Consider the following 54,356-nt stretch of genomic DNA (forward strand, 5'->3'; position numbering starts at 1 on the left):
ATTAAATCACAGGTGATCGCGCCACGGTCTAGCACGGTATCCGTACCCTTTGGCCAGCTTTTGCCCGCCGGTAATTACCAGTTAAGGTTACAGGGGCAAAGCTGCAAATCGGATGCGCAAAACCAGTCGTTTACAGTTCCCAACAGCGAAACCGGGGGCGGGACCAAACCCGCGCCGGAACCTGGCACGGAGACGCCTGGCCAGGGATCTGGTAACGGATCGGCTAACCCAGCGGCGGTTCTGCCGCTGGTTAACCTTACCCAGGGCATGGATGATCATTTGAACCTGACATTTAGGGACTCTGCCGACGTCCGTATAATGTCCGACATTGCGCCCGACAACCGCGGCGACAAAGGGAAATTTTTGTACCGTTACCTGATCAATGGCCACCAGATCGACACCGACGCCAGGCTGAAAAATTACGTGGTGGCCGGAAATAACCCGCTTCGCGTCCTGGTGGGGAAATTGAACCGTCAGTATAAAAGTGAGGGCTTTAATAAGTGGGCCGGTACGCCGCAAGAAGCCGCCGGGGGCTGGTATAAGACTGACGCGGCCGAACCTTTTAGCTTCAATACCAGCTACGCTTTCCAAACTTTTGTAGCACCGGCAGCACAAGCGGCCACCGGTTTTCTAAACCACGTCCCGCAGAATTACGACCCGTCGAGCCAGCAGGTTTCCTGGGGAACAATTGGCGAGGACATCCAGCTACCGAAGGGCCATTTTTGGGGCGCGTCGTGGTATCCCTGGGGTGTTGAAAAAGTTTTTGCAAAAGGTGTTACGCACCTGGCGCACCATTCGTTACCCTGGGACGCGGCAACAAACGACCAACTGGCAAAAGATCTGAAAGCGGCCGGGAAAACGTTTAGCGATTATCAGCGTATCGAGGCCGTTTTTGGCCGGACTAATAGCGGAAGCCCCGAGCTTTGGCCGAACGGCACCAGTAAGGCTATTTGGCCCACTGCCGACGGCTTACCGGCAGACGAAGCCAGGGAATGGGCCTGGAAAACCGGCGGAGCGTCAGACGCGATTTGGCTTTCGGAAATGTCCGAGAACGTGGGATGGCAGCCAGGCGGCTCTCCGATGTTTTCCGCATTCTATCCCGAGTTGCGCAAGCGCTACGAGCAGAATTTTGGAAGCAAGGGGATCCCGTATGAGATTATCCATAATTATTTCTGGCAGGGTGGAGAAAGCCTGAATAGCGGGCGAAGTGCCGACTATTACAAAGAGCTTTTCCGCAAGGATCCCCAAGACCTGCCACGCACCGAGTTTTCACCAGGCGCCCCGCTTTCGGCTACTACGATGATTGTTGAAGCCGTTTATTTGCCTGCGCCAGATCTGGCCATGAGGCAGCCCACCGAGCTGGCTTTCCGCCTGGAATACTTTAAGCAAATGGGCTACCATGCGGGCGTCGTTCTGTTTGGCCAGGGTGAAACCAGGCCCAACAACCGCTATAAAATCAACTTCCCGGACGGCACCTACTACAAGTCCGACAAATTCCCGCTGGATCCTAACGTACATATCGCTTCCCTGTTTTTTGGCCACGTTTATGGCAACGCGACTTTCGAGTGGGGCGGGTATGGCTGGGCAAATCAAAAGCTTTTCGACGGCAGGCCCGGCCAGCCGCTTTCCGGGGACTGGTTTCCCACCGGATCCACCGAGCCGCGCAACAACGAGTTTAACAAGCTTTGGAACGGATCAGGCGATTTCTACCACGGATTCACCGGCAGCGCGGATTTAACCTACTTCGCGCACCGGCTCTATGCTAAGACCTTCGGCGTAACCGATGGCGGCGACCGCCAGTATTTAACCTACCGGATCGACGGCGGCGCCTGGATCACACCGAGCCAATACAAGGCCGACGAGTTGGTGGATGCTTACAAGCAACAGCGCGGCTTTGCCCTGGCCCAGTCCAGGGACGGGAAAACCGCCTGGTTTTATCACAACAGTTTTGCCGATAATGTGTGGCATACCCTGGAAGTGAAGCTACCGAGCGGCCAGGTGATCACCGAGCGAGTGGCCGGGAACGGGATCCACGCCAAAATTCAATAACATGAACGCCCGGGCCTCCTTTAAAATCGCCGTTACGGTTTTCGTGCTTTTACTGGGCCTGGGCGCCATTGCCCTGGTCTGTGCCTGGGCTTACAAAAAGTATCACCAGGAGAGGGAGCCAATGCCTGCCCAGGTGATCAGTGATAGCCTGAAAGTGTACCGCGAGAAAGCGGCTATTCATTTCGATTCATCACAATTTTATTACCGCAAATATGAAACGCTTACACAGCATAATGATTCTGTCAGCACTGATAGCGCCACTTTCGCTCTCCTGGTCGCTGAGTACAGCGCAAACCTTCGAAGAACTATTGAAGCGGAAATACGTGACAGCATTGCAAGACAGCGCGGTGAAATACGAGCTGATCAAACCCCGCATGGTGACGCTTCAAAAGAGCTTTGGTTTTATCCAGCAGGAAAACCAGGCCCTGAAAAATGAGCGGCGGATTTTGTCCTTTCAACAGGACGCATTAAAAATCAATTTTGAAGCATCGCTGGCCGATCAGCGGAAAAAAAAATATGTGTGGGGCGCGGCAGGTTTTGGCCTGGGCGTCTTGCTTAAACTCATTTTTTAACGCTGACCGATGTTCGAAGAACTTTTTAGACGCCTGGGCGTTCCGCCGGAACACTGGATAGTTTCAATGCTGGCAGGAATGCTGCTAACTATCTACCGAATTTTTGAACCTGAGCAGCCGGTTACACGGCGTAAAACCGTCCGAATACTAATATCCGGTGTAGTGAGCATTCTTTTGGTGCCCGGCATTGCAGTTTTCTACTTCAATATTCAAAACCCGTTCTTTTCGGCTGCACTAACGGGCCTGACGTCCTACTGCTTCGAACCCATTTTGAAAATCGGCCAGGAAAAATTTATCAAACGTGTTTCCAATGAAAACAACTGATTTTTTGAAGCTGGCCGGTATCGCCGTAGCTGTGATATTGTCGGCCGTCCTATTGATCCTGACACTAATGGCCCGATGGGAAGTGCGAAAGAGCGGCCAGGATACCTTCGAGCTACAAACCCTGGGCAAAAACTCACGCGGGGCGTTTGTGCATCGCTGGTTATTGATCATTGTAGCGGGCCTGGGAATCTGCATTGGCCCGTCGATCAGCGGCTATATTCTTACGCTGGCCGCGCTGATCAGTGAGCGCCTTATCATCTACCGGGCTTTCCGTCCCAACGACAAGCTGGGCAAATTTCTAACAAAGCTTAACTGGTAATCATGGAATTGATTTATACCCGACGCTGGCAGGGGAACGCCAGCACTTTGGGCACGCTTTCGGTAGACGGCGCGGCCCACCATTTCATTTTGGAGGATAAAGACCGTGGCCTGGATTCGAAAATGCCGCTAACCGAAATTGCCAAATTGAAGGTAAAGAAGGAAACGGCCATACCTACCGGCCGGTACCAGGTTATTATCGCGCATTCGGCCAGGTTCAAACGTTTGCTGCCGCGCCTGGTGGATGTGCCAGGCTATTCCGGGATTCTGATCCACCCAGGCAATTACATTCGAAATACCGACGGTTGTTTGCTGCCAGGTATCACCAATTTTACCGAGGATAAGGAATATTGCGTTGGACAGAGCAGAACGGCTTTCGAGCGGCTTTTCGAAAAGATCCTGGCAGCTGACAAGCTGGGGCAAAAGATCTGGATCACGATCCAAACAGACTACAAGTAAAAGGGCCGGTTTCGGCCCTTTTGTCTTGGAACGCTTGTTATCTTTGTTCAAAAAATTGCAATATGGAAATATCTTTGCAAGACTTGAACCACTTACGAGTTCTGATAATCATCATGGTTATTTCAGGAATCTTTGGTGGTGTTGTCCACTTTTTGGGCCTTTACACTTCCATTCCAGCGGATGATAAAGCAAAAATTAGCCCCAAGTGGATTTTTTGGAGGAGCGTTTGTAGCGGTGTGGCGGCTACTTTTATTGTGCCACTTTTTCTCCAAATGATCGCTAGCAGCATCATCGTAAACAGCGCAAAAAACTTACACGAATTACTTGTCTTCGTAAGTTTTTGCTTGGTAGCTGCCATAATTGCTCCAAAATTCATCGAGTCTATGGGGGAGCGACTATTGCAACAAATATCTGAACTAGGTAAACAGAGCACGGAACTAACTAGAAAGAGCAAGGAGCTTGACGAAGAAGCTAAGGAAACACAAGCTGCACTGAATGTGCTTGTTGACGCAAGTACTGATCAACCGGTAGCAGAACCAGTTCAAGAGCGGACTCCCGAAACGGTAGAAGTTCCTGAACAAGAAGAGGGCGATGTGGCAAAGCCGAATTCAGTTAACACAATCGGCAAGCAGAAAAATGATCACCACCCAGACAGTGAGCTAAAATGGCCCAAAGAATTACTTCTAGCACACCTCTCAGTGCAGTTTGGTGAATTGGGTGCAAATATTTTATATGAACTTTTCTCAAACAGAACGTATGCATTTCGTTCAGTTACATCGCTTGCAAGGAAGTTTGACGTCCCAGCTCATCACATCGATTCGGAGGTGCTTAGCCTGCAACACGATGGATATGTGGTCACGCGGCGTCGGCATGATGGGACACGAGTGGTGGGACTGGCCCAAAGCGGTTATTTGCTGTTTACAAATACGGCGCCGGCAATAGTAGGAACTAATCGCCAGGCTTAGTCAGATTTCAGGAAATAGATTTATTCCGGTGGTGTAGTGAAATACGCCGAGATCCCGCAAATACTGCACCGTTTGGCTAATATCGGAATGGCCGCATTGTTCTTTCACCAGCATAAGGTCTTTCGTTGCTTTGTAAAGTGCAATTACGCCGGTGTGTTTCCATCCGTAAATGTCATAACCCTGCTTTTCCAGTTCCATTTTTTCCAACACTTTGCGGTGTTTGTCGTAGAAAAAATTATGGCTAACCAGCGTTTTCCCAGGCTTATAGCCGTGAGAAAACAGGTAGAAATGAGGCGGATAATCACGGACATTCCATTCTTTAAAAATTGCCTCGAGACCGGGCGGTATCATTACCGATCGGTGATTTGTTTTTGAGGTGTCGGCATAAATGATAATATGATCGTCCTTTATATCACCAACCTGCATTTTGCGCACTTCCTCCCAGGGCCTGCAAAAGGTGTAATAAATCATGCGGACGAAAAACCATAGTTCGGGCAGCTCCAATTCGTCACATTTGGCCTTGTATTCTGCAACCTGGGCGGTGTTGTAGGCGATGTGCTTGCTCGTTTTGGTTTTGAGATTGAAAAGGGTTTCTGAAATGGGATTAGACGTAAGCTTATAAATCGGCTTGCTATAAATGAAAAACCCGCTGACAAAGCCTTTGTACGTGTTGTAAGTCTTATTGCCCATGTTCAGTGTTTCCAAAGCGTGGGAGCGGAGATCCGCCGCATGCTCGTTACTGAATTCCTGGATATTCAGGTTCATTAACTTATATTCTTCCAGGAAATCCAGAAAATAGTTTGTCCACTTTTCGTAAGTACTGACCGATTGCGGTTTTAGCGTCCGTTTCTTATCGGCCATAAACTGATCGAGGGCTACCACTAACGGCATTTGACCAATTTCACGTAGTTTTTTTACCGGGTCTATATGCCCGCCTGCCTTCAACACTGTATTAATTTCCTCAATCATTTTAAGGGCGCTTTCTTTCCGCTCTTTTTGGGTCGCGCCGGGTACTAACTTTTTCCGCCTTTTTAGTTTTTGATCTTTGTCTGAATACACGTAGTACTGTACGTACCAGGTCGAGTTTTTGGGCCTTTTTAGTTCGGCTGGCTCGAAGGGAAAGACCCTTTCCTGGGATAATTCCAGCTCATATTTCTTTGCTAAAAATTGTCCCGAAATTGTCCCGAGAGCCGTTTTTGAATTTTCAGACATAAAAAAAGTGCGTTTACAGCTCATAAACGCACTTTTTACAATGTGACCAGAAGGAGAGTCGAACTCCTATACCCGAACGGGCACTACCCCCTCAAAGTAGCGTGTCTACCAATTCCACCACCTGGCCGTCAATCGTGATGCAAAAGTAGTATTTAAATGATACAGCGCAAGAGTTGTGCGTCGATTTTTTTGAGGAAATAGGACGTTTTGCGCAAAAAAATCTTCGCATTTGTGCGATTTGGTCGTAGTTTCACGGCGCGAAAACGGGTTAGTGCCCGACAGATCAGCGTGTTCAGCCTTTCGTGCTGCGAAGGCTTCGGGATATTGAAAATTTTAGATTTAGTAATTAGCATAAAAGCCCTGGCATTGATCCAAGGCTTTTTATGTTAATGATCGTTATGTGAAACTCGACGGCCTAGGTCGATAACGGCCGGCCGGCGGGGATGTTGATTCGCTGGCGGTTGTTCGGGAAGCTCGATTTCTTGGCGATAAACTTCGCATTTACATATTCCACCATATCAATTTCACCCGTAATAGTATCTCCTGAGAGTTTTCCGTAGAATGTCATTGTCAGGTTATCGCCGGGTATGCTGAACCGGCTCTGGAAGCGCACCTCGTCGCCATCGATGTTACCGAATAGCTCGCGGGTGTCGAATTCGCCCTTGTGGGTTCCGTACAGGTAGTTGCCGTCCTGTTTTTCGATAATGAAAGTGTGCTTGCTGGTGCTGGTGTAAAATTCTATGCTCACGTCCCAACGCCCGGCGATCTCGGCGGTCGGCGCTTTCATGCTTGCCTCGGCTTTCGGTGCGCTGCGCTTGCGGGTAAGGATCTCATGTACGCGGTCGGCCACAATCTTGTCGTTGCCCGGGCCCATCATGTAGGCGGCGATTGTAATCGAGGTGGTAGGAGGGCCTGATTGTGTGGCTGCCTGACCCCTGCGGAAGCCGGTCCCAACGGCTACGCGCGGCTTGGTGGTTTGCAGCTCATCGGCTACTTCCTGGCCTGTGATATTAAGCTTAGTTGGATCCCAGGTGACTGTCAATGTAGGAGTTGCATTGTCCAACGCGCCTTCCTTAGGCTCGCGAACCTCCAATTGCACACTTGGAATGCCATTCAGTTTCTTGGTGATGGTATCCAGCCAGGAAACCCACATTTTCATTTCAGCCTTGTGGTCGCGTGTAGCCCATGCTTCCACGGCTGCGAGCATACCTATGACTTCTTCACGGCCAACTTTATTATTACGGCAAGGCCCGTGATGCGGTGCGCTGGCCTGCCATGCCGACATCAGGACGTCCTTGCTGCCCAGCATGAGGCCAGCACATTGCGGCCCGCGGATAACTTTACCACCACTGTAAGCGACTACCGATGCACCGGCTTGGAGGTGTATATTGGGGATTGTCAACCGCTCGGCAGCGGCATCAACCAGAAGCGGTACACCTGCCGGTTTAGCAATGTCAGCCACACTTTTTACGCTCCATGGCTCGTCGCCGGGCATCATATAAATCATCGCCGTGCGTGGGGTAATCGCTTTTTTCAGTTCCTCGATGGTCTCGACGGTAATAATTTTTACGCCCACATTGCGGATCGCGTGATCATACACGTTGCGCGAGGAGCGGGGGATAATCACCTCCGTTTTTTCAAAACCTTCCAGATTGGGAATACGGATCAGTTTTTCGGGATTGCCGCCGGCGATGATGCCCGCCGTAACCTCGTTCATACCCGCTGCGCAGCCTGAGGATACCATGCCCCATTCAGCACCGGTGATTTCGGCCAGGCGCTGGCCCACACCAAATGCAAGCTCGTCGATCTGTACATTATACTGGCATGCGTATTCCATCGCCTGACGCACTTCCGGCAGTTCGATGGAAGCGCCGATAATGGTGAATGTCCCCCGGCAGTTGATGATCGGCTCCACACCGATCGACTGATAGATTTGCGGTCCAGGCTTCAACGGGCCTGGCGCCGACACAGCTGCCGAAGCCTTTTGAAACCATTTCGGTTTACTGCTCTCGGCAAAGGCGGCCGACGTGCTCAGAACGCCTCCTGCGAGCGGGATCATGGTGAGCTCTTTGAGAATTTCTCTGCGTTTCATTGGTGTTAAGGTATTTGGGGGTTTTAATGGTTAAAGGGCGTTGTCAGGATATTGGCCGGACATAGTCAGGTGTTGTCAGACACTGTCAGGTGATGTTGTAAGGATGCCTGATCCGTTTTGAAATACCCTTTTTCTTGAATAAATATCTTCCTGCACAATTACCTGGGGCCTGCTCCCTGGCCCGGGCCGGCGGCCGGACGAGGCAAGTTGACAGGCTCCACCCGTGCATTGAGCGTATACACGATATTGCCGCTGCGGATCGTCGCTTCGGTTTCGATACGCTTTTTACCGGTGATTTTGCCATCGCGGGCATAGTAGCCGAAGCTGCCGTCGCGCAGGTTCAGTATAGCGATGTCGGCGGGCGATCCGACAGAGAGGTTACCAAGTTCTTCGCGGTGAATTTCCTGCGCGGGGTTCCACGTGCTTGCTTTGATCACGCTTTTGAAATCCATACCCATGGCCATAAACATCGACATAATATTATTCATGTCTTTCATTGCAGAGTTCATGCTGCTGGTATGCAGGTCGGTACTGATGGAATTAGGGTAGAAGCCCTGCTTGATCGCCGGCTGCCCCTGGGAGAACAGGAAGCTCGCCCCACCAAAGCCTACGTCGAAAATTACCCCTCGTTTTTGTGCTTCGATTGCATAGGGTTTCACTTTATTGGTTGAAACGTCGACGATAGACTCGCGGCCACGTCCGCTGTTATTGCTGTTGCCGCCAAAACAGTGCGTGTAAATGTCGCCTTTGCGGAATTTTTTCAAATACAACTCTTCCAAAGGTAAAACCGGGTTTGCGCTCCCGAAATCGACCATAATGGGAATGTTGGCAAGCTTGCCTGCTTCCAATGCGCGGTCAGTTGGTGTCCAGTCGTGGCCTACGAAATGTGCCAGTTTTACGCCCACAATGTCGTCGGGATACTTTTGGGCCATTTCGGCTGTGGCTTTGGCGTCCATTTCATCGAGGCTATTCTCAAACTTTCCGCCTGCCATGCCTTCGCCCACGATGTTGAGAAATGCCAGCACGCGCGTTTTGGAGAGGTCGATGGTTTGTTTTTTGAAGGTTTCAAAGGTTTTCCAACCAGAGCTTCCCGCGTCCACAACCGTAGTAACCCCCGAACGGAAAGTAAAACCATCGGCGGGCAGGCCGTTCGGACCGTTGCGATAAGTGCCTTTGAGATCCGTACCCCAGAAAAAGTGCACGTGAATGTCGATCAGCCCGGGGGTAACGTAAAGGCCCTTGGCATCCACGACCTGCACTGCGAGCGCCGGATCGATGTTTTTGGCGACTACGGCGATCTTGCCGTCTTCACCGCCCGGCGTGCCTTCTACGGCTACGTCCATGATCGCGTCGACGTTGTTTTTGGGATCGATTACATGCCCGCCTTTAATCACGATGCTGTATTTCTTTTCCTGTGACCGCGCCGGTTGGCACAGCATACAAAGCACCGCTAAGGCTGTAAGGTGGAAAACGCTCATAATATTAAGGGTTTAGGATAGATAAATGCTTCTGTACAATGCTATTGCAAACAGGCTGCATATATGGTGAGGACACTTATTTGATGTCAAAACCCCCATCATGGGTCTGTAAATATTTTCAATGGGCCAGACACGCTGACAAAAGCAGCGACGGCGCCTATTTTACGCTGGTAACCAGCTCAAAGCGTCGTATTTTTTTCGTCGCAGGTAGAATTGACCAATGGATCGTTTTTTGGGTTACAAGGGCGTCGTGAACCTGCTAGGGCAAGAAAAGGCGGCGCGTCTGTCCTGTTTCCGGCATCCCGTTTGTAATGGGGTTAGTTGAAACAGTATTTACCTCAAAAACAGACTATCATGGGAAAGCTCATTGCCTACAATTTCACGACGCTCAATGGCTACTTTAAGGGGCCGGACAACGATATCAGCTGGCACCGGCACGACGAGGAAGAAAGTGGATTCGCCTCCGAAAATCTCGAAGCGAAAGCCACGCTGCTGTTCGGCAGGGTAACCTACGAAATGATGGCAAGCTTCTGGCCGACGCCTATGGCCATCGAAAACATGCCGGAAGTGGCCAAAGGGATGAATGAATCGGAAAAGATCGTCTTTTCGACCAGCCTTGAAAGCGCCGACTGGGAAAACACCACAATCGTCAAAGACGGTCTGGTAGAAGCCGTTCGAAAATTAAAAGCAATCCCCGGCAAAGTCATGACCATTCTGGGCAGTGGCAGCATCATAGCCCAACTCGCCGAAGCCCGCCTGATCGACGAGTACCAGTTTATGATCGATCCCGTTGCGATCGGCGAAGGCACGCCGTCATTCCAGGGACTGACACGGAAGCTGGACCTGAAACTGATTAATCACCGCGTGTTTAAAAGCGGGGTGGTGTTGCTAAGTTATGAGATGATTTAAACCTGACGAACCATGGAAGAATACCTGATTCTAATGCGCCTTGATCTTTTGACAAAAGACGCGCAGCCTTCCCCTGAGCAAATGCAGGAATATATGAAGCAATATCACAGCTGGGTTAGCAGCATTGTGGCGGAAGGAAAGTTTGCGGGTGGAAAGGGACTTTCAACAGAGGGGAAAGTACTTAAACCCAACCATGTGGTAACGGACGGGCCCTATGCGGAGACGAAGGAGTCGCTGGCGGGTTTTATTGTGATCCGCGCGGAGAGTTTCGATGACGCCGTGCGGCTGGCAGGGCAATGTCCGATCCTGAACGGCGAAGGCAACAGCGTGGAGGTGCGGAAAATTGTTTCGGTGCATGAACACTGACCCGCTGATCCCGCATTTGTTCAGAACAGAGTACCGGAAGATTGTTTCTGTGCTTTGCAGGCATTTCGGGTTCCGGGAAATAGAGCTGGCAGAGGACATTGCGAGCGACACGTTTCTTGTGGCAACACAGGCATGGGGTATCGAGGGACTGCCTCCTAATCCCGCCGGCTGGTTATACAATACGGCAAAAAATAAGGCGAAAAACTATCTGCACCGGCAGTCGATTTATGAGGAGAAGGTTTTGCCACAGATCCTGACTGAGGCCGGCACGGATTCTGCCTTCCATGTCGAGCTGACCCAGGAGAGCATTACCGATAGCCAGTTGCAGATGTTGTTTGCTGTGTGCCATCCGGCTATATCGGAAGAGTCGCAGGTAGGATTAGCGCTGCGGATACTTTGCGGTTTTGGCATTCAGGAGATTGCAGACGCGTTTCTGACAACGAAAGATGTGATCAATAAGCGGCTGACCAGAGCAAAGGAGCGGCTCCGGGAGGCTAACATTTGTATTGAAATGCCCGCTCGGGCCGATATCGACATGCGACTGGAATCCGTGCTGACCACTATTTACCTGCTCTTTAATGAGGGGTACTACTCGGTCAGCCAGGATCATACACTTCGGAAGGATGTTTGTATGGAAGCGATGAGGCTCTGTACGATGCTGCTTGAAAACAATGCGACGAACAGGCCCCAGGTCAATGCGCTGATGGCCATGATGTGTTTTCATGCCTCGCGGTTTGACGCGCGCATCGACGCATCAGGCGCGCTGGTGTTGTACGATGAACAGGACCCTGACTTGTGGAACGCCGATCTGATTGGCAATGGGGGCGCTTTTCTGCAATCCGCGGCAAAGGGCGATCGGGTGTCGCGGTACCATATGGAAGCCGGTATTGCATACTGGCATACCCGGAAAGAGGATAGCCCCGAGAAATGGAGTAGCATCGTATATTACTACGATCAGCTGCTAAAACTCCACTATTCCCCGGTAGCGGCGCTCAACCGGGCATTTGCGGTGTCCAAATGGAAAGGGAAAGCGGAAGCAATTCGCGAAACAGAGGCTCTGGCGCTCGAAGACAGCCATTTTTATTTTGCACTACTGGGGGAGCTCTATGACGGAATCGATCCTGAAAAGGCGTTGGCAAACCTGCAAAACGCTTTACGGTTGGCAAGGACCGCAGCGGATCAGCAGGCGATTCGCAAGCGGATTATGGCGTTGTCCTAGTCTTGGTAAGAGTGGATGTTAAATAATAAATCGTGCTCGTTCCCTGAATAGTACGCCTACTTTTTAGACACTTTCACAATACGTTTTTTGAGTACCCGCTGATAAAGCAGGTTATTCAGCCAGATAAAAATAAATACGCCGAGGATAATAAACACCGCATTCAGTTTGTAAGAAAAGCCTACGAATTTTTCCTTACCGTCGAGTGAAAGCTCGAAACGGAGCCAGGAACGCTCGACAGTTGTTGTAATGCGATCGAACGGAAGCGCTTCATCATAAATGATTTTGGTGATGAAATGGCCGGTGGTATCCATATAACCATACTTATCATCGATGCGGATCATAGAGATGCCGTGATTGTAATAGGAGGCAAAATCATATTTTAACGGGGTCCGCACTTTACCAGATTTGTCAATATGCCCGAACTTGCCATTGATTGCGACGGCAGAACGGTTTTCAGCAGTGAAACCGGTGGCCTCGTCATACAAATGTTGGATATGCAGTTTGCCGGTTTTATCGATACAGCCCCATTTCCCATTCTTTTTAACCCAAAACAAACCATTGGTAGGTTTGCGGGTGTCGGTGTATTCAAAGGGAACAATGAGATCGCCGGTGAATGGGCTGATATAACCATACTTATCGCCATATTGCACGCGCTCCATTCCCTGGCCGGAATATTTATATTCGGGGTCGATGTCGTTGAGCGATACCGGTACTTTCAACATCATATTTTTATCGATAATGCCGAATTTGCCCTGGTACTTGAAGTGGTAAATGAATTTTGAGGCTTTGATTTCCTTTTCTATAAAGCGGCTGAAATTGAAGTTTAATGTAAAGAAATCCATCGGCCTTTTTATCCACCATAACACATCTTCTTTTGTGTCCTGGTTGCAAAGGAAATCGATGTCCGAATCCTTAATGAGGTAATCATTGACATAGTGCTGTATCGGTATTCTGTAAATCTCTTTTCCGGTCAGGTCGATGTAGGAAAGTCCGTAATGTTTGCCCGCCGGGTATATAACCCAGGTTTTACCATCGCGGAACCGGTCGGTGGAGGTGTATTTGGGTTCGATCACCACTTTTCCCCGCTTGTCGAGAAAACCGTGCAGGCCATGTCCTTCCGGGCTGAGCTCCATGGGCACGAATTCGGCAACTCCTTCGGCAAAGTCGCCGATATCCCGGTATGCGTGCGTGAGCTTCCGGCCATCTTTGTCGGTAATGAATGTCTCGTAAGAACGGCAGGGAATGCGTACCTTCTTGACAACGTAGATGTCGTCATATTGCCGATAGTCATGGTATTCTTTCAGCCAGGTTTTGCTGGTCGCAGGCTTTGTCTGAGCCGCAGCCCAGGCCGATTGCAACAGGAAGAACAGGAGTGTAAGATGATAAAAAGTCGGTCGAAGCATTCAAAAAACGCAGGTTTCAGGTTAGTCGGGGCCATTGCATTATATTGTCGGCATGGCCTGGAACGCGGCAGGCATTCAATTTCAATCTGCAAAAAACAAAAACTTGCCAGGATAATCGATTTTCCACCGGGTAATTATTTGAGAAATTAGCTTTAAATTCAGTACCCCGATGCGTGCCTGGCATCCATCGGGAACCGCTTTTTAACCTGGAACTTACCGAACAACCATGTCGCTGGCCCGGAACGAACAATTTTATTCGCGTTTGCCTGCCAACCATATTTCGCTCGGCGAACTGCTTACGGAAGATCATCTCTTCTACAATGTGCCCGAGTCGTGGCACGTGGTCATTACCGACATTCGTAATTCGACGGGTGCTGTTGCCGGCGGAATGCATGAAACGGTCAATTTCATCGCGACGGGCAGTATTGTGAGTGTGCTCAACATTGCATTCAAGGCAGGCATCACCGTTCCGTTCTTTTTCGGCGGCGACGGCGCGACGTTTATCGTTCCGCCTCTGATCGCAGACCAGGCTATGCGCGCGCTGGCTGTTTTCCGGAATAATACCAAAGAGAACTTCGGGCTAGACCTGCGTATCGGGATTGTTGCGGTCACTGAAATTTATGCCAAGAATTTCGAGCTCAAACTAAGTAAACTGAGAGTGTCCGGCGCATTTTCGATTCCGGTAATACTCGGCGACGGGTTGTATTGTGCCGAAAAACTGGTGAAAAACGAAGCATATCGGTTCGACTATGATCCGAAGCCGGAAGACGAGCTCGACCTGGGCGGTATGCAATGCCGCTGGGATAAGATCGGCCCACCCGAAATGGATCAGGAAGTGGTAACGCTGCTGGTGTGCGCCCCTGCAGGAAAGAATCAGGCGGCATTATTTGCCAGGGTAATGGAATATGTCGATGGCATCTACGGCCCCTTTCCGCGGCGGCAGCCTATCTCAGTACCCAGGCTGATTTGGAGAACCACATTCAAAAAAATGGAAATGGAAATGCTCGTCAGGAAGGGCAGCACGAGCATTCTGGGCCTTGCCGCCTCGTGGATTGCGTGGCTTTTCGGTTACGTATATTTCCGCACGTCACACGGCAAGAATTACCTCAATAGTCTGGTAGAAATGTCGGATACGCTGGTGATCGACGGAAAGATTAACACCGTGATCACCGGCACGCCGCAGCAGCGCGAACAGCTTCAAAATGCCCTTGACGGCATGGAAGCAACACGCGAGATCCTTTACGGGCTACATGTAAGCAGCGAATCTGTCATGTCGTGCTACGTCCATGACCTCAAAGACGGCCACATCCATTTCGTCGATGGAGCGGAAGGAGGCTATACCAAAGCGGCGGGTATGCTGAAACTAAAGTTGCGCAATGCCGAAGCTTAGAGGTATTATGACGGTCCGACCGGCAGCATATTCTGGACGTCCACGGGGAAGCTGTCGTATTTCTGATACAATTTCAGGTATTTCGACGCATCGATCACCGGCTCGGTCAATATCGATTTGAGCCCGCGGAAAAATCCCTCCCGTTGCTGGCCAGGATTGAAGATCAGGTTAATCACCACGTCGCCTGCGGATTGATTGGAAAACCCGTGCGGGGTCATGCGCGGGACGTACACGACCGCGCCCTCGTGGGCGAGGATGGGGCCATCGGTCAGCTCGATCGTCAGGGTGCCTTTGCGGACGATAAATGTCTCATCCATAAACCGGTGGTAATGCATTCTGGCGCCGATCGTTGAGGGCGAGAGCTTGATTTCGTAAATGCCCAGCTGGTCGTTGGAAAGGTCGCTGGTCACCTTTAAAGTAACACTGTTCCCACCCAGTGCAAGTACTTCACCCTCGCCCGGGGCGAACATAACGGCTTTGTTTTCAAGGGTATCGGAGAGAAAATCGGCTTCGCTTTTCATAGCATCTGTCATTGTTTTGTTTTGAACAGGACAAATGTCGGGTCCGCCAAACCTGAAAGCATTTACAAATGTTGAGACTTTGAAAAATTACATTTCCGCACGGATGCGGCTGAGCTGGGTAGGGGTAATGCCGAGGTAGGAGGCTATTTCGTGCTGTTTGAGCCGCGGTTCCAGATTAGGATATTCTTTCAGAAAATTGACATAACGCGTTTTAGCATTGTCGTACCGGAATGAGATTTCCAGCGGCTCTTTTTCGATGATCCAATGCAGCTCCATGTACCGGATATAGAATGCGGCAAGATCGCGATGCTTTTCAGTAAGCGATTTGAAATCATAGAAATTGTATTCCAATGTTTCCGTTGGTTCGAGCGCTTTGATCGCGAAAATGCTGGGAGAGCGCGTCAGCATGGCTGGCAGCGAACCGGCAAAATGGTTTTCCGGGAAGAACTTTTTGACAACCATATCCCCGTCCGGCGAGGCATAATATTGCGAAAGAAGCCCCTTGACGACGAATGCGATGTTTTTCGGCATTTGTCCTTCCTGCAAAAAATAATCGCCTTTCGCATATGAATGCGGCCGAAGCAGCTTCAACAGATCCTCCATCGCTTCTTCCGAAAGCGTGCCATAAGTCTTGAACTTCGCACGGAGCTGTTCCATTGTTTTGAGCAATTTTGGCGGAAATATAAGGCTGCGCGACTGATTTCAGGAATAGATCTTTAATAAAACTGCGACCATGACTATCCGGTACAAAATCCAGGTTCCCGTTAGCAAAAAACCTATTCCCATTAATTTACATCTGCGCAAATGTTTTCTTATCATCAGGGCCGTAATCACTAAAAAGCAAATCCCGGACGTGTACCAGCCGAGCTCGAACCAAACGCAAATCATCGTACAAACCAGAAAAAGCAGCGAGCCGCCAAGTGAAATCGTCATCAGATTGCCCAGGTAGTCCCACGTTTTATGTTTTTGGTACAAAAGGATTACAGCAGCTTGAAACAAAATATGTCCGGCGCCCAACATCAGCTCCGGCGCAATGACGCTTTGAGCGGTGCGGCCACTGATCAGCCATGGATGAGCACCCAGCGTCAACGACGTAACCAGCCAGGCAAATACCAGCCAAGCGATGCGATACTTGATATGAAAGAAAGGCTGATATCCAAAATCACTTTCAGAAACCGGCGCCGGGACGATCACACGGCGGTTGTAGGAGATGAATGCATAGGTTTTACGCGCCATCCACAGGAACGGTTTCCAGCGAAACAATGGCGCTAACGCAGGCACTGCATTCCCGCACACTTTCAACAAACTCTCTACGCCGTAAGTTACCTCGCCCGTCGCCTTGTTCACGAGTGCGATTTCGTTGACGGCCCGCTGCCAATCCAGGCTGGGGCAGGCTGCGCCGGTGTATTGCTGATATGCCTCCCGACCATCAACGTCGAGCAGGCCACTCCGGACAAATGCGCTGGTGTAAAGCTTGCACATCGGACATTCGGAGTCGTAAAGGATGATGTGGTTGTGTAGTGTTTTCATTTGTATAGTATATTTTGAACTTTCAAAAAAAATGAAAGTTTAATTCAAAAAAATATTATTTGAACAATTTGAAAATACCTCCCCAAAACCAACTTTCTTCCGCGCCGAGCATCGTTTCAAGGGTTTTGTCGACGTTTTTCGCCAGTGTGTTGATGTCTGTGACCGACTTGTTAAACGTGCTGAATTCTGGGTCGTCGGCGTCGCCGGTGACCTTCGACAGTTCGTCGAGGACCTTGATAACCGGTTCCAGTTCGCGTTTACGGCGTTCTTTGGCTACTTGTTTAGCGATATTCCAGACATCCTTGTCGGCAAAGAAATATTCCTTGCGCTCGCCCGGCTTGTGTTGTTTTTCGATCAACCCCCAGCCGATTAGGTCGCGCAGGGTCATATTAGCGTTACCGCGGGAAATACTCAGCGTCTCCATGATCTGCTCGGTCGTAAGGGGGTCGGGTGAAATCAGGAGCAATGCGTGGACCTGGGCCATGGTGCGGTTAATGCCCCATTCCGAGCCCAATTTGCCCCATGATTCGATAAATTTCCGTTTCGCTTCTTCGAGTTCCATGCTTCAAAGATAATAATGTATTTAAACTTTCAAAACTTTTCGAAAGTTTAAATAGTAGAGTGGTTTTGACGCCGCATTTTCAGTCGCTGGGAGTAAATCTGGCATGCATTTGACTTGTAAAGCGGGCAGGAGCTATGCTGCCGATTATAACTCCAAATCCGATTTGCCATGAAACGTATCATCATAAGCAGCCTCGCGGGGGTTGTGCTACTATTTACTTTTAATGCCTCCAAACCGCGTGAGCCTCGCGCAGAAGCCGCGGTGAAGGTGGTGGAGGCTTTTCCAAAACTGCATTTCGATTATCCCGTGGATCTCACGCATGCGAACGACGGTACGAACCGCCTTTTTGTGCTTGAACAAGAAGGCACAATCCGGGTTTTTGAAAACGCGGTCTCTGCTTCGTCATCAAAAGTATTTCTCGATATCAAAAAGTTGGTCAGCTATGGTGGCGAGGCGGGGCTATTAGGCCTTGCTTTTCATCTCGATTACAAGACGAACGGCTATTTTTTTCTGAATTACACGACAAAAGTTTCCGGTAAGCTGGAAACGGCCATTGTCCGATATCAGGTGAGCGCCAATGATCCGGACCGTGCAGACCCGGGCAGTGCTACCATACTTTTTACGTTTGATCAACCTTACGATAACCACAATGGGGGCGCTGTCAAATTCGGAAAAGACGGTTACCTCTACGTTTCGACCGGAGACGGCGGAAGCTGGGGCGATCCGAGCAACAACGGCCAGAACAAAAGTGCATGGCTGGGCAAAATACTGAGGGTGGATGTGAACAGTAAAACGAAAGGGAACTATGGAATTCCGGCCGATAACCCATTTGCAGGGAACAAGGAAGGGTTCAGGGAAGAAATATATGCCTATGGCCTTCGTAACCCATGGCGGATCAGTTTCGATGATCTTACCAACACGCTTTGGGCGGGCGATGTGGGGCAAAATAAACGGGAGGAAATCGATATCATCGTGAAAGGCGGCAACTATGGCTGGCGTTTAAAGGAAAGTATCGATTGCTACAATCCCAAGCGTGATTGCGGAGCCGAAGGGCTCATTGATCCCGTGCTCGACCTGCCGCAAGCCAACGGCGAGCATTCCATCACCGGAGGATTTGTGTATCGTGGAAAAGCGGTACCGGCGCTGGAAGGGAAATATGTGTTCGGTGACTATGTGAGCGGACGCCTTTTTGCGCTGGAAACCAAAGATGGCAAAGCGGTGCAAAACAGCATTATTGCCGAAGGGGTAGGGCAAATATCCGCCTTCGGCACCGATCAGTCGAATGAACTTTATATCTGCAATTACACGACCGGCAAGATCATGAAACTGGCAAAGCCCTGAGGATTAGGTTGCTGCTGAAATCGATTTAGAATCGTTGCCCTCGCCTGATTCGGTGTGAATATTTAACATATTCGAAAGGTTTCGCATTTTATCAATGCAGTCAGCTACGGCATTCCTGCGCCGCAAATTTTTTTAAATATCATTTTATTATTATTTTCCATCGCTATTGTTATAAATAATTGCAGTCGTTTTCAACGCTATGGAAACCTTGATCGTTTTCGCTCTCTATTTATATTCACAATTATGGTTCGACGTGCACAAAAGCCAGTATTATGCGCTGGAAGAGAGCCGTTTTTTTGCCTTGTCAAAATCGAATGAAATGATCCGCCTGCAAAATCCGGATACGTTATTTCTGGACGCGGCTATCTTTCATGCGAGTAACGAAGTAAGGAAAAAACACGGTTTGCCGGCATTTCAATATGACCCTGGTTTATATCTGGCATCATCGGGGCATGCCACTTCGATGGTTTACCGCATGTTTTTTAACCATACTAATCCATACAGCCCGTACGAACGCACAGCTCAGCGCCGGGTGGAATTGTATACCAAGAGATTTAAACGCATCGCCGAAAACATCGGCAAATATCAAACAGTTGTAAGTGGTGATTTCATGATCGCCAGATGGAACCGCCGCCAGAATCGATATGAATTTTTTAACGAAAGCGATAATCAACCCTGTTATCCGTTTACTTATGCAGGTTACGCAAGGTTTGTAGTGGAGCAATGGATGGCTTCAACGCCCCACCGGAATAACCTGATGAACCCCGCATATACCTACCTGGGCTGCGCTGCAAGGCTATCGCCCGAACCCTATCTGCATAAAAAAGCACCTTACGCGAGCCTGGTCCAGAACTTCGGCGGAGAGCGTTGAGTCCCTTCCTTCTTTCAAATAAAACCACAATTATATTAAGGAATGCAACACCGATAAATAAAAAGGTGTCCGTCTAATTAGACAGATAAGCTCGCTAATCCTATTGATAGTGTGATAAATAGCGTGGTCTTAACAAATTGGCTTTAAAATTGACTTTACTTCTGGTAGGTTTAGTCAGCTTTTTGTTTGCTAACTTTAATGTTTTTTGACTTCTATTCTGTTGCCTTTACGGGCTTCAAACGGAAGCCCTAATTGCCCCCACTCAATGATAGAAAATTTTACCCGATCAGGAAAGAAAGTTGCGAAAACCACCGAACGCATTTTTGGGTTAGACCTGATGCGTGCCATATCGATTCTGATGGTTTTCCTTTCCCATTCGATGCCATTGAATCCTCTCAATAATTATTTTCCGTTCGGTTGGCTGGGGCTTGGTGTGGAAGCTTTTTTTGTGCTGAGCGGCTTCCTTATCGGCCGTATTATATTACGAACGGTACTGCAACCCGGCATTAGCTGGGAGGCGGTTAAAGTTTTTTGGGTAAACCGGTGGCTGCGGACTTTACCCGCTTATTTACTCGCACTTGCGATTTATTATTGCTTTTATTCCGATATGCGCAACATTATTTTCTATGTGTTTTTTGCGCAAAATCTGCTTACTCCCGCTCAGGGTTTTTTCCCGCATTCGTGGAGTCTCGCGGTCGAAGAATGGTTTTATCTGACTTTCCCATTGATATTACTTGCCGTCGCGGGCATCTTAGGAAACCGCGGAAGCCGCTACCGCATTTACCTGGTTACGATTGCCATATTTGTCGCCACCGGGCTTTTTACAAAGTCTGTCTACCACTGGATGTACCACCAGGACCTGTTTACCCATTTGTTAAGCAAAAAAGTGCTGATGCCCAGCTGGAAGACTTTTGTTCCGCCTACGGGTGATTGGGACAGCATGCGCAAGATGGTCATGTTCCGGATCGATGCGATTGCTTACGGTTGCCTCATCGCCTATGTTCTCGAAAGCGTCCATCTGTCGTACAAAGTCCGGGTATGGCTCTTTGCAGTGAGCGGAATGCTGCTGTTGCTGTGCTTTGAGATTATCCAGCATACGATCGCAGGCAGCAAGATCAATTACTTTGTGGATGTGCTGTTGCTTCCGGTGTTTTGTCTCACTTTCGCGTTGATGTTGCCTTTCGCAGTTTCATGCCCGCGGCCGGGCAATGCGTTGGTGAAAGTCGTTACGAGCATCAGTCAGACTTCTTATTCTTTCTATCTGATGCATTTCCTGGTCCTGGATTTTGTCATTAAGTGGTACGAGAAAAATACCCCGGCTGTTTCGGGATTGCAATGGCTTGTATTTTCAGGGACATATATTTTTATCTATTTAATAGCTTATTTAATGTACAAATTCGTAGAATTGCCGTTTATGAATTACAGAAAGAAACTATTTCCGAATTCTGTGCACGTAAGCAGGTCATGAAACAAATTTTTACACTACTATTAGTTCTTACTACGGTTTTTTCTTGCGGACAAAAAAATACTCCCCAGCCATTGCCCGACGACCCGGATGATGGCGTGGATACCGGGTGTAGTACCTGTCCCGGAAGTGGTTTTTCTCAACTCGATTCTACTCCTATTCCCATCGCCGACCGCGATATCAGAAGCATTTTCTTTAAGGACGGACAGGCAGGTAACCTTCCGGATCTGTCTCCTTACAAATACCGTAACCGGCTGGATTTCTACAATTTCCTCAGAGCTCATTCGAAAGACTACGATAACAACCTGATGGTCTATATCGGTCGCCGCGATACGACCGAATTTTGTTTCCGGATGGGGCAATACAATGCCGATACGAGGCTGCCGATCATGTCGGCCTCGAAAGCGGTGACGGCGGCGGTGATCATGAGCATTGTGGAATCTGGCAAATTGGCGCTCGATGACAAGGTCAGTAAGTACGTTCCTTCCTTCAACAACGAGAAAAAGGACATCACATTAAGGCAGCTGATGTCCCATACTTCGGGTATTTTGGTCGAATCGCGGTTTGACAGTCGCAGCGACCTCACTCTGGCGCAGAATGTCGATAGTATCGCCCTCCGCACGCAGTTGCTTTTCACGCCGGGCAAGCAAGCCCAATACGGAAGCGTCGCCTATGCGGTAGTTGCGCGCGTGGCCGAGGTCGTTGAAAAGAAAACCTGGGCGCAGATCTTCCAGGAGCGGATCGGGTCCAAATGCGGAATGAAGGACGTTGTTTACAGCCCCGGCCATCCCCTGAACCCCGAGCCGGGCTACGGTATCGAGTGCTCGATGAACGAGTATCTGCGTTTTCTGACAATGATCTACAACAAGGGGACTTACAATGGCGTGCGGGTTTTAAAGCCGGAATCGATCGCCATCATGGAGCAAGACAATAGTAATAAGGTCGATCCGACCTACGGTCTGGGGCTTTTCCGGTACGAAATCCAGAACGGGGTATCTACCGAAGTTGCCTGCCTGAGCGCCCGTGGCGTCCACGCATGGGTAAACCGGTCGAAAAACTTTTATGGCCTGATTTTCACCCAGGCAGGTTTCGAGAAAACGATATTGACCAACCTGGCGTTCCGGGACCTGGTGAGAAGAAAGATGTGATGTTTGAGGAACTTCAAAAGCATTTTGGCAAGCTGATATCGCTTACACCCGGGGAATTCGCGCATGTCAGCTCGCATTTTACCAGCCGCAAATTTCGAAAACACCAGTTTCTTGTTCAGCAGGGCTCGCCTGTCAGCAACGACTTTTTTGTCGTGAAAGGCCTTCTGAAATCCTCGTTCGTGAACGAGCAAGGGAAAGAACATATCCTTCAACTGGCGATGGAAGACTGGTGGATATCTGACTATCAGGCTTATTTCAACCAAACCGACGCTACACTTGACATTACCTGTGTAGAAGATGTGGAAGTGCTTTGCCTGTCTCTGGCTAACAGGGAAAAGCTTTGCAGTGAATTTCACCAGATCGAGCATTTTTTCAGGAAGAAGTCAAATGCGGGCTATGTTGCCCTGCAAAGACGTATTCTTTCGTTTATGAATAATAGTGCTGCCGAGCGCTACCACGAATTGCTGCAAATGTATCCGGCCCTTGCCCAACGCTTGCCGAAAACGTTACTTGCCGCTTATCTCGGCGTATCCCGCGAAACGCTAAGCCGCCTCTCTTCCTAGTGTGACATACATCACACCAAACTCGTGATGTAGTTCCTGTCGCTTCCGGCGCCATGGCTGCAATTTTGCATTGTTAAAACAATTCAAAAAAACATGGCAAACGCTTTGGTAAAACTCGCGATCGCTGCCACTGTAATGACTTCTTACGGTGAGGCGATGGCCCAGACAGGACAAAAAATGGACAAGAAAATTCTCTTTGTGGTAACCAGCCACGACACAAAAGGTAACACCGGAGAGCCTACGGGCTATTATCTCAGCGAAGTATCGCACCCGTGGGAGGTTCTCAGCGACGCAGGGTATGAAATCGATTTTGTAAGCCCGAAAGGGGGCAAGGCGCCCGTCGACGGATTTGATCTGACAGACCCCGTTAACAAGAAATTCTGGGAAAACGAGGTCGCTCGCAATAAGGTGGAGCACACCCTGTCACCGGAGGCGGTAAATCCGAAAGGCTACGCTGCGATTTTCTATGCCGGTGGCCACGGGGCAATGTGGGACCTGGCCGACGACGAGAGACTCGCGGCTATCGCAGCCCGCATTTACGAGCAAAATGGCGTTGTGGCGGCTGTCTGCCATGGCCCGGCGGGTTTGGTTAACATCAGGCTTTCCGATGGTAGTTATCTGGTCAACGGAAAGAAAATCAATGCTTTTACCAACGAAGAGGAAGCCGCAGTGGCAATGGAGAAAGTCGTGCCCTTTGCCCTTGAATCGAAACTGATCGAACGCGGTGCAAAATTCGAAAAATCGGCGCCCTGGCAAACACACGTCGTCACCGACCAGCGGCTGATCACCGGCCAGAATCCACAGTCGGCGAAAGCTGTCGGGGCGGCAATCCTGGCGGTTCTTGGAGAATAGGAGCTAAAAGACGGAAAGTTTGCCGATATCCGCGCAGTGGAATTGGTGCATTTGAAGAATATGCCTGATTAGTTGTTATTTGGGCGGGAAGTACATTTTTTTCAAATGCACCATATCCACCAAATCCTTCGGCCGACCAGAGGCTTCCTTATCTGCTATCGGATCTTCCAGGCCTATCAACGATATTTCTAAACCGCTTCTACTGACAGCTTGTCGTCTGGTAAATGCATCCCGAAATCTGATGGGTGCTTTAATTTGCGGAAGGAGATCTAATGTGCAGTCGTCTAATTTGTACCGTAAAAATGAGTGTTTAGGATCGGGAGTTTGTTCAGCTTTAAGCCTGGTTACGTCGATTTTGATACCTTCCAGTGCCTCTAATAACTGATAATAGTTAGAATATGTCGGATTGTACCAGATATCCAGGTCCGGTTCATCTACAAACTGCCCATTACTGGCCATCGACATTCTGATGTAGCCATAATAACCCACCGCAACTCCGCCGACCACCAGATACTCCACCTCGTGCTTGTTTAGCGTCGATAGAACATCTTGGAATGAGGCGGCATTACTCATAATGCAGATTTATCTGGCTTGCGCTACTTTCTTTCCGACAGGCGCTTGTTCACTGGCGCTGTCACCCCTCAGAAAATGGATGAAGTTTTCAAATTTTTTCTGACGTTCCATAAGCACGGCATTGCTAGCAGTTCCGGTCGTGGAATTTTCTTTCAATTCGTCGAAGCTGCTGTATTTCTCTAACTTTTTCATTTAGCTGTCCTTATTTTGTTACAGAAACACAGAAATATACGAATCTGGTTTATCAAATCTAAATATCATGTGTGCCGGGTTTGTGGAAATGACAGGTTAACAATTTAAAACGGCCCTTTCGCATTCATCCGGTCAGCGCGCTTTGCGGCGCCCGGCATTTCGCCGCGTTTGTCTTTCGCGGGTAATGCTTCGCCGGTTTCGCGGTCGTACCAGTCGGGGGTTAGGTTTTCGGGTGTCGTGTCGCCGGTGTCGTTTTGCCATTGAGCGAGTACCTTTTTCAATGTCCGGATTTGTTTGGAATAGATATTGTTCCCTATCAGGTTCTCTATTTGTGCAGGATCTTTGAAGTTATCGAAAAATTCTTCGCTCGCCCGTGGTACCTTAAATGCGTCTTCTTGCAGCGGGCTAAGCTTGCCTGTTTTCCGTGCGGCTTTTAATGCTTTGGCCGAGGGGCTTTGGTTGGCGTCTATTGGCCCGCCATTGTCGAGTTTGGGCCTTTTATTGATAATATACAAGAACTCCTTCGTACGTACAGCGCGTTCGTAAGCCTCATAATCATGCCAGTTGTGTTCGGCAAATATGTATTTCCTGAATTCGCGGGAGGGATCTTTGAGCAGTTGCGCGAAACTTCTTCCCTGGAATGTCGGACCCGCATCGATAGACGCCAATGCGAGCAGGGTAGGCGCAATATCCACGGCGCTGACCAGGCTCTGGCAGGTTTGCCCGGCCCCGATCTCCGCCGGCCATTTGACCAGGAACGGCGTTTTAATGCCGGCATCCGTCAGCCGGGTTTTGCTGCCTGGAAACGGACGGCCGTTGTCTGCGGTAAAAATGATCAGGGTATTTTCTGAAAGTCCCTGCGCGGCGAGTTCCTTTTCCAATTCTCCTACATAATGATCTAGTCGCGCGATTTCATTGTAATAGGCTACCAGGTCCTGCCGCGTTTCGCGCGTATCCACGAGCGTAGGCGGCACTTCCACGTCGCGGGCGGGGTCGTGCTGCGGGCCGTTGGTGGTGGCCGACCAGGGCCGGTGCGCGTCATAGGGCGATAGCCAGAAGAAAAACGGCTTGTTTTTTGGCCTGGATTTCAGGAGATTAACCCATTGCACTTCGCCACCTTCACCGTTTTGCACCTGGTCGACGAGCAGCGTGTCGTAGGCCCGGCGCGTGTTGGGGCCTTCGTGCCATTTCCCAGCCAATGCGGTGAAGTATCCTTTCTGTTTAAGCAGTTCAGGAAAGTATTTCAAATGTGCCGGGAGCGGTGAATGCAGCTCGGCGGCACCGGTATTGTGTGGGTAGCGGCCCGTGAGAATGCTGGTGCGGCTCGGGCTGCATGAGCTGGATGTGAGGAACATATTGGTGAATTTGATGCCCTCGCGTGCGAGTTGGTTGAGATTGGGAGTTTTCACCTTTCCGTTGCCATAGGCGCCGATATCGTCCCAGCTGATATCGTCGCCGATGATGAAGATGATATTCACAGGCTTGCCCGCGTAGGTGACGAGGCCGGAAAAAAGCAATGCAGTCAGCAACAGAAAACGGCGCGCCATATTTTTGAGATTAGCTTAAATGCCCGATACGCTCACAAAAAGAGGTTTATCTATTAATTTTTCAAAAAAAACCATAAAAAATTTGCGTAGTTAAGTGGCTACATATAAATTCGTAGCCAAATAACTACGCAATGAACCTGAGACGAGATGTATTTCAAGCCATAGCAGATCCCACCAGAAGGGCGATTTTGCTGTTACTAGCGTCACAATCCCTGACAGCAGGGGCGATCGCCTCGAACTTCGATACGGCCAGACCGACGGTTTCCAAACACCTGGCCATTCTTACCGAATGCGAGCTGCTCAAACAGGAGCAGACCGGCCGGGAAATTTACTATCACTTAAATCCCAACAAAATGAAAGAGATCGCCGACTTCATCGAGCCTTTCCGGCAAATGTGGGACGACCGGTTTAACAAGCTGGAATCCATCATGAAAAACTATCAATCCAAAAAATAACAGAACATGGAACGGAAAACGAAAATCAATGCTGAAAACGGCCGGCAGGACGTGGTCATTACCCGCGAGTTTGACCTGCCGCTGGAACTGCTGTTCAAGGCGTACGAGGAGCCGGAGATCGTGGAGCAATGGATGGGTACCAAGGTGCTGAAACTTGAAAACAAACCCCATGGCGGATGGCAGTTCGAGACGTCGGACGCACAGGGCAATGTCGTTTTCAGGGCTAATGGTGTGATTCACGAGTTTGAGCCTGAAAAGAAGATCACACGTACTTTTCAGATGGAAAACACGCCATTCCCGGTGCAACTGGAATTTCTGGTTTTTGAAAGACTTACCGACGAGACCAGTAAGCTTACGATGCAGATCGTCTACAAGTCGCCGGCAGACCGTGAGGAAATGCTGAAATTGCCCTTTGCCCAGGGTATCAATATGGCGCACAACAGGTTGGAACAAGTTGTTAAACAATTAATTTAAATAGCGATGGAAAAGAGAAACCGAATTATTTACTGGATTTTCACCGCCTGGCTTGCGCTTGGAATGGCTTCAACGGGCATTGTGCAGCTCATGAAAACGAAGGAAGAAGTGGATATGTTTGCCGGCCTGGGCTATCCCGAATACCTGCTGACGATCATCGGCGCCTGGAAAATTCTGGGTGTGATTGCAGTACTTATTCCTAAATTCCCGCTTATAAAAGAGTGGGCCTACGCCGGATTTTTCTTTTGCATGACGGGCGCGATCGTCTCGCATATGGTGCTCGGCGACCCAATTAGCGAGGTGGCGCCACCGCTTTTGCTACTCGTATTGACGGTGATATCCTGGTATTTCCGGCCAGCAAGCAGAAGATTGATTCCTGTTCAAATATAAATGCGCATAAGTATGAATGCCAAAGTCGATGCATATGTAGTCCAGGCCAGGCAGTGGCGGGAAATAATAGAGCAATTGAGAACGATCGCTATGGATTGCGGGCTGACGGAGGAATTCAAATGGGGAAAGCCGTGCTATTCGTTTGAAGGCACCAATATCGTCGTCATCCAGGGTTTCAAGGCGTACTGTGCACTGCTGTTCATGAAAGGTTACCTGCTGAGCGATCCTGAAAACGTGCTGATCAAAACCGGTGAAAATACCAAAGTAGGCAGGCAGATACGCTTTGCCACCGCTGAGGATGTCGCTGCATTGGAACCGGTCCTCAAAGCGTACATCCGCGAAGCCGTTGCGGCTGAGCAGTCGGGTTTGAAGGTGGAAGTCGATAAATCATTGCCGGCACCTGCTGAATTGCGGGACACATTCGATGAAATCCCTGCATTGAAAGAGGCTTTCGACGCATTGACGCCCGGACGGCAACGGGCATATATCATTTATTTTTCCGCTCCCAAGCAATCCCAGACCCGACAGTTCCGCATTGAAAAAAACATAGAGCGGATCCTGAATGGTAAGGGTTTGAATGACTAGCGTTTTTATGAATTAATTAAAAGAAGCAATATTATGGCCATTGATAAAAAAGAGCTGTCGGCGGAAGGGCGCGACGAGCTGTTTAAAACTTTGAAGACCCGTTTTGAAAAAAACAAAATCCGCCACGAGGGTATTAAATGGCCCGATGTAGAGGCCAGGCTAAATGGTAAAAGTGAAAAATTGTGGTCGCTCGACCAGATGGAGCTCACCGGAGGCGAACCGGATGTGATCGGGTTCGACGAGAAGACCGGCGAATACATTTTCTGCGATTGCGTAGCGGAAAGCCCCAAAGGCCGCCGAAGCCTCTGCTACGACCGCGACGCCTGGAATTTCAGAAAGGAACACAAACCGGAGAATACCGCATTGGATATTGCCGCTGAAATCGGTATTGAAATCCTCGATGAAGAAGAGTACCGCCATTTGCAGACGCTAGGAAAGTTCGATCTCAAAACATCCAGCTGGATCAAAACCCCAGCCAGTATCCGAAAACTAGGCGGCGCAGTTTTTTGCGATCGCCGGTACGACACAGTTTTTTACTATCACAACGGTGCGGAATCGTACTACGCTGCCAGAGGGTTCCGCGGTACATTGAGGGTTTGACAAGATATTTTGCTATAAAGAACGGCCCGCCTGTGCATTGATAGGCGGGCCGTTCTTTATTACTTAAAAGGACGCTCATTTTCGGAAATCAACAAGCAGGTTGGTAATAACCTGTAATTCGTCGGCTGAAAGACTAACGTTTATCGCTTCGGCATTAGAAATGGCCTGTCCCGCATTGCGAGCGCCGGCGAGCACTACGGTAATGCCTTTTTGAAGCGTAGTCCAGCGTAGCACGAGTTGTGCGAGTGTCACATTCTTTTCCGCTGCAATGGGAGCAAGTTTGTCGAGCAGTGTTTTTACCTTATCAAGGTCGAACTGACCGAAATAGCCGTTACGGTGATCGTCGCTTTTTAGGGTATCATTCCGGAAATATTTGCCGGATAGCAACCCTCTTTCCATAGGGCTGTAAGCGATGATGCCAATGTTGTTTTCGACCGTGTATGGAACCAGGTCAGTCTCGATAGCACGGTTTAACATGCTGTACGCGACCTGATTGGAGGCCGGAACGAAGGTTTTGGATGCTTCTTTCAATAACTCGAGGTCATGGTTGGAAACACCCGCCGCCCGGATTTTTCCCTGTTGGATGAGTGCCTCCATGGCTTCCATCGTCTCGTCGATCGGCGTTGTAATGTCGGGCCAATGTTGCTGTAAAAGGTCGATATAATCCGTGTTCAGCCTTTTGAGGCTTTCTTCGACCTCCTTGATGATGTTGGCCTTTGACGAGTATTTGTAAACGGAAAGATTTCTACCATTGTCTTGAATATCAAAAAAATGTGCCCCCTTACCGTTGTTACTACCGTCCCAGACCAGCCCGAACTTGGTGAGGATTTGGACTTTCGTTCTGTCCTTGCCTTTCAGCGCCTCGGCGATTAGTTCTTCACTCAAACCAAAGCCGTAAAAAGGGGCCGTATCCAGCGAAGTAACTCCATGTTCTATTGAAGCATGAATTGCTTCAATAGAATCTTTTTTTTCATTCCCGCCCCACATCGTACCGCCGATCGCAAAGGCGCCGTAGGTTATAGCAGATAGCTGCAGGTCGGTATTTCCTAATGTTCGGTATTTCATTTTGATTAGTATGTTATTTCGGCTGCAAAATTCCTTTGCACAGCGGCATTCTCAAAATAACATAAATTATGGGTTTCTATAATTTGGGTGATAGTAATTGCGCTTTTGTCAAGGTTGCGAAGCAGCTGATCGGGCTTTGTTAAAGCGGAGCCCCAGCGTTCGGGGAGTGGACAGTTCACAGGCTGTAATTTCGTTCTTTTTGTTTCGTTTGAAAACGAGGTCGGTTTTGAGTTCCGGGATGAGGAATCTGTCTTTGGAACAAGGCAAAAGGGAATAACGCGTTCCGGATACGAGTTGTAATTCCGGCCCTTTCGTTGTGTTCCAGATCTCGATCGCAGCCTTTGCTTCATCCGAAAAGTATGTTCCGAAACATTCCGGATGAGGAAGTTTGCTGGCGGAACTATCCGTCAGATAATATACTATAGACTCCGAAGAAGGCGGCGTCACCACAAGCCTGCCACGGCCATCGAAGTTGAGAACAATCTTGAAGAAAAGAAAGCGCAGGCTGCCAATGGGTTCGAGCGGGATGTCCGACATTAAAAGCCCGTCAGTACCAAGCACAATGCTGACGTCACGCGTGGACTGGGCACTTTTGTAATTCCCTGTGAAGCGTTTCAGCTTGCTTCGGTCGATCCGGAAAGTCGCGCGCTCGCTTGCAGGCAATGGGACAAAATCTTCCGGATTGGCGAGCATTTGCACGACTGCCGTCGCGGGATTGAAAGCTGTAGTGTCCAACATGGAAGTGTTGCTGAGCCAGGCGACCGAAAGGCCGAGACTGGGAATGCAAATCAGTTTTGCGCGGTAACCGGCCGTCGCCCCGCCGTGGTGAAACATGGGTTTAGCCGTATTGTACTCGAGAAAAAGCCCTGCGCCGTAATTGTTTAAACTGCCGTCGTTGAGTGTATCCAGGGCCGTTTGCCGGTCAAGCAGAGCCTTTCCACCTAGTTTACCAGTAGAATAAAATGCTGTCCATTTCAGCAGGTCCTCCGCGGTTGTGAGCAGTCCGCCCGGTCCGTGGATGCCATCATTGGGCATTAGCGTCCGGAAAACGCCGTTTTTGACCTCGTACGCCTGGCTTCGTCCCGGAATCACCTCCCAGAAATCGTCTCGCCATTGGGTATGCGTCATGCCGGCAGGTTCAAAAATGTGTTTTTGGGTGAAATCGGCAAACGACATGCCGGATACCTTTTCGACGATGAGCGCGAGGAGGATATAATTCGAATTGCTGTAACGGAATGCGTCTCCTGGCAAATTGTTAATCCTTTTTTGGCGGCAAATGATGTCCAATGCGGCCTTGTTATCTATCACACGCAGTGCCAGGGGAGATCCCGCAAATTCGGCGATGTCGCTCCACTCGCGCAGCCCGCTCGTGTGATGTATCAGGTGACGCACGCGGATAGGTTTGCCGTAGGAGGGAAGCGCAGAGATATATTGATTGACAGGATCGTCGAGTTTCAGCTTGCCTTGCTGTGCAAGCAACAGAACGGCAGTGGCTGTGAATTGCTTTGACACCGATCCCGCTTCGATGAGCGATTCCCTCGTGAGTGACGTGCCGCTTTCCAGGTTGGCCATTCCCCAGGCTTTTGAATATACGACTTGTCCGTTGAGGCTTACTGCAAGCTGGCCGCCGGGTTTTTCCTGCGAATAGCATTGAAAGAGACTGTCGATCTTACCCGCATTGATTTGCTGCTGTTGCTGTCCGAAACATACATTCACGGTCAGCGCAAGCAACGATGCCACCCCGGCCATTAGCTTATACAGTTTCATTTCACGGAAAGTTTGGTGGTGTTAATATATAAATAAATTAAATATTTTCATTTTCCCTTCAACATCTTTGTCACCAGTCGTACATTTTTTTCTAAAACTGCGCAATTTCTTGTCGGCTCTCTCAGTGTTTCCGCTATATTTGCAATAATTAATTAAACCAATTCTAAATAACTCTCATTGAGTTATTCATTATTAACGTCCAGTGGCCGTTTCTTCGCCGGACGTGCATTAAACCAAAACTTATGTTCAGTACCATTTGCCTGCTATTTCTCCTTGGGTTCATGTTTTGGATGAATACTTCCACTCGGATTGCATGGCCCGATAAAAACCGCGTGATGGCCTACCTGGCTTCTAATCCATTATACAGCCGGTATGCGGCAGGTGCCTTGTTTTTACTCGCAACCGGCCTGTGCGTCGCTCTGCTGGGAGTAGGGAGCGGCTTGTTCGCTGCGGTGGTGGCCCTGATGCTGGCCGGCTCGTTGTCGGTGCTGTTTTTTCCTTTCCGCTACTTCGGTTCGGCTGGGGTTACGATACTTTACCTGTGTGCGGTGACGCTCGAACTTGTTATCAACTGATTTTATGCCAGCTAATAAAAAGTATTTGACCAGGTCGCCCTGGCTGCGACTCAGCAAGATCCTCGCCGGGAGCGTCGGCGGATATGCCGTTACCATAAGCCTGCATTTGTTCTTCACGGCCTTCCTGCCCAAAGAATACGTCATCATAACCGCTTGCATCACCGGCTACACCCTATGGGCCTTCCTGCTGCTCTACGCATTCATCGCAACGAATGTATGGCGGGTATGGGGAATCTATATTCTGCTCACGGTGGTATTTGCGCTGCCTTATCTACTGAAATTCAACCTTAATCATGGATACTAGGAAGTATAACATCTATTTTCACACTCACACCATCAGTGGGATCATCATTGCCGCGTTGCTGTATGTCATATTTTTCGCCGGGTCTTTTTCCTTTTTCAAAGATGACATCTCGGCCTGGCAAAAGGGGAGGTCAGAGGTAGGGCACCGGTTCGATCCTCCGTACAATCACCTGCTCGACTCGCTTTCGCAGCACTATAACCTGCAAGGACGTAACTTCAATTTCTATCTGCTGCGTCAGGGGCTGGGATCCTACGTGGATATGACTGCCTCGCAGGACACGACCATCAGCAAGCCCAAGCCAAAGGCGGCTAAGGAGGAGAGGAGGGGAAGAGGAAGAAGGCAGGATGACGACGCGGCCTATTTCCGATACCATTTTGCCGATAAAACGGCGGGCGATTATTCGGAAAGCTATGATATGGCCGAATTTCTCTATCGCCTGCATTTCCTGGCACAGCTCAACCAGGTCGGTATCAACATCGGCACGCCGTTCGGGTACCTGATTGCGGGGATTGTCGCGTTCCTTTTCCTCTTCGCACTGATTACCGGCTTGCTGCTGCATTGGGATAAGATTAAGTCCAATTTCTTCCTTTTCAGACCTATGAGCAAATGGAAGACTGTCTGGACCGACATGCATACGGTGCTGGGGGTGATCGGTTTTCCTTTCCAGCTCGTATTTGCTGTAACTGGCGTCGTCCTGATCGTGAACTATGTGTTGCTTACGCCGTTCGCCAACCTGCTATATAATGGCGATAGTGAAAAGCTTTACGAGAGCTTGCAATATAACCGCACTCTGAAAGTGGACTATGCTTATAAACCGATCAACGGGACTTTCGACATGGACGCTTTTGTAGCGAAATGGCAGAATGAATGGAAAGACAGCCGGATCTCACGCATCTACATCCGCAACTACATGGACGAGAGCATGCAGGTCAGCCTCGAAGCAAAACCGAACCCGGATGCCAACTTCGCCGGATCGGGATTTGTGACCGCGGCTATTGCGACCGGAAAAATACTCGAACAAAAATCACCGAATACCGACGGCAACTACATTGATGGCGTCAAGGGCCTTGTGTACCACCTGCATTTCGGGGACTTCGGCGGCAAGCCACTGCGGATCGTGTTTTTCCTGCTGGGACTGATGGGCTGCGCTGTTATTATTTCCGGTATCATGATCTGGCTGGTGGCACGCGACAAAGTAGCTACCGAGCTTCGGAAACGCCGGTTCAATTTCTGGGCGAGTAACTTCTTTCTGGCGGCTTGCCTGAGTATGTTGCCGGTAACGGCATTTACCTTTATCATGGTCAAAATGCTCGATCATGTCGATCAGGCAATGATTTACAAAACCTATTTTTACAGTTGGCTGGCGCTCGGCGTTTACCTGATGGCTCTCCGCAGCCTTCCACGGATGAACCGTCATACATTGTTGCTGTCTGCTGTCCTTTGCCTTGGCGTGCCCATTGCCAATGGAGCTGCAACCGGTCTCTGGATCTGGAATACATGGCAGCAAGGGGCGTTCGATATTTTCTTTATCGATGCATTATTTCTCGTACTCGCTGGCTGCTGCGTGTATGCGCTTGCGAAGGTGAACGAGGATGCGAAGCCCTTTAAAGTGCTGAGTTTGCGCAAATCACCTGAAAAAGTGCTAAAACCCAGCGTAGTGAGGGAATAGCCTTGGGGGGCTACTGATTGTGGATTTGCCGCCGGTAATCTTCCCCCATGCGCAAAGCGAATCCATGATGGGGATCAGGCTTTGGCCGATTTCCGTCAATTTATACTCCACCCGGGTCGGCGATTCAGCGGAGGCTTCAGGAGCATCAGTTTCCTCTTTACGCCAATAATGCCCAGCGCGATGTTGGTCCCGTTATTTCTGAAAATGATTCAGAATCTTCATTTGCCGGGGATAAAAAATTTACAGGGAACGCGAGCTGAGAGCAGTTGGCATTACATTCAAAATAACTTTTTGATATCTTGTCTCCGGATGCATATCAAATATCATGAAAGTCCACATTATGGGCGCCTCTTGCGCAGGGTCAACTACTTTGGGAAATGCACTGGCCCGGAAGTACGGCATACCTTATTTCGATACGGATGATTTTTTCTGGGAGTGGTCCAAGGTGCCTTATACCATACGCAGGGACGCAGCTGTGCGCAGCAGGATGTTACAGGAAGCCATTTCTCAAACGGGAAACTATATTGTCGGAGGCTCGCTCATCAGTTGGGGTGAACAATGGCTGTCAATGTTCGATTTGGTGGTTTTCCTGCACGTTCCGAAAGAAATCAGAATGCAGCGACTCGTGAACCGCGAACTTGAACGGTATGGCGATATTGTTTACACTGATCCCGACCGAAGCCGCCTTTTCCGCGAATTTTACGAATGGGCATCCAAATACGACGAGCGCGATTTCAGCGGAAGGAATATCCGGGTTCATGAAGAATGGCTGAGCAAGGTTTCGTGCCGGATCGTCGAAATCCGCGGCGATACGACGGTGGAGGAGCGGATGCGCGAACTGGAAGAGGCATTTGCCAGCCCTGGCGCCAGGGCATAAAAAAAGCACTTAACAAATTTGCTAAGTGCTTTTCCTTTTTAGAGCCCCCAGTCGGGATCGAACCAACGACCTACTGATTACAAGTCAGTTGCTCTACCAGCTGAGCTATGGAGGCCTTTTTCTTTGTGATACCGTTTGTTATTCCGTTATCATGGTGCAAAAGTAGTAGAGCGGGATATACAATGCAACCTTTTCAAAGTAATTTTTTTAAACTTTTTTTCAGGTTTTAGATAGCCTCCTGAATTATAGTAAGTTGGTGTTTCAGCTCGTTTAATTGGCTTACTGCATTATTGATCTTTCTTTCGAACTCGGCTTTCAGACGGTCGGAAGTTTTCGATTTCGCGAAGAATTCGATGTTGTTCTGCCAAAGTGCGATATCGTTTTCCAGTTGCGTTATCTTGCGGCGGATGTCATTTTCCTTCCGGTATAGATTCCGGCCGCTATCGCCGTCGCGCACGAGTTCTACCTCGCTTTCAAGTACAGCCTGCTCTTTCTCTTTCGTTGAAAGCTGGCCGATGGCACTCACATACGTATTGATAGCGGCGATATAACGCTTCTGAATGGCTTGCATATCCTTCTTGGGTACAAAGCCTATCGACGACCATTCGGACTTAAATGCGCTCAATAAATTGAGAGAAGACTCGTCCTTATCCTTGGCCGCAGCTTCGATTCTTTCGATCAGGTCGGTTTTCAGTTTCAGGTTTTGTTCAAATTCCTCTTCTACTTCACGGTTCTTGGCGCGTTTCTGGTCGAAATATGCGTCGCAAGCCTTTTTGAAGCGGTCGTAAATGGTGTCTTTGAATTTTTCAGGAACCTGGCCGATGCCTTTCCATCTCTTTTGCAGCTCGATCACCTTTTGTGTAGTGGCCGGGTTATCGTCGCCCGTTGATAAAACGGCCTCGGCTTCTTCGCAAAGCTGGTTTTTTAGTTCAAGGTTTTGTTCGCGTTTCGATTCCAGCTGCCGGAAAAACTCGCCTTTGTTGTTGAAAAACGTTTTCAGCGCAGCCCAGAACTTCTTGCTCAGCTCTTTGCCTTCTTCACGCGGCATAATGCCTTTCAAAGCCACCCATTGATCCTGGAAGGCCATGATGTCTTTCGTTTTGGCATTCCATTCCTTAATGCTTCCCGAATTGTATGTGGTGAACGGAACAATTGCCTCGTAGATTTTCAGCTTCTGCTCGTAGTTTTCCTGCATCGATTTCTTCTGCTCGGCAAATTGCCCGCGCTGCGCATCATAAAGTACGTCGAGCGCCTCTTTGAAGCGTTGCCACAGTTTTTCCTGATCTTCTTTCGGAGCCGGCCCAAGGTGTTTGTACTCCTCAAAAATATGATTGGCCTCGTTGAGGATCTCGCGTGTCATCGGGCGGCTTTCAAGCGACTTACCCAATTCTTCCACTTTCTCGCACAACTCGGCTTTCAGTTCCGCATTGCGGCGACGGTCGAGTTCTTTAAGTTCGAAGTAAATGTTCCGGTTGCTGAAATAACGGTCGATCAATGCATTATACGTCGCCCAAAGCGTGCCGTTGTGCGGCGATGCGACATTTCCTGCGGCTTTCCATTCTTCCTGGATTTTCTTGAATTCCTCCCAGCTGGATTTCAGCCCGCTCGCGTCCGTTTCGCGGGTACCCTCTTCATCCACCAGAGCGCGCAGGCGGCCGAGAAGCGCGGTTTTTACATTAAAATTCTTCTCTTTTTCCTTCTCCTGGCTTTGGTAGAAGGCATTTTTGAGCCCACGGATTTCCCGGCTGAGCGAGTCGATCCTCTGTGTATCTGCGTCGTATTTGTATTCGAAGCCGTCCTCGCCGCCTGTCTCTTCCACAAACGTTTTCAGCGCGGTTTCGCGGTCTTTTTGTTTGATCTGATCTACCACCGTGCGAACACCTTTGGCAACAGCTTCCGCTTTTTTCAGCTGAGCGGCAGTTGCCGCCTCGCCGCGAATGGCTGCAAGTTCATTTTCTAACAAGTTAACCAATTGTTCCTTAGATAATTGGCTGTAATCCACATCAGGCGTTTCCTCCTCGTGCTCCTCCGTCAACTCATTATTAAGATCAATTTCAAGGGTGTCAATCGTTTTTGGTGCCAGGTCGTCCTGCTCTTCGCTTTTGACCCCTTCTTGTTGTTCTTGTGCCATCGTGATGCTTGTTTCGTACGTACGGTCTCTTATAGATTACAAATCTAATAATCTTTCCTCTGAAATGGCTACTTTTGGCATCGTAACATTGAACATATTAGTATCCAATGGATCATAACATTGCAAATATCCGTTACGATTACCAACTTAAAGGTTTGCTGGAAAACGATCTCGACCCTGATCCGCTGAAACAGTTCAGGTTATGGTTTGAAGAAGTGCGTGAAGCGGGCATTACCGAAGCGAATGCGATGCTGCTAAGCACGGTGTCGGAAGGCCGCCCGACGGGCCGGATCGTGCTGCTGAAAGACCTCGATGAAAGGGGTTTTTCCTTCTTCACCAATTACGACAGCAAAAAGGGTCATGAGATAGCGGCTAATCCACAGGTTGCCCTGACGTTTTTCTGGAAAGAGCTTGAAAGACAGGTTCGTATCGAAGGGAAGATTGAAAAGACTTCCGAAGCGGAATCGAGTGAGTATTTCGCCGTTCGTCCCCGCGGAAGCCAGATCGGCGCATGGGCGTCGGGCCAGAGCGAGGTAATCCCCAACCGGGAATTTCTGGAAGAGAAGACAAAGGTTTTGGAAACGCGGTTTGAAGGTCAGCCGGTACCCCGCCCGCCGCACTGGGGAGGTTACCGGGTAATACCGGATTACATCGAATTCTGGCAGGGGAGGCCCAGCCGATTGCACGACCGGTTAGCGTATACGAAGGTAGGTGCAGAGTGGAAGATCGAGCGGCTTTCGCCTTAAAAGTTCATGAGTCCAGAGTTTAAAGTAGATCACTCTGGACTTTAAACTCTGAACTCTAGACTCTAGACTAATGTGCTTCTAAACTATTACTTCCTCTCGCTCATCGGAACGAAATCCCGCTTCGCTGCTCCGGTGTAGATCTGCCGTGGACGACCGATTGGTTCTTTGTTCACACGCATTTCTTTCCATTGCGCGATCCATCCCGGTAGGCGGCCGATCGCGAACATTACCGTAAACATATTGGTCGGAATTCCCAATGCGCGGTAGATGATGCCTGAATAGAAATCAACGTTTGGATAAAGCTTGCGCTGTACGAAGTAATCGTCCTCCAAAGCCGCTTTTTCAAGTTTCTGAGCGATTTCAAGCACCGGGTCGTTGATACCGAGCTTGTTCAACACATCGTCAGCCGCTTTTTTGATAATGCGAGCACGCGGGTCAAAGTTTTTATATACGCGGTGGCCAAAACCAAACAGACGGAAGCCGCTGCTTTTGTCTTTGGCCATATTGATGTATTTCTGGGTGTCGCCGCCGTCGGCCTTGATGGCTTCGAGCATTTCAATCACCTCCTGGTTGGCACCGCCGTGGAGCGGGCCCCACAATGCGCTGATACCGGAAGAAATAGATGAGAAAATGTTGGCATGTGACGATCCAACCAGTCTCACAGTCGATGTCGAGCAGTTTTGTTCGTGATCGGCGTGCAGGATCAGGAGTTTGTTCAATGCGGCCGAAACTACCGGGTCCACATTATATTTCGCTACCGGCAGCGAGAACATCATATTCAGGAAGTTCGAGCAGTAGTCGAGTTCATTTTGCGGATAATTGACCGGATGGCCTTGTGATTTTTTGTAAGACCACGTAGCGATCGTCGGCAGTTTCGCCAGTAAACGAATGATGTGTAATTGCGTTTCGGCTTCCGAATTCTGGGCGTTGGCGTCCGGGTAGAAAGCGCTCATCGCACTCACCAGCGACGACAACACGCCCATTGGATGCGCATTCACAGGAAAACCTTCGAAAATCTTCCGCATATCCTCATTTACGAGCGTATGCGTGCGGATTTCATGTTCAAATTCAGCGAATTGTTTTTCAGTGGGAAGCTCTCCGTAAATGAGCAGGTAAGCTACTTCAAGGAAAGAAGATTTTTCGGCCAGGTCCTCGATCGAGTAACCCCTGTAATTCAGAACGCCCTCTTCTCCGTCCAAAAATGTAATGGCGCTTTTGGTCGCACCGGTATTCTTGTAACCTGGATCAATCGTAATATACCCTGTCTGGTCACGTAATTTGGAAATATCTATCGCCTTTTCCTGCTCACTTCCTTCAATTATCGGGAACTCGTACTTTTTACCTTCAAGGGTCAATTCAGCTATTTGGGACATAGAAATAAGAATAAAATTAAAAGGGTTAATGACAAGGCAGGCCAATCGGTCAATTCAAGCCAAAGTTTTTCGTTAACAGCGATTTACTTGCCCAACAAATTAATTTTGTGTTAAATGGCTGCGGGTTTAACCATTTCCCGGTCCGACACAAGCCGCAATATCCTAAAAAACCGCGTACTTTCTATTATTATCCGTGGTTTATTTGTGAAAATTCAAGACAAGAGCAATAATATTTCACAATTTGAAGTATTTATGAGAATATTCTATTGCCACACTCCCTACTGACAACAGTTCGCCATTTTATTATCCATTTAAAGGGCTTCTGGGCCATTTTTTCCCTCTGTTAAGGTATTGTTAACCGGCTCTTTGACCAGTATCCGTTTGAAAAGATACCTGAGGTTCAACCCCGTCAATATTACCGGCAACAAATGCGCTCCGTAGATGAATGCTTTACCTGTGATCCGGTAAGAGAAGGATGAAAATGTTACAAACACATACATAAACCAGAATACCGCAATCCCAGTCAATATCAGATAGCTGAAAATAGCTGTCTTTTTTTGCGTAAACCTGTAAACCAGCTCACAAACAGCCAGTGACACACCTACCACGATCATCACCGTAAGCAGCGCCCGCGGGAAATTCCGGATGTAATGGTGCTTGTATACCAACACCCCGATTTTTCCGATCAGATTCGGATGCGCCAGCAGGTATGCATCCGTAACACTCAGTACCAGCAGCAACAAAAGGCTGCTCCATTTACGATTCATTTGTTTTGACGACGTTTTTTTGATGGTTTACACCTACATATTACCCGCATTACTGCTTTTAAATTCCCGGTAAAGGTGAATAATGACCCGGATTTTCTCTCTTTCCGGCCATTCGTCTGGTATCCAGTTGATTTTAAGGCCATCCTTTTCCATTTTCCTGAAAAAAGTCATTTGCCGCTTTGCGAAGCGGTGTATCTCAGTTTCCAGCTTCGCATGCATTTCTTCGTAGCTCAGCCGGCCGGTCAGGTATAAGGTAACGTATTTGTACTCCAACCCGTAATAAATCAAGGATTCAGGGGTAATACCTTGTTGGAGAAGGTTTTCCACTTCCTTTATTAAACCTTGCTTTAACCTGGCGGCAAGCCTGTTACTAATGCGCTCCCGCCGGGTTTCTACCGGTGGGTTCAGGCCGAATAGCATCGCCGGGTACGGAACAGACTCAGTGCCAAAGTCTATTTCCGCCTCGGGATGATCATGTAGAAATGCGGCTATTTCCAATGCGCGGATCAGCCTTTTGCGTGTGGAAACGTCCGCCAATGCATGGTATCGCGACTCCGAATTGTAAAATCTTGCCAAAAGCTCCTCGCTCGAAAGCGCTTCCAGCTCCGCACGCAGCGTTTCGTTGACCGGCACGGTGTCGTTGGCGTGGCCTTTCAACAATGCATATATGTAGAACCCGGTCCCGCCGCAAACAACAGGAATGCGACCGTTGCCAAGTATCTGGCGGTGTGAATCAGCAAAATCATGCTGAAAATCATTCACATTATATTTATCTCCGGCATCTCGGATATTGATCAGGTGATAGGGGATTGTAGTTCCATTGATGACGTACTCGTCAAGGTCTTTGCCGGTGCCGATGTCCATTTGCCGGTATACTTGCCGAGAATCGGCGCTGATGATCTCACCGCCGATCTCATGCGCTACACGCGTGGCAAGGTGCGTCTTCCCAGAGGCCGTCGGCCCGAGAATGACCAATAGCGGTGATTCAATACCCATCGACATGCAGAGGTTTAATGGCCCTGACGTATTTGATACTGCCCAGGTTGTACACTGTTAAATATTCGGCCGGTGATCGTTCAGTCGAATCAACGCTTTCCTGCTGTGCGCGGACTCTGAGCATACTTTGGACGTTGATAAAAACTTTTCGCGGTGGCATATTTCCTCTTTCTTCAAACCCCAGCCGTTGGTAGCTGCGTCCATCCGACCATTCCAGGTCGGCGTAGGTCATAATATCGTCCGGCAACTTTTCGCGGATGAATCCATTTAGCAACTTATCCAACGCGCCTACCACATTGGAACCAGGCAGGCTCGCAAAGCGAATCAGCTCATGTGAGCGGAACGGTTGGCCATTTTGTTCAAAAATACGCGCGTTACTGAATGTAGCCACCGCAACTAGCAGCTCATCTGCCGCTTCGTCAAAAGCAAAATCCTCCGGAAGTACCCGATAATAACGTTTGGGAAGGAATAAACCGTAACGGAATTTCGACATGACGCTGCCGTTCAGGTGATTGTCTTCCAGGAAACGGTCAGTTGTCGCATTGTCGATCCTGCGTACCTTCGTGAGGCGCGCGGGGATTTTTGCCGAAATGCCCAGCATCGCCGCTAATCTTGATTGTACAATATGCTGCTTCACCAACCAGTAGTCCTCAGAAAGTGCAATGCAGGTAATGCCCTTGTTACGAGTGTCTTGCAGTTGCTTGGTTAAAGAGTTTAACAAGGAAGTTGGATCGGTATTTTGCCAGAGATCCAGCCCGACGGGTATCACTTTCAAAACAGCGCCATGCGCACCGGCGACTTCCAGAACCGGCAACGCAGATTCCTTTTCATGCGTGGTATTGCATTGAAACGAAATGGAGGTCAGCCAGTTGGCAATTTGTTCTGAAAATGATGGTAATTCTGCCAATGGGAAGCGGGTAAATGAGCGGGCAAGTTAATGCGGGAATTATTGACAACAAAAAAACGCGCCGATGTGGCGCGTTTGCGTTTTCAAAGCTTTCCAGGAAATTACTTGCCGCCCAGCCCGAATATGATACCGACGTTGACACCGCCAAATTTAGATGTGGATTCAAAATCGATATTATCTACGCTGCCGGTTTCGGAGCTATGGTTTTTATTACCGAATACAAAATGGTAAATACCTTCTACCTGGATTCCCAGGTTTCCGAATGCAAACACAACCCCCGCTCTCGGCGCAGTACCGAAATTGCTGCGTGTCGAAGATTCCAGCACGGTTTCACCATTCCATTTTGCTTTGTATTTCGAAAAATACACCCCGGCGTCACCACCTATGTAGGGGCGGATGGCTCCGTCTGTAAAGAAATAGTCCAGCGTACCCGTTACCGGCATGAGCGTTCCTGTGCTGCTGAGCGTTTGTCCGGCCACTCGGTAATCACTTCCGTCGGCGTAGATTTTACCCGCCACCCCGATTGCAAACTGCGGTGAGGCAAATACCCGAAGGTTCACACCACCACCAGCTACTGTCTTGGAGTCTTCCACATTCGATTTTGCGATACCTCCCTGCAACCCCAGCGAGAACTGTGCGAAGCTGGCCGACGTCGCGGTTACGATAAGGGCGAAAACTGCCAGCGATAGGATTAGTTTCTTTTTCATGTTGATGTTTTGGTTTTGGTTGATAGTTTGGAAACTATATATCCATTATCAGTCCAACACGGAAAAATTTCATTGTGCAGGTCTTACTAAATTGTCATACAACTCATTACAGTGACAATTTATATTTATTGTGCTATTTCAAATGGCGTGTTTCTGTGCAAAATATTCCTCATCCTGACGGGCAGCCTCCCAACCGATCAGCGCCTTTTTGCGCAAACTGCCCCAGCGGTATTCACCCAGAATGCCTTCTTTGCGGATCACCCTGTGGCAGGGGATGATGTAAGCGATCGGGTTATCACCCACTGCCGAGCCTACTGCTCGAACGGCTTTTGGATGGCCGATCCGTTCGGCGATTTGCTGGTAGGTAGTTACGGCGCCCTGGGGAATACTGAGCAATGCTTCCCAAACTTTTAGCTGGAAATTCGTGCCTTGCACAAGTAGCGGTAGCTTTTCCAACGATTCATTCGCCGGACTGAAAATGCGTTGGACATAACCGGCAGTCAGTTGCTGATCGGCGCGGATGGTGGCGTAATGCCACTTTCGGGCCAGTTCGATCAGTTGGAAGTCGCGGGTGGCATCGTCCACAAACGCCATAGCGCAAATACCTCGCTCGGTGGCGGCAATGAAGCAATCGCCGAAGGGAGTCTGATGAAATCCATAATTGATGATCAGCCCTTTGCCTGAGCTTTTAAACTCCTGCGGGGTAACACCTTCGATCGAAATGAAATGGTCGTACACCCGGCTCTGGCTCGATAGCCCGGCCGACTCGGCCAATTCGGCCAGGTTGTTCGACTCCCTGATCCGGTCTTTCAGATATCCCGCCGTAATGTATTGCAGGAACCGTTTCGGACTGACGCCGGCCCATTCGGAAAACATGCGCTGGAAGTGAAACTGGCTGATGCTGACCTCGTCGGCAACTTCCGTGAGCGTTGGTTGTTCTTTTGCGTTGGCCACAATGTATTCGATGGCTTTCGCGATTTTGTCGTAGTTATAAGCTTGCTGGTCCATTGGATATTTTAATTTGTTGATACAAATTTGGCCGATGCGCTCCGGGTAGCCAACCCGAAACTTGCGCAAGTATTTGCACCAGTCACTAAGCCGACCTGGCACTGTTTATGTAGGCCGGTTTATATTCGCATCAGTTTTGAACTTCAACAACAGCATGTTCTCACGGCCATGAAATTACTTTTTGCCAGCCTCATTACCATCTTAGCAGCTCACAGCGCCCACTCGCAGAACTTCAAAGCCGAACTGCGGAAACTCAACGGGCAGATCGAAGCAGCCTATAAAAACCACAAGCTTACGTCCAACGAATATGCCAAACTGAAAAAAGAACGCAATGCGATCGGGCTGACGATCGATAAAGCGATGGCCGACGATATCCTGACACCTGACGAGAAGAACAAAATTCATTCGAAAATCGTCCGGTCGCGGAAGCGGCTCTCGAAATACAAGACGAACAGGGAGATCTATTAAAGAGAAATGGCTCCTGCATTGCGTGCGGGAGCCATTGGGAAAGGAGGTTCCGGATGGGTCAGTAATCTTTTTTGCCATCCTTTTTAGCCTTTTTTTCGGCTCTTTTTTCTTTCAGGGATTTAGTCGCCTCTTTTTTGTCGCTCCCCTTGTCCAGGTTTTTTCCTTTGGCCATGACTATTGGATTTTAGAGTTTTGTAATCTTTCAAATAACAGCAATAACCTGCGCATTTGTATCCCGAATGCGAAAATTATTGCTTTTGGGTGATCCTATCCATGATCAGGTTCGCCCGTGCGCCGGTATCGCCGCTGCTCGGGCTTTTGCCCTCGCCCCGCAATTCCTTGACGATCGATTCGATAAGCGGCTGCTGAACGTGCTGAGGGTAAGGTACGTGGAAGACCTCGATCCCCTCCGACGTTTCGACGTGGATATCGAATTTTTCAAAAAAAGAGAAGGTAATGCGGCCTTTGGAGCCGATGATCTGCGCCTGATCTTCGCGTTGATCCTTGTCAATGTTGAAACACCAGCTTCCCTTGCCCAAAATGCCCGATTCGAATTCGAAATTGGCTACCACGATATCGTCGGCCTCGTACAGGTGCGCCTGGTTGCGCGCGATGCCCGACGCGTGCCGAATGGGGCCGAAAATGAATTCGAGCAGGTCGAACTGGTGGGAAGCCAGGTCATGGAAATGTCCGCCACCCGAAATTTCAGGTTGCACACGCCAGCGTGGTTTTGGATCTGGCCCAACTTCCTCGTCGTATGGCTGCCATTGAAGGCAAATGTCCACAAAGCGAATATCCCCGATCACTTTTTTATCGATCAGCTCCTTTACTTTCAGGAAGTAATCTAGTGCACGACGGTAGTATGCTACAAAAACGGGCACGCCGGTACGCTTGCTTTCGGCATTAATGCGGTCGCATTCGGCGGCGGTACGGGCCATGGGCTTTTCGATGTAAACCGGCTTTCCTGCCTGCATTGCCCTGAAAGCCAGGCTTTCGTGGGCATCCGGCGGCGTGGCAATGTAGATCGCGTTAACATCCGGATCGTTGATGAGCGCTTCGGCATTGTCGTACCATTTGGGTACGCCATGGCGCCCGGCATAATCTTTTGCCAGCGCGCCATCGCGGCGCATCACTGCTATCAGCGAGGAATTAGGTACCTTACTGAATGCGGGGCCGCTTTTGACTTCGGTGACGTTGCCGCAGCCGATAATACCCCATTTTATCTGATCCATCGGACAGGTTTTATATTTTGAACTAATCAACCTGCATAATAATTATTTATAGACGGAAATCTACTTTAAAAGAGACAGCAACATTTAACAGGTACGCATGGAATCACAACCGAATAACCCGCTCCACGGAAAGACACTGGAAGCTATTTTAAATGAACTGGTGGACTATTATGGCTGGGAGCAAATGGGTTATCATGTAAACATCAATAGCTTTCAGCACGATCCGAGCGTAAAGTCGAGCCTCAAATTTTTGAGAAAAACGCCATGGGCACGTCAGAAAGTAGAGGAATTGTACCTGAAAATGCTGGAACGAAAGTAGGGGGCTGTTTGTAAAACCATTATTCACTTCAACAGATTGGATATTTATGGCTTTTGTAGATTATTATCAAATTCTCGGACTCGATAAAAATGCCGATGATAAGGCCATCAAGAATGCATACAGGAAACTGGCAAGAAAATACCACCCGGACTTAAACCCGAACGATAAGGAGGCACAGAAGAAGTTCCAGGAGCTGAATGAGGCCAACGAGGTGCTGAGCGACCCGGAAAAGCGGAAAAAGTACGACAAATACGGCAAGGATTGGCAGCACAGCGAGGAATTTGAGCGTGCGCGTCAGGCGCGAAGCCAGGCAGGAGGGCAGGAGGGACAGTGGTTCAGCGGCGGCAATGAAGGCTTTTCCGATTTCTTCGAATCGATGTTCGGTTCCGGCTTCGGCGGCGGTCGCCAGGCACGTTTCCGCGGGCAGGATTATCAGGCCGAGATCCATCTGGGCCTTCGCGACGCCTACGAAACACACAAGCAAACCTTGACCGTGAATGGCAAAAACATTCGCATTACCGTGCCCGCAGGCGTTGAAAATGGCCAGACGATCAAGATCGCTGGACATGGAGGCCCCGGAAGTAACGGAGGGCCGAACGGCGATCTTTACATTACTTTTTCAGTAGGTACCGATGAAAAGCTCAGAAGATCGGGCAATGATTTGCATTTGAAAGCAGAACTTGACCTTTATACTGCCGTACTCGGCGGCGAATTGATTGTCGAGACATTGAGCGGGAAGGTAAAACTTCCCATCAAACCGGAAACACAGAACGGCAGCGTTGTTCGTTTGAAAGGCAAGGGTTTTCCGGTTTACAAGCAGGACGGAAAGTTCGGTGACCTCTATGTGACATTCGATGTCAAGATACCGACTAACCTGACAGACCGGCAAAAAGAATTGTTTACAGAATTGTCTAAATCCTGAAAACGATATGGAAAATGACCAGTTGATTGCTATCGAAGTGTTCTGCACCCATTACGATGTGGAATATGCATTTGTAGAATCATTGCAGGAACATGATCTGATCGAGACGGTGGTTGTTGGCGATACCCGCTTTTTGCAGGTGCCACATCTGAGCCGAATCGAGCGTATTATCCGCTTTCACCGCGAACTCGACATTAATCTGGAAGGTATCGAGGCCATTCAGGGCTTGCTGAACCGCATTGAACACCTCGACCGGGAGATCGCTACGCTTCGCAACCGGCTACGGTTTTACGAGCCGGGATTATAATAAATCATGCATTGCCGGATAACCGGTTATCTTTGCAATCCCATTAAAACGAAAGGCAGGCCGGCACCGGTCTGCCTCATTATTTGCCTATGAAATTTGAAGATTACCCTATTGCTGAGGAGATCAAGCGAAGTCTGGAAGCCGCCGGGTTTAAAAAACCTACGGATATTCAGTTCAAAGCTATTCCGGCGGTGATGAAAGGGGAAGATGTGTTAGCCATTGCGCAGACAGGTACCGGTAAAACGGCGGCTTTTGCGATTCCGGTGGTTGATAAACTGCATAAACAGAAGTCGTCGAGCCGTTCCGAAGGCATTAAATGTGTGGTAATGGTACCTACACGTGAGCTGGCGATTCAGATCGCCGAGGTGTTTGCCAGTATTTCAAAATATACCAAAGTAAAGACATTCAGCGTCTTCGGTGGGGTAGAGCAGGGGCCGCAGATCGCGAAACTTGAAAAAGGAATCGATATTCTTGTCTCGACGCCTGGCCGGATGTTCGATCTGGTGAGCCAGGGCCACATTAAGCTCGACCGCGTGGATACCCTCATCCTCGACGAAGCCGATCATATGCTCGACCTGGGTTTTATCAAAGACATTCAGGACCTGATCCGGCATTTACCAAAAAGGAGACAAACGCTGTTTTTCTCGGCGACCATTGACGAAAAGATCAAGAAACTGGCCTATTCGCTCGTGCGGAACGCGATACGCATTCAGATTTCCCCAAAAAATCCGGTAGCGAAGAACATCGATCACTCCGTTGCCTTTGTGGCGATGGACGACAAGCGGTTCTTTCTGGAACGCGTCATCAAGCAGAATGTCGACAAAAAGATCCTCGTGTTCGTACGTACGAAGGTGCGCGCGGAACGTGTGTACAATGCGCTGGAACGTATGGAGATCAAAAGTCTGACCATTCACGGCGACAAGGAGCAGGCCGACCGGCTTGTTGCGATGAACGAATTCAAGAAAGGCAATGTGAAAGTACTGATCGCTACGGACGTAAGTGCGCGGGGTATCGACATCCCCAGCGTGGACTACGTGATCAATTACGATTTACCTGAGCAACCCGAGAATTACGTTCACCGTGTAGGCCGTACCGGTCGTGGGACGCAGAAGGGTATTGCTGTTTCATTTTGCAGCGAAGAAGAGAAGCCGGTACTTGAGCAGATCCAACAGTATCTCGATAAACCCATTGCGATACTGAAACTAAGCGCGGACGAATACGCCCAAACGCTCGAATTCACCACTGATGCGCCTGATGATCTGGGAGCGTTGATGCGCGAAATCCAGGAGTTTGAGACGCGGCAAAAGAAGAAAGGTAGAAAATAAGGCAAGAAAAAAGGCTTTCAGGATCGCTCCCGAAAGCCTTTTTTAATGGATGATTGCTTATTCTTCAAATTTGTCCGCCAGGATCTGTCCGCGGATTTCCCCGTATGGATACAGTTCAGTAGGGATATTAATGTACATCATACCTACGATGAGCTGAGTTTGCTGTTCGTTGTTCAATTTAACCGAACCCTGAACCTGTGTCGTGGTATTTTCACTTAGCGTCTTAATGATCGGGCCTCTTTCCCATGCAGGGTTAGCCACATTAAGGGTCACCGAAGTCGGTACGATGTTCTGGAAATTGATATTGTATTTCAATTCCATGGTGTTTTTGTTGTATTCAAACACCCCTGTGCCTTGTGCCGATGAAGTAGCCTTTGGAACGGTTGGGCTACTATTGATTACAGCTGAGAACTTCACAATGTCATCTTTGTGAGGCCCTTCCTCTTTACAGGAAGTTACAAATCCTAACATTAAAACCCCCGCGATTAATAGTAAAAAACGTTTCATTGGCTTTTTCATACATTTTAAATTTAAAAATTTAACTCCTAAATATACATACAAACTTAAATGCTGCAAAAATGATACCAGTTTGCTGTCATATATTCCAAAGATCACTTTTCCGGATATAAACGATCCGATTGTTCCAGATAACCCTGTTCCAGTGGTCGACAGAACCGATTATCGTCAGTTTATGCCCTTTTCCCACCTTTTCAACGACCCCCGCAGCCGATGACGGTTCATCGCGCAGGAAAGTATTCTCATTCACTATAATGCACGTTTGATAAAGCGAAGGCACATTTAGTATTCCCAGCAACGCCAGCAGATAAACAATAATTGAAATCTTGTGAATCTGCAAAATAGGCTCCTTCCTACGTGTCTTTGTAACCATTATGACAACTATATAGGTGCCCAAAGTTAGAAGCAATATTGGAATGTAATCACCATATTTTCGATAAAATATTATGAAATAGTTGTAATCGTCGAATTCATAGCCACTTAGATTCTGCTCCTTCGCAAGTTTGTCCATTTTTTCAAAAAGATGCCTTGACGGTTGGACCAGGGCCAGTTTGCTAAGGAAAAAAAGGCAGTCGGTATAATTGTTGGTCTTTTCGGCCAGGAAGGCAAGCTTCAAAAGCAAAGCCCGGCTATTTTTTTCGGTGAGGCTGAAATTTTTTTTGTAGAGCGTTTGGGCCTCGGGGTATCTGGCGATAGCGAACAGAGAATCAGCCGTTTTGAGCTCCTTTTGGTTAGCACAGAAGGCAGGGCCCGACGCAAAAAGGGCCAGGGACAACAACGAAAAAAACAGGTTTTTCTTGTAGGGTACTTGCATTATACTTTAAAGAATTCTACTTTTGCATCGCAATTACGGAAAAGGCCACGGCTAATCCAAGGCTGCAAAACTTCGAAAGCGGAAATAGGAAGTAGAAAATGATTCCGTAGCTCAGCTGGTAGAGCAATACACTTTTAATGTATGGGTCCTGGGTTCGAATCCCAGCGGGATCACTTAAAGCGCCTCAAAAGGCGCTTTTTTCGTTTAAAAACGTCATTTTTTCACTGTTTTCGAAGATAAGCATATCATTCTGATTCAATCCAGATCAAAGCATTCGGTAACCTATTCGGTAACCTGCTTTGCTTACTAAATTAGGTTACCGAATGGACATGTTTGACAGAGGCGATTTTGACCAAGGTTTCTCAAACATCAATGTTTCTTTAACCTTAAACTGTGAGGACGATGAATTTCAAACAGAACCTGACTGTACTCTTCTGGCTGTACAGACAAAAAGCGAAAGCAGACGGCAAAGCTCCTATTTATGCCAGAATCACAATTGACGGTAAGTACACCGAAATCTCAACAGGCAAGAAAGTAAATCCGACATCCTGGGACTTGGATGCTAAACAGGTCACTGGCTCAGGATTGGAAGTAAAGCTGGCTAATCAGAAATTAGCTCAGTTGCAAACAGACGTCGAACGGATTTTCAACGGCCTTCAAACGCAGTTCCCCGAGGTCACCCCGGCGATGGTCAAGAACGTCTACCTGGGTAAACCTGCGGTCGAGCAGCCTAAAGTAGCCAAGCCCGCTGCCAAGAACGAGCAAACCGTGCTGGAAGTCTTCGACGAGTTCATCACAAAATTTGAGAAGCGGGTAGAACGGGAGAATGCTTCGTTTGAGACCTTGAAGCACTGGCGCAGCACCAAGAAGAAGGTGGCCGGTTTCATCAAATATCATTTCGATCGCGAGGATGTTTACTTTTCTTCTCTTCCAGACACTTTTGCCGAAGATTTGTACGATTATTTAACGCTTCACGTCGCGAAACCGCTGGCTGAGGTAACTGCTCGCAAGGAGGTGAAATGGGTGCGTCAGATCGTCAAAATTGGCGTTAAAAAGAAATTTATCGCTTCCAACCCGATGGAAGGCTTCAAGTGTTCTGGCGGCGATGTGGAGGTAATCCCGCTGGAATTTTGGCAGGTGGAGAAAATCCAGCAAAAGCAGTTCAGCGTTGACCGGATTTCTGAGGTTAGGGATGCATTCATTTTTCAGTGCTTTACCGGTTTCGCATATCAGGATATTTATGACCTCAGTCCGGAAAACGTCGTTCTGGTCGGGCCTAAGAAAGAACGCTGGCTTGTCAAGCACAGAGGTAAGACAGAAGTGGGCGAAATGGTACCCATTCTGCCAATCGTTGACGAGCTGATATCCAAATACCAAGACCACCCTTACTGTATTGCCAATCGCAAGTTGATCCCTGTCAACAGTAATTACCGCTACAACGTATACCTAAAGGACATTGCTCAGCTTTGTGAAATCCGGGATGTTAGTGGAAATATCAGAAGGTTGGATACACACGACGCTCGGCATTTCTTTGCAGATATGATGCTCAACAATGGCGTTCCTCTGGAAGATGTCAGCAAAATGTTAGGCCACCGAAGCATCAGAACAACGATGCGCTACTGCCGAGTCAGAAAGTCAAGGATCAGCGCGAATGTTGCACTGGTGAGGAACAAGTTGTTTACCAAGGCAGGTAAGCTCCGGCAAGCCTCATAACTGTCAATGGCGTTCTTGTGCGGTCGGACCTAGAAAGTCGGCCGCACCTACGGAATGTTGAGTTCATGGCCAGGAAATATGTAAATTCTAACAAACTACTGGTCATTTGCAAGAGACCGAAATTTTCCATCTAATTATAGACCGCTCCGTTAAAAGTATACCTGTCGGTTTATGTTGTCCAATGTCGCCAAAGTCAGGAAGAAGCTGGCAAGCCAAGAGGCAGAAAGCAGAAAGAGGCACAAGCGGAAAGTGACGCCTAAAATTTCTGCCAACGAAGAAGGTTCTACTGGGGCAAAAGCCAGGATCAAGTTATATACAAATTAGGCGATTTTGCTTACCGACACTCTCATACATATTTACATCAATTTGAGTAAATTCTAATATTCTTCTCGATTTGAATCTATCTTGGAGCTGGTGCTATTTTCAGAAGTGGCAGTTGAAAAACTTGCATAAGAAAACTGGGGTGGTTCGTATTTGCAGCTCTTCCTACCGTTGTCGCCACAGAAATACCAAATTCTGGATTTTCATAAAATGTCAGGACTGACAGACCATTATCGTAATCCTGGGATTTTGTTTTTTTGAAGCTATTGATCTTTAAATCAGTTTTAAAGCTATTGTATACTGCAACGTCATTGGTCGTATAGTCAACCGAAATCTCTTTGAAGTTTGGCCTCCAATAAATAGTTGTTAAACGATATCCTATTGATTCATACCTACCTATAGTTTGCCTTGTAAAATAGTATGTTTTTGCAACTTTGTCCTCTGGCATCTTCTGAGTTATGACTTTATTAAATTTGAACCCCCTGCTTGTCACATCAGTCTCGAAATCGTCGTAATCAATGATAGTAAAGTCGTTCATGTCCTTCAAACTGAAAAATTTTTGCGTCTGAGATATACTTGGAATATTGTATAGAACTATCATTAAAATGAACCGGATCATCAATTTTAGCGATTAAATATATTCAAAATGGACAAGTCATATTTATTGCGGACACGTGAGCAAGGACAAAGTGCATTCAAGTTTTCCCATCAAGACCTGCTGTTAGTTCTTTGATCAACTTATTGACTAAGTCTTTTTTGAAGGCTGTATTAACTTCCGGATCGTTTTTGTATTCGCGTACTGCCTTGATGTTTATGTATTCGTTTAATGTAGACAATTTTTCCTTTGTCTTTTTCTCGAAGTCATCATGATATTTACCGAACACTATATGATAGTGGACACTCATCGTGTCATAAGCGATCAGATATAATTTATACTCGTCGCTCGGAAAAGATTTATCCTTCTCGAGATTGCCATCTACGTTCTGATATATGCCATCAACAACTTGATATAAGTAATCAATATCAATGCTCTCATTTCTAAGGTTTCTACTTAACGTCACAGACATAACAAACACAATTAACTCCCTCTCATTGGCAAATAATGTGGAGTTATTTTTCGATAGAAACTTATAAAGAAAAATGATTTTATCAATCATAAGGTGATCAGGGTCAGTGTCCTGCCCATTGATCTTCATAGAGATCAGATTGATCAATCCTTTAAAAATCCCCATGTTATTTTCGTTTTAGCTATTTCCAAACAAGTTACTCAATTGATTATACGTTCTTACTCGCATATCCCGACAGTGCACTACAACGTAGTGAGTTATTTAACATAATGTAAATTTATAAAATGTTTCATGCATATTATTTACTATATTTTATACTTCGACTTACTTGCTATTAAGTTCGTATAGATATTCGAACAATGTTGCCTTGTCGCTATCGGTTTCTAAAGGGAAATACTGTGAATGTTGATATTTTCTTGCGGGCGCTTGCGTAGAATATAGACGTACCCCGATTTCCTCAGTGTTTACTTCCATAGCAGAATATTCAAAAGCGATTTTATATAATTCGTTATACGAAATAAAATCTTTTGATGGAAATGTTTCTTTATATTCAATATTCAAATTTGGCCTGAAATATTTAATTAATGACGCTTCATAAACAGTTACCTCCTGGCCCTTGCTTAATCTGTTTTTTGACTTCGTAAGGATCTGTTTTAAATTTTCAGTTGTTGGAGCTACTGTCTTTGAATCTGATAAAGCGAACGAGGTTTTTATGTCGCTTGTATCAACTGTGAGCCCGATTATAATTACTTCTTCATTGCTGCCTAGTTTTAATATGTCAAGGGCAATTTTCTGTACTTTCTCGTGATTTGACAAACGGTAATCAATAGTCCTTTGTTTATTTCGCCCGAAAGCTTGACCAACGTATAACACTTCTAAATCAGAAGCTAGACCATCGTTTTCTCCTTTGCTTTTAAGATCGCCATTGTAAGAATGAAGTAGATTGATTAGTTTGTAGTCATCTACTAAAATCCTGTGAGAATCATTTACGGTAATTCGGTACTGCCCATCAGACCAGGAATCAATAAAATAGATGCTTTGATTAGAAAATGTTAAGTTAACTTTTTCGTGTTGATCATTTAAATAATATAAGACAATTTCGTTTTTGCCTTCTTTCCGTTCGCAGCTTTTAAAGTATATTTTCTTTCTTTTACAAACTAAGTAAATGTGAAATTTGTTTTCTGCAATGACTCTTCTGAATTCAGGAGAGTTGAGCTGACCAGGTTCGAATATTATGGATTTTTTTGAATATAAATTTAGTCCTAAGTCCCACTTCATAAATTATTGATTTTTTGATACAGTATTAAGTTCACATACTTACATCGCATAGGTTGATTGTGGTTATTCACACTGTACGATCTTTGACAAGCGAACACTCTTACTTGTCTAGTTAATGCTACTTCACATAGAAAATACTCTGATTGTTCGCTGAATACAAAAAGCCATAAAATCCGCCTGATGTTGATTTTATTGGTGGTGACCACGGCCTTAATTGACCCTCGCCAAGGTTGATTGTTTTTCTTTCTTGAACCTCTCCATTACTGGTAAATTTGATTAAGTTATTTGCTCCAAGATTGCCAAACATTATAAATCCACCTTGATCAGATTGTAGTAATGTGGCATCCGATCCTTCTACCTCTTTTTCCCAGATTTTTCGTCCTGAGCTGTTTAGCTTTCTGTATCCTACTCCGGTTGGATAGCTTTGTTTTTCTATAATGATTGATCCGTCTGCTAATACGATCATTTGGCTATATGTATCGGCGGGTTGTATTCTATCCCATTCTATATCACCTGATTTGTTGATCTTCACAAGCCATCTATCATAATCACCTTCCACATCTTCGGTTTTGTCTAGGGAAATTTTCGAGTTCGATACGCAATTGAGCAAATATCCTCCATCAGGAGTAACTGTGATGTTGTTTATGTATTCGGCATCACTTCCACCGATTGTCTTGTCCCATTGCTTGTTACCCTGCGCGTCGACTTTGACTATCCAGATGTCATAGGCGGTGTTGGTGTCGTTTGAATTGGAGTT

At 48.1% G+C, this 54,356-nt stretch carries 61 protein-coding genes and 3 tRNA genes (2 of these 64 only partly in view); 33 read left to right on the forward strand and 31 right to left on the reverse strand.

Going from position 1 to position 54,356, the window contains the following annotated elements:
• On the forward strand, positions 1–2,049 hold the 3' portion of the coding sequence (locus AAHB90_RS15395) for a hypothetical protein (RefSeq protein ID WP_342086101.1). Its footprint begins 327 nt before the window's first position; 2,049 of the gene's 2,376 nt are visible here — the last part of the coding sequence; its start codon lies off the left edge, out of view; its stop codon occupies positions 2,047–2,049.
• Positions 2,050–2,098: 49 nt separating this feature from the next.
• On the opposite strand, the gene AAHB90_RS15400 is transcribed toward AAHB90_RS15395, so the two are convergent.
• A complete protein-coding gene (locus tag AAHB90_RS15400) occupies positions 2,099–2,230 on the reverse strand; it encodes a hypothetical protein (protein ID WP_342086102.1) in 132 nt (43 codons plus the stop codon).
• Between the two features lie 52 nt (positions 2,231–2,282).
• Between AAHB90_RS15400 and AAHB90_RS15405 the strand changes: the two genes are divergently transcribed.
• From AAHB90_RS15405 to AAHB90_RS15425, 5 genes are all read left to right on the forward strand, one after another.
• Positions 2,283–2,621 (forward strand): hypothetical protein, encoded by a 339-nt coding sequence (locus tag AAHB90_RS15405; RefSeq protein WP_342086103.1) that lies wholly within the window; start codon positions 2,283–2,285, stop codon positions 2,619–2,621.
• A 9-nt stretch (positions 2,622–2,630) separates the two neighbouring features.
• Positions 2,631–2,945, forward strand: coding sequence for a hypothetical protein (locus AAHB90_RS15410; protein WP_342086104.1), 315 nt, complete (start codon positions 2,631–2,633; stop codon positions 2,943–2,945).
• Positions 2,932–3,264 carry a hypothetical protein gene (locus tag AAHB90_RS15415; protein WP_342086105.1) on the forward strand — a complete coding sequence of 111 codons (333 nt, stop codon included), beginning with the start codon at positions 2,932–2,934 and terminating at the stop codon, positions 3,262–3,264. The genes AAHB90_RS15410 and AAHB90_RS15415 overlap by 14 nt, the downstream gene beginning before the upstream one ends.
• Before the next feature lie 2 nt (positions 3,265–3,266).
• A complete protein-coding gene (locus tag AAHB90_RS15420; protein WP_342086106.1) occupies positions 3,267–3,722 on the forward strand; it encodes a DUF5675 family protein in 456 nt (151 codons plus the stop codon).
• Between the two features lie 62 nt (positions 3,723–3,784).
• Positions 3,785–4,687, forward strand: a complete 903-nt coding sequence (locus tag AAHB90_RS15425) for a YEATS-associated helix-containing protein (protein WP_342086107.1) — start codon at positions 3,785–3,787, stop codon at positions 4,685–4,687.
• Here AAHB90_RS15425 and AAHB90_RS15430 read toward each other — a convergent pair whose 3' ends face one another.
• The 4 genes from AAHB90_RS15430 to AAHB90_RS15445 all read right to left on the reverse strand — a co-directional run bounded on the left by AAHB90_RS15430 (position 4,688) and on the right by AAHB90_RS15445 (position 9,469).
• Entirely contained in the window at positions 4,688–5,899 is a 1,212-nt protein-coding gene (locus AAHB90_RS15430; RefSeq protein ID WP_342086108.1) for a tyrosine-type recombinase/integrase, read from the reverse strand.
• 43 nt (positions 5,900–5,942) lie between these two features.
• Positions 5,943–6,026, reverse strand: a tRNA-Leu gene (locus AAHB90_RS15435).
• A gap of 288 nt (positions 6,027–6,314) precedes the next feature.
• Entirely contained in the window at positions 6,315–7,991 is a 1,677-nt protein-coding gene (locus AAHB90_RS15440; protein WP_342086109.1) for a selenocysteine synthase, read from the reverse strand.
• Positions 7,992–8,149: 158 nt separating this feature from the next.
• Positions 8,150–9,469: an amidohydrolase/deacetylase family metallohydrolase gene (locus AAHB90_RS15445; RefSeq protein WP_342086110.1), complete on the reverse strand. Its 1,320-nt coding sequence runs from the start codon at positions 9,467–9,469 to the stop codon at positions 8,150–8,152.
• Positions 9,470–9,823: 354 nt separating this feature from the next.
• Here AAHB90_RS15445 and AAHB90_RS15450 point away from each other — a divergent pair, with 354 nt between their 5' ends.
• Genes AAHB90_RS15450 through AAHB90_RS15460 form a run of 3 tightly spaced genes read left to right on the forward strand, consistent with a single transcriptional unit; the run spans position 9,824 to position 11,963 of the window.
• Complete coding sequence (locus tag AAHB90_RS15450) at positions 9,824–10,378, forward strand: dihydrofolate reductase family protein (RefSeq protein WP_342086111.1); 555 nt, start codon at positions 9,824–9,826, stop codon at positions 10,376–10,378.
• Positions 10,379–10,390: 12 nt separating this feature from the next.
• On the forward strand, positions 10,391–10,744 hold the full coding sequence (locus AAHB90_RS15455; protein WP_342086112.1) for a YciI family protein: 354 nt from the start codon (positions 10,391–10,393) through the stop codon (positions 10,742–10,744).
• On the forward strand, positions 10,734–11,963 hold the full coding sequence (locus tag AAHB90_RS15460) for an RNA polymerase sigma factor (protein WP_342086113.1): 1,230 nt from the start codon (positions 10,734–10,736) through the stop codon (positions 11,961–11,963). The genes AAHB90_RS15455 and AAHB90_RS15460 overlap by 11 nt, the downstream gene beginning before the upstream one ends.
• Positions 11,964–12,019: 56 nt before the next feature.
• Here the strand turns inward: AAHB90_RS15460 and AAHB90_RS15465 are convergent, their stop codons facing one another.
• Positions 12,020–13,366, reverse strand: a complete 1,347-nt coding sequence (locus tag AAHB90_RS15465; RefSeq protein ID WP_342086114.1) for a WG repeat-containing protein — start codon at positions 13,364–13,366, stop codon at positions 12,020–12,022.
• A 226-nt stretch (positions 13,367–13,592) separates the two neighbouring features.
• Here AAHB90_RS15465 and AAHB90_RS15470 point away from each other — a divergent pair, with 226 nt between their 5' ends.
• Positions 13,593–14,756 (forward strand): DUF3095 domain-containing protein, encoded by a 1,164-nt coding sequence (locus tag AAHB90_RS15470; RefSeq protein ID WP_342086115.1) that lies wholly within the window; start codon positions 13,593–13,595, stop codon positions 14,754–14,756.
• Positions 14,757–14,761: 5 nt separating this feature from the next.
• On the opposite strand, the gene AAHB90_RS15475 is transcribed toward AAHB90_RS15470, so the two are convergent.
• From AAHB90_RS15475 to AAHB90_RS15490, 4 genes are all read right to left on the reverse strand, one after another.
• Entirely contained in the window at positions 14,762–15,277 is a 516-nt protein-coding gene (locus tag AAHB90_RS15475) for a cupin domain-containing protein (RefSeq protein ID WP_342086116.1), read from the reverse strand.
• Positions 15,278–15,364: 87 nt separating this feature from the next.
• Positions 15,365–15,934 carry a Crp/Fnr family transcriptional regulator gene (locus AAHB90_RS15480; protein WP_342086117.1) on the reverse strand — a complete coding sequence of 190 codons (570 nt, stop codon included), beginning with the start codon at positions 15,932–15,934 and terminating at the stop codon, positions 15,365–15,367.
• Between the two features lie 45 nt (positions 15,935–15,979).
• Complete coding sequence (locus AAHB90_RS15485) at positions 15,980–16,807, reverse strand: hypothetical protein (protein WP_342086118.1); 828 nt, start codon at positions 16,805–16,807, stop codon at positions 15,980–15,982.
• A gap of 55 nt (positions 16,808–16,862) precedes the next feature.
• A complete protein-coding gene (locus tag AAHB90_RS15490; protein ID WP_342086119.1) occupies positions 16,863–17,369 on the reverse strand; it encodes a GbsR/MarR family transcriptional regulator in 507 nt (168 codons plus the stop codon).
• A 168-nt stretch (positions 17,370–17,537) separates the two neighbouring features.
• On the opposite strand from AAHB90_RS15490, the gene AAHB90_RS15495 reads away from it, so the two are divergent.
• The 6 genes from AAHB90_RS15495 (at position 17,538) to AAHB90_RS15520 (ending at position 23,609) form a co-directional block, all read left to right on the forward strand.
• A complete protein-coding gene (locus AAHB90_RS15495) occupies positions 17,538–18,710 on the forward strand; it encodes a PQQ-dependent sugar dehydrogenase (protein WP_342086120.1) in 1,173 nt (390 codons plus the stop codon).
• Between the two features lie 199 nt (positions 18,711–18,909).
• Entirely contained in the window at positions 18,910–19,581 is a 672-nt protein-coding gene (locus AAHB90_RS15500; protein ID WP_342086121.1) for a CAP domain-containing protein, read from the forward strand.
• Positions 19,582–19,846: 265 nt separating this feature from the next.
• Positions 19,847–21,049, forward strand: a complete 1,203-nt coding sequence (locus AAHB90_RS15505; RefSeq protein WP_342086122.1) for an acyltransferase family protein — start codon at positions 19,847–19,849, stop codon at positions 21,047–21,049.
• Entirely contained in the window at positions 21,046–22,194 is a 1,149-nt protein-coding gene (locus AAHB90_RS15510) for a serine hydrolase domain-containing protein (RefSeq protein WP_342086123.1), read from the forward strand. The genes AAHB90_RS15505 and AAHB90_RS15510 overlap by 4 nt, the downstream gene beginning before the upstream one ends.
• Positions 22,194–22,757 carry a Crp/Fnr family transcriptional regulator gene (locus AAHB90_RS15515; protein ID WP_342086124.1) on the forward strand — a complete coding sequence of 188 codons (564 nt, stop codon included), beginning with the start codon at positions 22,194–22,196 and terminating at the stop codon, positions 22,755–22,757. Before AAHB90_RS15510 ends, AAHB90_RS15515 begins: the two co-directional genes overlap by 1 nt.
• A gap of 93 nt (positions 22,758–22,850) precedes the next feature.
• Positions 22,851–23,609 (forward strand): type 1 glutamine amidotransferase domain-containing protein, encoded by a 759-nt coding sequence (locus AAHB90_RS15520; RefSeq protein WP_342086125.1) that lies wholly within the window; start codon positions 22,851–22,853, stop codon positions 23,607–23,609.
• Between the two features lie 75 nt (positions 23,610–23,684).
• Here AAHB90_RS15520 and AAHB90_RS15525 read toward each other — a convergent pair whose 3' ends face one another.
• From AAHB90_RS15525 to AAHB90_RS15535, 3 genes are all read right to left on the reverse strand, one after another.
• Positions 23,685–24,182: a hypothetical protein gene (locus tag AAHB90_RS15525; RefSeq protein ID WP_342086126.1), complete on the reverse strand. Its 498-nt coding sequence runs from the start codon at positions 24,180–24,182 to the stop codon at positions 23,685–23,687.
• 9 nt (positions 24,183–24,191) lie between these two features.
• Positions 24,192–24,374 carry a hypothetical protein gene (locus tag AAHB90_RS15530; RefSeq protein WP_342086127.1) on the reverse strand — a complete coding sequence of 61 codons (183 nt, stop codon included), beginning with the start codon at positions 24,372–24,374 and terminating at the stop codon, positions 24,192–24,194.
• A 104-nt stretch (positions 24,375–24,478) separates the two neighbouring features.
• Entirely contained in the window at positions 24,479–25,921 is a 1,443-nt protein-coding gene (locus AAHB90_RS15535; protein WP_342086128.1) for a sulfatase family protein, read from the reverse strand.
• 131 nt (positions 25,922–26,052) lie between these two features.
• Between AAHB90_RS15535 and AAHB90_RS15540 the strand changes: the two genes are divergently transcribed.
• The 5 genes from AAHB90_RS15540 to AAHB90_RS15560 are packed head-to-tail and all read left to right on the forward strand — an operon-like array spanning position 26,053 to position 28,425.
• Positions 26,053–26,376: an ArsR/SmtB family transcription factor gene (locus AAHB90_RS15540; RefSeq protein ID WP_291044450.1), complete on the forward strand. Its 324-nt coding sequence runs from the start codon at positions 26,053–26,055 to the stop codon at positions 26,374–26,376.
• Positions 26,377–26,382: 6 nt separating this feature from the next.
• Positions 26,383–26,850 (forward strand): SRPBCC family protein, encoded by a 468-nt coding sequence (locus AAHB90_RS15545; RefSeq protein WP_342086129.1) that lies wholly within the window; start codon positions 26,383–26,385, stop codon positions 26,848–26,850.
• 6 nt (positions 26,851–26,856) lie between these two features.
• A complete protein-coding gene (locus AAHB90_RS15550; protein WP_342086130.1) occupies positions 26,857–27,240 on the forward strand; it encodes a DoxX family protein in 384 nt (127 codons plus the stop codon).
• Between the two features lie 12 nt (positions 27,241–27,252).
• Positions 27,253–27,825, forward strand: coding sequence for a YdeI/OmpD-associated family protein (locus tag AAHB90_RS15555; protein ID WP_342086131.1), 573 nt, complete (start codon positions 27,253–27,255; stop codon positions 27,823–27,825).
• Between the two features lie 33 nt (positions 27,826–27,858).
• Positions 27,859–28,425: a DUF4256 domain-containing protein gene (locus AAHB90_RS15560; RefSeq protein ID WP_342086132.1), complete on the forward strand. Its 567-nt coding sequence runs from the start codon at positions 27,859–27,861 to the stop codon at positions 28,423–28,425.
• Positions 28,426–28,500: 75 nt separating this feature from the next.
• On the opposite strand, the gene AAHB90_RS15565 is transcribed toward AAHB90_RS15560, so the two are convergent.
• Both AAHB90_RS15565 and AAHB90_RS15570 read right to left on the reverse strand, forming a co-directional pair.
• A complete protein-coding gene (locus AAHB90_RS15565; RefSeq protein WP_342086133.1) occupies positions 28,501–29,490 on the reverse strand; it encodes an aldo/keto reductase in 990 nt (329 codons plus the stop codon).
• 108 nt (positions 29,491–29,598) lie between these two features.
• Positions 29,599–31,257 carry a serine hydrolase domain-containing protein gene (locus AAHB90_RS15570; RefSeq protein WP_342086134.1) on the reverse strand — a complete coding sequence of 553 codons (1,659 nt, stop codon included), beginning with the start codon at positions 31,255–31,257 and terminating at the stop codon, positions 29,599–29,601.
• Positions 31,258–31,499: 242 nt separating this feature from the next.
• On the opposite strand from AAHB90_RS15570, the gene AAHB90_RS15575 reads away from it, so the two are divergent.
• Genes AAHB90_RS15575 through AAHB90_RS15585 form a run of 3 tightly spaced genes read left to right on the forward strand, consistent with a single transcriptional unit; the run spans position 31,500 to position 33,805 of the window.
• Positions 31,500–31,832, forward strand: coding sequence for a hypothetical protein (locus tag AAHB90_RS15575; RefSeq protein WP_342086135.1), 333 nt, complete (start codon positions 31,500–31,502; stop codon positions 31,830–31,832).
• A 4-nt stretch (positions 31,833–31,836) separates the two neighbouring features.
• Positions 31,837–32,136 carry a hypothetical protein gene (locus AAHB90_RS15580; protein WP_342086136.1) on the forward strand — a complete coding sequence of 100 codons (300 nt, stop codon included), beginning with the start codon at positions 31,837–31,839 and terminating at the stop codon, positions 32,134–32,136.
• The gene (locus tag AAHB90_RS15585) at positions 32,126–33,805 is read left to right on the forward strand and encodes a PepSY-associated TM helix domain-containing protein (RefSeq protein WP_342086137.1); all 1,680 of its coding nucleotides are present in this window, start codon (positions 32,126–32,128) and stop codon (positions 33,803–33,805) included. Before AAHB90_RS15580 ends, AAHB90_RS15585 begins: the two co-directional genes overlap by 11 nt.
• Here AAHB90_RS15585 and AAHB90_RS15590 read toward each other — a convergent pair.
• Positions 33,779–33,916 (reverse strand): winged helix-turn-helix transcriptional regulator, encoded by a 138-nt coding sequence (locus AAHB90_RS15590; protein WP_446717906.1) that lies wholly within the window; start codon positions 33,914–33,916, stop codon positions 33,779–33,781. The genes AAHB90_RS15585 and AAHB90_RS15590 overlap by 27 nt on opposite strands.
• Before the next feature lie 214 nt (positions 33,917–34,130).
• Between AAHB90_RS15590 and AAHB90_RS15595 the strand changes: the two genes are divergently transcribed.
• Positions 34,131–34,682: a shikimate kinase gene (locus AAHB90_RS15595; RefSeq protein ID WP_342086138.1), complete on the forward strand. Its 552-nt coding sequence runs from the start codon at positions 34,131–34,133 to the stop codon at positions 34,680–34,682.
• Between the two features lie 42 nt (positions 34,683–34,724).
• Here the strand turns inward: AAHB90_RS15595 and AAHB90_RS15600 are convergent.
• Together AAHB90_RS15600 and AAHB90_RS15605 are read right to left on the reverse strand one after the other, a co-directional pair.
• Positions 34,725–34,797, reverse strand: a tRNA-Thr gene (locus AAHB90_RS15600).
• 111 nt (positions 34,798–34,908) lie between these two features.
• Positions 34,909–36,813, reverse strand: coding sequence for a DUF349 domain-containing protein (locus AAHB90_RS15605; protein ID WP_342086139.1), 1,905 nt, complete (start codon positions 36,811–36,813; stop codon positions 34,909–34,911).
• A gap of 107 nt (positions 36,814–36,920) precedes the next feature.
• On the opposite strand from AAHB90_RS15605, the gene pdxH reads away from it, so the two are divergent.
• Positions 36,921–37,559: a pyridoxamine 5'-phosphate oxidase gene (pdxH, locus tag AAHB90_RS15610; RefSeq protein ID WP_342086140.1), complete on the forward strand. Its 639-nt coding sequence runs from the start codon at positions 36,921–36,923 to the stop codon at positions 37,557–37,559.
• Between the two features lie 86 nt (positions 37,560–37,645).
• Here the strand turns inward: pdxH and AAHB90_RS15615 are convergent, their stop codons facing one another.
• From AAHB90_RS15615 to AAHB90_RS15640, 6 genes are all read right to left on the reverse strand, one after another.
• Complete coding sequence (locus AAHB90_RS15615) at positions 37,646–38,932, reverse strand: citrate synthase (protein WP_342086141.1); 1,287 nt, start codon at positions 38,930–38,932, stop codon at positions 37,646–37,648.
• Between the two features lie 311 nt (positions 38,933–39,243).
• Positions 39,244–39,699, reverse strand: coding sequence for a hypothetical protein (locus AAHB90_RS15620; RefSeq protein WP_342086142.1), 456 nt, complete (start codon positions 39,697–39,699; stop codon positions 39,244–39,246).
• Between the two features lie 33 nt (positions 39,700–39,732).
• Positions 39,733–40,695, reverse strand: coding sequence for a tRNA (adenosine(37)-N6)-dimethylallyltransferase MiaA (miaA, locus tag AAHB90_RS15625; protein ID WP_342086143.1), 963 nt, complete (start codon positions 40,693–40,695; stop codon positions 39,733–39,735).
• On the reverse strand, positions 40,685–41,602 hold the full coding sequence (locus tag AAHB90_RS15630) for a hypothetical protein (RefSeq protein ID WP_342086144.1): 918 nt from the start codon (positions 41,600–41,602) through the stop codon (positions 40,685–40,687). The genes miaA and AAHB90_RS15630 overlap by 11 nt, the downstream gene beginning before the upstream one ends.
• A 101-nt stretch (positions 41,603–41,703) precedes the next feature.
• Positions 41,704–42,309, reverse strand: coding sequence for a hypothetical protein (locus AAHB90_RS15635; RefSeq protein ID WP_342086145.1), 606 nt, complete (start codon positions 42,307–42,309; stop codon positions 41,704–41,706).
• 138 nt (positions 42,310–42,447) lie between these two features.
• Positions 42,448–43,317, reverse strand: a complete 870-nt coding sequence (locus AAHB90_RS15640) for a methylated-DNA--[protein]-cysteine S-methyltransferase (protein ID WP_342086146.1) — start codon at positions 43,315–43,317, stop codon at positions 42,448–42,450.
• 168 nt (positions 43,318–43,485) lie between these two features.
• Between AAHB90_RS15640 and AAHB90_RS15645 the strand changes: the two genes are divergently transcribed.
• A complete protein-coding gene (locus tag AAHB90_RS15645) occupies positions 43,486–43,785 on the forward strand; it encodes a hypothetical protein (protein ID WP_342086147.1) in 300 nt (99 codons plus the stop codon).
• A 248-nt stretch (positions 43,786–44,033) separates the two neighbouring features.
• Here the strand turns inward: AAHB90_RS15645 and AAHB90_RS15650 are convergent, their stop codons facing one another.
• A complete protein-coding gene (locus AAHB90_RS15650; protein WP_342086148.1) occupies positions 44,034–45,017 on the reverse strand; it encodes a Gfo/Idh/MocA family protein in 984 nt (327 codons plus the stop codon).
• 97 nt (positions 45,018–45,114) lie between these two features.
• On the opposite strand from AAHB90_RS15650, the gene AAHB90_RS15655 reads away from it, so the two are divergent.
• The 4 genes from AAHB90_RS15655 (at position 45,115) to AAHB90_RS15670 (ending at position 47,890) form a co-directional block, all read left to right on the forward strand.
• Positions 45,115–45,336 (forward strand): VF530 family protein, encoded by a 222-nt coding sequence (locus AAHB90_RS15655; protein ID WP_342086149.1) that lies wholly within the window; start codon positions 45,115–45,117, stop codon positions 45,334–45,336.
• Positions 45,337–45,382: 46 nt separating this feature from the next.
• Entirely contained in the window at positions 45,383–46,258 is an 876-nt protein-coding gene (locus AAHB90_RS15660) for a J domain-containing protein (RefSeq protein ID WP_342086150.1), read from the forward strand.
• 7 nt (positions 46,259–46,265) lie between these two features.
• A complete protein-coding gene (locus AAHB90_RS15665) occupies positions 46,266–46,565 on the forward strand; it encodes a chaperone modulator CbpM (protein ID WP_342086151.1) in 300 nt (99 codons plus the stop codon).
• A gap of 89 nt (positions 46,566–46,654) precedes the next feature.
• Positions 46,655–47,890 carry a DEAD/DEAH box helicase gene (locus AAHB90_RS15670; protein WP_342086152.1) on the forward strand — a complete coding sequence of 412 codons (1,236 nt, stop codon included), beginning with the start codon at positions 46,655–46,657 and terminating at the stop codon, positions 47,888–47,890.
• Positions 47,891–47,947: 57 nt separating this feature from the next.
• On the opposite strand, the gene AAHB90_RS15675 is transcribed toward AAHB90_RS15670, so the two are convergent.
• Both AAHB90_RS15675 and AAHB90_RS15680 read right to left on the reverse strand, forming a co-directional pair.
• Positions 47,948–48,361 (reverse strand): CHRD domain-containing protein, encoded by a 414-nt coding sequence (locus tag AAHB90_RS15675; protein ID WP_342086153.1) that lies wholly within the window; start codon positions 48,359–48,361, stop codon positions 47,948–47,950.
• Positions 48,362–48,485: 124 nt separating this feature from the next.
• Positions 48,486–49,220: an SH3 domain-containing protein gene (locus tag AAHB90_RS15680; protein ID WP_342086154.1), complete on the reverse strand. Its 735-nt coding sequence runs from the start codon at positions 49,218–49,220 to the stop codon at positions 48,486–48,488.
• A gap of 100 nt (positions 49,221–49,320) precedes the next feature.
• On the opposite strand from AAHB90_RS15680, the gene AAHB90_RS15685 reads away from it, so the two are divergent.
• Positions 49,321–49,393, forward strand: a tRNA-Lys gene (locus AAHB90_RS15685).
• Positions 49,394–49,622: 229 nt separating this feature from the next.
• Positions 49,623–50,933 carry a site-specific integrase gene (locus AAHB90_RS15690; RefSeq protein ID WP_342086155.1) on the forward strand — a complete coding sequence of 437 codons (1,311 nt, stop codon included), beginning with the start codon at positions 49,623–49,625 and terminating at the stop codon, positions 50,931–50,933.
• A gap of 400 nt (positions 50,934–51,333) precedes the next feature.
• Here AAHB90_RS15690 and AAHB90_RS15695 read toward each other — a convergent pair whose 3' ends face one another.
• The 4 genes from AAHB90_RS15695 to AAHB90_RS15710 all read right to left on the reverse strand — a co-directional run.
• Entirely contained in the window at positions 51,334–51,792 is a 459-nt protein-coding gene (locus tag AAHB90_RS15695) for a hypothetical protein (RefSeq protein ID WP_342086156.1), read from the reverse strand.
• 157 nt (positions 51,793–51,949) lie between these two features.
• Positions 51,950–52,486 carry a hypothetical protein gene (locus tag AAHB90_RS15700; protein WP_342086157.1) on the reverse strand — a complete coding sequence of 179 codons (537 nt, stop codon included), beginning with the start codon at positions 52,484–52,486 and terminating at the stop codon, positions 51,950–51,952.
• Positions 52,487–52,645: 159 nt separating this feature from the next.
• On the reverse strand, positions 52,646–53,599 hold the full coding sequence (locus tag AAHB90_RS15705; RefSeq protein WP_342086158.1) for a hypothetical protein: 954 nt from the start codon (positions 53,597–53,599) through the stop codon (positions 52,646–52,648).
• 118 nt (positions 53,600–53,717) lie between these two features.
• Positions 53,718–54,356: the 3' portion of a hypothetical protein gene (locus tag AAHB90_RS15710; protein WP_342086159.1), read on the reverse strand. The gene runs 795 nt beyond the window's last position; 639 of the gene's 1,434 nt are visible here — the last part of the coding sequence; its start codon lies off the right edge, out of view; the stop codon is at positions 53,718–53,720.

The organism is Dyadobacter sp. OTU695 (genome assembly GCF_038440355.1).
Classification (GTDB): domain Bacteria; phylum Bacteroidota; class Bacteroidia; order Cytophagales; family Spirosomataceae; genus Dyadobacter.

Excerpts from the sequence above, each read along its gene's own strand:
- AAHB90_RS15575 (WP_342086135.1), top strand. The coding sequence starts at position 31,500 with ATGTTCAGTACCATTTGCCTGCTATTTCTCCTTGGGTTCATGTTTTGG.
- AAHB90_RS15650 (WP_342086148.1), bottom strand. The coding sequence starts at position 45,017 with ATGGATCAGATAAAATGGGGTATTATCGGCTGCGGCAACGTCACCGAA.
- AAHB90_RS15660 (WP_342086150.1), top strand. The coding sequence starts at position 45,383 with ATGGCTTTTGTAGATTATTATCAAATTCTCGGACTCGATAAAAATGCC.
- AAHB90_RS15415 (WP_342086105.1), top strand. The coding sequence starts at position 2,932 with ATGAAAACAACTGATTTTTTGAAGCTGGCCGGTATCGCCGTAGCTGTG.
- AAHB90_RS15655 (WP_342086149.1), top strand. The coding sequence starts at position 45,115 with ATGGAATCACAACCGAATAACCCGCTCCACGGAAAGACACTGGAAGCT.
- AAHB90_RS15515 (WP_342086124.1), top strand. The coding sequence starts at position 22,194 with ATGTTTGAGGAACTTCAAAAGCATTTTGGCAAGCTGATATCGCTTACA.
- AAHB90_RS15470 (WP_342086115.1), top strand. The coding sequence starts at position 13,593 with ATGTCGCTGGCCCGGAACGAACAATTTTATTCGCGTTTGCCTGCCAAC.
- AAHB90_RS15560 (WP_342086132.1), top strand. The coding sequence starts at position 27,859 with ATGGCCATTGATAAAAAAGAGCTGTCGGCGGAAGGGCGCGACGAGCTG.
- AAHB90_RS15455 (WP_342086112.1), top strand. The coding sequence starts at position 10,391 with ATGGAAGAATACCTGATTCTAATGCGCCTTGATCTTTTGACAAAAGAC.
- AAHB90_RS15670 (WP_342086152.1), top strand. The coding sequence starts at position 46,655 with ATGAAATTTGAAGATTACCCTATTGCTGAGGAGATCAAGCGAAGTCTG.
- AAHB90_RS15705 (WP_342086158.1), bottom strand. The coding sequence starts at position 53,599 with ATGAAGTGGGACTTAGGACTAAATTTATATTCAAAAAAATCCATAATA.
- AAHB90_RS15480 (WP_342086117.1), bottom strand. The coding sequence starts at position 15,934 with ATGGAACAGCTCCGTGCGAAGTTCAAGACTTATGGCACGCTTTCGGAA.
- AAHB90_RS15565 (WP_342086133.1), bottom strand. The coding sequence starts at position 29,490 with ATGAAATACCGAACATTAGGAAATACCGACCTGCAGCTATCTGCTATA.
- AAHB90_RS15400 (WP_342086102.1), bottom strand. The coding sequence starts at position 2,230 with ATGAATAGCCGCTTTCTCGCGGTACACTTTCAGGCTATCACTGATCAC.
- AAHB90_RS15500 (WP_342086121.1), top strand. The coding sequence starts at position 18,910 with ATGGAAACCTTGATCGTTTTCGCTCTCTATTTATATTCACAATTATGG.
- AAHB90_RS15430 (WP_342086108.1), bottom strand. The coding sequence starts at position 5,899 with ATGTCTGAAAATTCAAAAACGGCTCTCGGGACAATTTCGGGACAATTT.
- AAHB90_RS15510 (WP_342086123.1), top strand. The coding sequence starts at position 21,046 with ATGAAACAAATTTTTACACTACTATTAGTTCTTACTACGGTTTTTTCT.
- AAHB90_RS15585 (WP_342086137.1), top strand. The coding sequence starts at position 32,126 with ATGGATACTAGGAAGTATAACATCTATTTTCACACTCACACCATCAGT.
- AAHB90_RS15485 (WP_342086118.1), bottom strand. The coding sequence starts at position 16,807 with ATGAAAACACTACACAACCACATCATCCTTTACGACTCCGAATGTCCG.
- AAHB90_RS15425 (WP_342086107.1), top strand. The coding sequence starts at position 3,785 with ATGGAAATATCTTTGCAAGACTTGAACCACTTACGAGTTCTGATAATC.
- AAHB90_RS15490 (WP_342086119.1), bottom strand. The coding sequence starts at position 17,369 with ATGGAACTCGAAGAAGCGAAACGGAAATTTATCGAATCATGGGGCAAA.
- AAHB90_RS15665 (WP_342086151.1), top strand. The coding sequence starts at position 46,266 with ATGGAAAATGACCAGTTGATTGCTATCGAAGTGTTCTGCACCCATTAC.
- AAHB90_RS15410 (WP_342086104.1), top strand. The coding sequence starts at position 2,631 with ATGTTCGAAGAACTTTTTAGACGCCTGGGCGTTCCGCCGGAACACTGG.
- AAHB90_RS15530 (WP_342086127.1), bottom strand. The coding sequence starts at position 24,374 with ATGAAAAAGTTAGAGAAATACAGCAGCTTCGACGAATTGAAAGAAAAT.
- AAHB90_RS15620 (WP_342086142.1), bottom strand. The coding sequence starts at position 39,699 with ATGAATCGTAAATGGAGCAGCCTTTTGTTGCTGCTGGTACTGAGTGTT.
- AAHB90_RS15505 (WP_342086122.1), top strand. The coding sequence starts at position 19,847 with ATGATAGAAAATTTTACCCGATCAGGAAAGAAAGTTGCGAAAACCACC.
- AAHB90_RS15580 (WP_342086136.1), top strand. The coding sequence starts at position 31,837 with ATGCCAGCTAATAAAAAGTATTTGACCAGGTCGCCCTGGCTGCGACTC.
- AAHB90_RS15645 (WP_342086147.1), top strand. The coding sequence starts at position 43,486 with ATGAAATTACTTTTTGCCAGCCTCATTACCATCTTAGCAGCTCACAGC.
- AAHB90_RS15445 (WP_342086110.1), bottom strand. The coding sequence starts at position 9,469 with ATGAGCGTTTTCCACCTTACAGCCTTAGCGGTGCTTTGTATGCTGTGC.
- AAHB90_RS15520 (WP_342086125.1), top strand. The coding sequence starts at position 22,851 with ATGGCAAACGCTTTGGTAAAACTCGCGATCGCTGCCACTGTAATGACT.
- AAHB90_RS15605 (WP_342086139.1), bottom strand. The coding sequence starts at position 36,813 with ATGGCACAAGAACAACAAGAAGGGGTCAAAAGCGAAGAGCAGGACGAC.
- AAHB90_RS15540 (WP_291044450.1), top strand. The coding sequence starts at position 26,053 with ATGAACCTGAGACGAGATGTATTTCAAGCCATAGCAGATCCCACCAGA.
- AAHB90_RS15550 (WP_342086130.1), top strand. The coding sequence starts at position 26,857 with ATGGAAAAGAGAAACCGAATTATTTACTGGATTTTCACCGCCTGGCTT.
- AAHB90_RS15535 (WP_342086128.1), bottom strand. The coding sequence starts at position 25,921 with ATGGCGCGCCGTTTTCTGTTGCTGACTGCATTGCTTTTTTCCGGCCTC.
- AAHB90_RS15420 (WP_342086106.1), top strand. The coding sequence starts at position 3,267 with ATGGAATTGATTTATACCCGACGCTGGCAGGGGAACGCCAGCACTTTG.
- AAHB90_RS15635 (WP_342086145.1), bottom strand. The coding sequence starts at position 42,309 with ATGAAAAAGAAACTAATCCTATCGCTGGCAGTTTTCGCCCTTATCGTA.
- AAHB90_RS15695 (WP_342086156.1), bottom strand. The coding sequence starts at position 51,792 with ATGAACGACTTTACTATCATTGATTACGACGATTTCGAGACTGATGTG.
- AAHB90_RS15495 (WP_342086120.1), top strand. The coding sequence starts at position 17,538 with ATGAAACGTATCATCATAAGCAGCCTCGCGGGGGTTGTGCTACTATTT.
- AAHB90_RS15555 (WP_342086131.1), top strand. The coding sequence starts at position 27,253 with ATGAATGCCAAAGTCGATGCATATGTAGTCCAGGCCAGGCAGTGGCGG.
- AAHB90_RS15570 (WP_342086134.1), bottom strand. The coding sequence starts at position 31,257 with ATGAAACTGTATAAGCTAATGGCCGGGGTGGCATCGTTGCTTGCGCTG.
- AAHB90_RS15545 (WP_342086129.1), top strand. The coding sequence starts at position 26,383 with ATGGAACGGAAAACGAAAATCAATGCTGAAAACGGCCGGCAGGACGTG.
- AAHB90_RS15690 (WP_342086155.1), top strand. The coding sequence starts at position 49,623 with ATGAATTTCAAACAGAACCTGACTGTACTCTTCTGGCTGTACAGACAA.
- AAHB90_RS15450 (WP_342086111.1), top strand. The coding sequence starts at position 9,824 with ATGGGAAAGCTCATTGCCTACAATTTCACGACGCTCAATGGCTACTTT.
- AAHB90_RS15700 (WP_342086157.1), bottom strand. The coding sequence starts at position 52,486 with ATGGGGATTTTTAAAGGATTGATCAATCTGATCTCTATGAAGATCAAT.
- AAHB90_RS15640 (WP_342086146.1), bottom strand. The coding sequence starts at position 43,317 with ATGGACCAGCAAGCTTATAACTACGACAAAATCGCGAAAGCCATCGAA.
- AAHB90_RS15475 (WP_342086116.1), bottom strand. The coding sequence starts at position 15,277 with ATGAAAAGCGAAGCCGATTTTCTCTCCGATACCCTTGAAAACAAAGCC.
- AAHB90_RS15405 (WP_342086103.1), top strand. The coding sequence starts at position 2,283 with ATGATTCTGTCAGCACTGATAGCGCCACTTTCGCTCTCCTGGTCGCTG.
- AAHB90_RS15595 (WP_342086138.1), top strand. The coding sequence starts at position 34,131 with ATGAAAGTCCACATTATGGGCGCCTCTTGCGCAGGGTCAACTACTTTG.
- AAHB90_RS15675 (WP_342086153.1), bottom strand. The coding sequence starts at position 48,361 with ATGTTAGGATTTGTAACTTCCTGTAAAGAGGAAGGGCCTCACAAAGAT.
- pdxH (WP_342086140.1), top strand. The coding sequence starts at position 36,921 with ATGGATCATAACATTGCAAATATCCGTTACGATTACCAACTTAAAGGT.
- AAHB90_RS15440 (WP_342086109.1), bottom strand. The coding sequence starts at position 7,991 with ATGAAACGCAGAGAAATTCTCAAAGAGCTCACCATGATCCCGCTCGCA.
- AAHB90_RS15460 (WP_342086113.1), top strand. The coding sequence starts at position 10,734 with ATGAACACTGACCCGCTGATCCCGCATTTGTTCAGAACAGAGTACCGG.
- AAHB90_RS15465 (WP_342086114.1), bottom strand. The coding sequence starts at position 13,366 with ATGCTTCGACCGACTTTTTATCATCTTACACTCCTGTTCTTCCTGTTG.
- miaA (WP_342086143.1), bottom strand. The coding sequence starts at position 40,695 with ATGGGTATTGAATCACCGCTATTGGTCATTCTCGGGCCGACGGCCTCT.
- AAHB90_RS15525 (WP_342086126.1), bottom strand. The coding sequence starts at position 24,182 with ATGAGTAATGCCGCCTCATTCCAAGATGTTCTATCGACGCTAAACAAG.
- AAHB90_RS15615 (WP_342086141.1), bottom strand. The coding sequence starts at position 38,932 with ATGTCCCAAATAGCTGAATTGACCCTTGAAGGTAAAAAGTACGAGTTC.
- AAHB90_RS15680 (WP_342086154.1), bottom strand. The coding sequence starts at position 49,220 with ATGCAAGTACCCTACAAGAAAAACCTGTTTTTTTCGTTGTTGTCCCTG.